Genomic DNA, 57,671 nt, shown 5'->3' with positions numbered 1-57,671 from the left:
CCCACAGGCCGATCGCGACCACCGCCGTCGCGACCCAGGTGATCAGCTGGTCGGAGTCGATGCCGACCCCGTCCATGAGCTGCCAGTTCTCGGCGGGGCTCGGTCCGACGCCCGGCAGGCCGAACTGGTTCTCGGCCGGTTTGACGGGCGCCCCCGCGTCCTCCAGGAGCTCCACCGTCCACAGGCCGAGTGCGGGCAGCGCGACGAGGAGCCCGATCGTCGCCACGATCTGCGCCGTCTCGCCGCCCCTGGCCAGCTTGCGAAACATCAGCCGGTCGAGGCCCCAGCCGAGCGCGGGCGCCACGACACAGACGAGGAGCAGCGCCGTCGGCACCGCCGGCCAGCCGAAGCCGGAGTGGAGTTCGTAGAAGGCGAGCGCGCAGAGGTAGGCGGTCGCGCCGTGCGCGAAGTTGAAGAGGCCGGACGCGGAGTAGGACAGGACGAGGCCCGTGGCGAGCAGCGCGTACAAGGCGCCGGAGACGAGCCCGCTCAGCACGAATCCCAGCAGGTCGGACATGGCTGACACGCCCCTCTACTAGACGGCCTCTACTTGAAGGGGATGGGTTCGTAGCACGTGAAGGGCGCGGAGACCGAATACTTCCCGCCCTTCAGCTGGACGAGCGCGCCGCAGCCGAACGACTCCTTCTGGCCCTTGGGCAGGCTGCGGTCGCCGACCATCGTGTCCTTGTCGGCGAAGCCGTTCGCCGCGTCCTGGAAGGAGTCGACGGTCAGGTCCTTGCCCGCCTTCCCGGCGACGGCGAGGAAGAGGTCCGCGGACATATAGCCGGTCATCATGTGCATGTTGAGCGGGACGTTCTCGCCCGCCGTCTTCCTGATGTCCGCCTTGAACTGCTTCATCGCCGCGGTGTTCTGCTCGAAGGGCTGGAAGGCGAGCAGGATGTGCACGCCGTCGAGCGCCTTCTTCGTCGCGCTCTTGGCGAGCAGGCCGGGGTCGTAGTCGGTCGGGTCGGTGATCACGCCCTTGAACCCGGAGCGCTTGACGGCCGTGAAGAGGCCGATGTTGTACGGGGTCTGCATCACGGAGACGACGACGTCGGGTGCCTTGCCGCCGTCGGAACGCAGGATCTCCTTCGTGTACGCCGACCAGTCGCTCGGCACGGAGGTCGCGGGCACGGTCGACTTGGCGTACGTCACCTTGTAGCCGGCCGCCGCGAAGCTCTGCTTGTAGGTGCGGATGGCGAAGGTGCCCGCGTCGTTGTCGTTGGCGAGGATCGCCACGGACTTGCCCTTCGAGCCGTCCGTCACCTTCTTCAGGCCCTCGGGCCAGCTCTGCGTGATGGTGCCGCCAGGCATCGGGACCATGCAGCCGCCGTAGCCGTACATGTAGCTCGGTCCGCAGAACGGCGGGATGGTGCCCCAGCCGAACGTCGGGACCTTCTGCTTCTGGAGGAAGTCGGCGCCGGAGAAGGTGACCGAGCTCATCGGCGCGACGGCGAACACCTTGTCCTGCTGGACGAGTTTGCGTGCCGCCGCGAGATTCTTGCCGGGGTCCTGGCCGTCGTCCTCCGCGCCGAGGTAGTCGATCTTCCGTCCGTGTACGCCGCCTTCGGCGTTCGCGCGCTCGAAGCGGGCCGCGGCCCCGAGGTTGGTGTCCTTCTTGCTGTAACCGCTCGCGGTGGTCATGGAGACGATGCCGCCGACCTTGATGGAGTCGGCGCTCACTCCGCGCACTGAGCCGCCCGCCTTGTCGCCGCCGCTCGAATCGCCGCTGTTGGAGGCGGAGTTGCAGGCGGTGGCGAGCAGCAGTGCGGCCACGGTGGCGGTGATGGTGCGGATCGTTCGCGACACGGGCGGGCCCCCTCCGACGAAGTGAGGGTGATTCTGTGCGCGACCTGATGAACCGTCAATAAGAGACGCGACGGTAATTGATGAACCGTCAGAAACTCGCCCGTGCGCGCCTCACGCCCGGTAGAGCGCCTCGACCTCCGCCGAGTAGGCGTTCTCGATCGCCTTGCGCTTCAGCTTCAGGGACGGGGTCAGCAACCCGTGCTCCTCGGAGAACTGGTGCGCCAGTATCCGGAACGTACGGATCGACTCGGCCTGCGAGACCAGGGTGTTGGCGGCCACCACGGCCCGCCGCACCTCGGTCTCCAGATCCGGGTCGCGCACCAGGTCGTTCGGGGGCATCGACGGCTTGCGGCGCATGGTCAGCCAGTGCTCGACGGCCTCGCCGTCCAGGGTGACGAGCGCCGCGATGTACGGCCGGTCGTTGCCCACGACGATGCACTGCGCGACCAGCGGATGATCGCGCACCCGCTCCTCCAGCTGTCCCGGCGAGACGCTCTTGCCGCCGGAGGTCACCAGGATCTCCTTCTTGCGCCCGGTGATGGTGAGGTAGCCGTCCTCGTCGAGCGCGCCCAGGTCACCGGTGGCGAGCCAGCCGTCGTGCAGGGCGGCGTCGGTGGCCTTGGGGTCGTTGAGATAGCCCTGGAAGACGTTGCCGCCGTTCAGCCACACCTCGCCGTCGTCCGCGATGTGCACGGTGGTGCCGGGGATGGCCTGGCCCACCGTGCCGTAGCGGGTGCGCTCGGGCGGGTTGGCGGTCGCGGCCGCCGTGGACTCCGTCAGGCCGTAACCCTCGTAGATCTCGACGCCCGCGCCCGCGAAGAACAGGCCGAGGCGCCGGTCCATCCCGGAGCCGCCCGACATCGCGTGGCGCACGCGGCCGCCCATGGCGTCGCGCACCTTGGAGTAGACGAGCTTGTCGAAGAGCGAGTGCTGCATGCGCAGGGCCGCCGAGGGCCCCGGCCCGGTGCCGAAGGCCCTGGCCTCCATCGCGTCCGCGTACCGCACGGCGCACTCGACGGCCTTGTCGAAAGGCCCCGTCTTGCCGTCCTTCTCGGCCTTGCGCCGCGCCGCGTTGAACACCTTCTCGAAAATGTAGGGCACGGCCAGGATGAAGGAGGGGCGGAACGCCGCCAGGTCCGGGATGAGCGCCGCCGCGTTCAGGCTCGGCTGGTGGCCCAGCTTGACCCCACCGCAGACCGCGGCGACCTGCACCATCCGCCCGAAGACGTGCGCGAGGGGCAGGAAGAGCAACGTGGTCGCCTCGTCGCCGCGCCGGGAGTGGAAGACCGGCTCCCAGCGCTGGATGACCGTCTCCGCCTCGAACATGAAGTTCGCGTGCGAGATCAGACAGCCCTTGGGGCGGCCCGTGGTGCCCGAGGTGTAGATGATCGTGGCGATAGAGTCGGGCGTGACGGCGCGCCGGTGGCGGTTGACCACCTCGTCGTCGACGTCCTGGCCCGCGCGGTACAGCTCGTCCACGGCGTCGGCGTCCAGCTGCCACAGCCTGCGCAGCTGCGGCAGCCGGTCGATCACCGAGCCGATCGTCATCGCGTGGTCCTCGTGCTCGACCATGGCGGCCGACACCTGTGCGTCGTGCAGCATCCAGAAGACCTGCTCGGCCGACGAGGTGGGGTAGACGGGCACCACCTGGGCGCCGACCGTCCAGAGCGCGTAGTCGAAGAGCGTCCACTCGTAGCGGGTGCGGCACATGATGGCGACGCGGTCACCGAAGCGCACGCCCTGGGCGAGCAGCCCTTTGGCGAGCGACATCACCTGGTCACGGAACTCGGCCGATGTGACGTCGCGCCACACCCCGTCGATCTTGCGGCCGAAGGCGATGTGGAGCGGATCCGCGAGGGCATGGTCGAACACGACGTCGGCAAGGCCGCCCACCAGCGGCGCCGACGCCATCGGAGGGTTGGTGAACTCGCGCAATGATGCTCCTAGTGGCGCTCCGCACAGCGCCGGTGACGGTACCCCACCGCGGAGCCCGGCGGGAGAGGGGTGACCGACCCGTCGGTACGTACCATTCACGCTGGTCACACAAGTAAATCCGGCCACAAGGGGAGAGGCGGGACAGAATACTTACGGCTCAGTAAGTTTCGGTGGCGTAATCTCCACCGAATCTGTACGCGGCGATTACTGCTGTGGCCGGCCGGCGTAGATCTGCTCGGCAGATGCCGGAACCTTGGCTTCCGGTGCGCCGCCGGGTGCTGTGCGCGCGGACCGCACCATCACCAGGACCGCCGCTCCCGCCGCCAGGCCCACCACGCCCGCGACGACCGCCGCGGCGTTCAGACCGGAGGCGAACGCCGCCCGCACGGCATGATCGGAAAGCGTGCCACGCATCGCCGCCGCTCCGCCGCCCGCGACGGTGTGAGCCGCGTCATGGCCGAGCGTGTCCTGCATGCGCGAGGTCAGCACCGTGCCGAAGACGGCGACGCCGAGCGCGTACCCGAGCTGGCGGAAGGTGTTGACCGCGCCGCCCGCCATCCCGGAGTTCGCGGCCGGCACCGCCGCGAGGGCCGCGCCGCCGAGGGCGGGGGAGACGAGACCGGTGCCGATGCCCGCGAGCGTGAGCCCGGGGACGAGCGCGCCCCAGGACGAGCCGGCGTCGAGCACCGCGAGCGCGACCCCGCCCGCGCCGATCAGGAGCAGACCCACGCCGATGGTCAGCCGCGCGGGCACCCCGTGCAGCAGCCGCCCGCCGATCGCGGCGACGACGAACGAGGTCGCGGCCAGCGGCAGCATGACGAGGCTGCCGGACACCGGGCTCATGCCGAGCACGGTCTGCAGCCAGATCGAGAGGTAGGGCATCAGGCCGAACGCGGCGGCGTTGTATCCGATCGCGCCGACCAGAACCCCCGTGAAGGCGGGCATGCGCAGGAGCTTCAGGTCGAGCAGCGGATGCGCGACACGGCGTTCGACGGCCACGAAGGCGGCAAGGGCGAGCACCGCGACCCCGAGAGTCACCACGGTGGGCGCCGACGTCCAGCCCGCCGAACCGGCCCGCACCACCCCGTACGTCAGAGCGCCCGCGAAGAGCGCGAACGCCACCGTGCCCGCCCAGTCGACCCGCCGGCCCGCAAGCCCCTTGGACTCCGGCACCACGCGCCGCGTCAGCCACATCGCCGCGACGCTCACCGGCAGGTTCACGAAGAAGATCCACCGCCAGCCCGGTCCCTCGGTGAGCAGCCCGCCCACGATCGGCCCCATCGCCGCCGCGGCCCCGCTGACCGCGCCCCAGACGCCGAGCGCGACCGACCGGTCCCGCCCCTGGTAGGCGGTGCCGAGCAGCGGCAGGGTCGTCGCGAACATCGCGGCGGCGCCGAGGCCTTGCAGGGCGCGGGCGGCCACCAGGACCTCCGCGTTCGTGGCGAGCCCGCAGCCGAGCGAGGCGAGCGCGAAGAGCCCGGTGCCCGCCACGTTGAGCCGCCGCCGGCCGAGCACGTCCGCCGCGGCCCCGACCCCGAGCAGCAGCGCGGCAAGCGCGAGCGCGTAGCCGTCGATCACCCACTGCAGATCACTCAGCGAGGCGTCCAGCGCCCTCGCCATGTCGGGCAGTGCCACGACCACGATGGTCACGTCCAGCAGCAGCATGAACGTCCCCAGGCATACCGCTGTGAGCGGCCCCCATGTACGCATTTCCGGTTCTCCTCGTGAGACTTGTACGACGCGTGTGCGTGTCCTCGTACGATGAAGTCCGGCCGGACGATCCAAGTCATCAGGCGTGTGAGACCGAAGGAATCCGACATCGATGGGCAGTGCAGCGATGGAATCCGCCACCCCGGACGCTCCGGACCCGTTCGACGTCAAACTCCTCCAGGCCCTGGAACTCGACGGGCGCGCGCCCTTCAGCAAGATCGCCGCCGTCCTCGGGGTCTCCGACCAGACCGTCGCCCGCCGCTACCGCAGGCTGGTGTCCGAAGGCAGCCTGCGGATCGTCGCCGTCCGGGACCACGAGAAGCTCGGCCAGGACCAGTGGATGCTGCGCCTTCGCTGCGCCCCCGACGGCGCCGACGCCATCGCCGGCGCCCTGGCGCGCCGCCCCGACACCTCATGGATCGGCCTCACCTCCGGCGGCACCGAAGTCGTCTGCTGCACCAGGCCGCGCACCCGCACCGACCAGGACGAGCTGCTGCTCGCCAAGCTCCCGCGCACCCCGCACATCGTGGACATCCGCGCCCAGCAGATGCTGCACCGGTTCTTCGGCGGCCCGGACGGCTGGCTGATGAAGCACGGGCCGCTCGACGACGACCAGATCGCGGCCCTGCGCGCGAAGCCGCCCGCCTCCGCCGCCCGCCCCAAGGCACCCCAGCGGATCGAGCCGGAGGACGAGCCGCTCGTCGCCGCGCTCGAACAGGACGGCCGCGCGACCTATCCGGAACTCCAGCAGGCCACCGGGCGTTCGGAGTCGGCCGTCAAACGACGCCTGGCCGCACTGATCGCGTCCGGCGCCATCTACATCGACATCGAGTACGCCAACGCCCTCATCGGCCTGCACGTCGGAGCGATGCTCTGGATCACCACCGCACCCCGGGCCCTGGACTCGGTCGGCAGGGCCCTCGCCTCCCACCCCGAGATCGCCCACGCCACCGCCGTGGCCGGGCCCTCCAACATCATGGCGACGGCCGTGACCCGGGACATCCCGGCGCTCTACGCCTACCTCAGCGGCAAACTGGGGCAGCTCGACGGCGTCCAGCACGTCGAGACGGCGCCGTACATGCGCCGCGTCAAGCAGCTCACGTACCGGCCCTACCTCCGCTGACGGGGGCTATCCCCGCTGACGCCGCCGGTGCAGCCGGTCGCCGCCCGCCAGGATCGACGCGGCGAGCGCGTCTGCCGCCCCCTGCGCCGAGGTCCGCCGCTCGCCGTGCAGGAGCACGAAGTCCACCGCGCCCAGCTCCGGAAGGCCCGCGCGCTCCGGAACGCGGACCAGGCCGGGCGGGATCAGGCCGTGGGAGTGCGCCATCACGCCGAGCCCCGCGCGGGCGGCGGCGACCAGGCCGTTCAGGCTGCCGCTCGTGCAGGCGATGCGCCAGGCACGGCCGCGCCGCTCCAGGGCTTCGAGGGCCAGCACGCGAGTGATGCCCGGCGGCGGGAAGACGATGAGCGGCACCGGCTTCTCCGGATCGAGCCGCAGTCGCTCGGCGCCGATCCAGACCAGCTCGTCGTGCCAGACCAGCTCGCCGCGCGGATCCTCCGGGCGCCGCTTGGCAAGCACGAGATCGAGTTGGCCCGCGTCCAGCTTCTCGTGCAGCGTGCCGGACAGCTCGACCGTCAGCTCCAGGTCGACGTCCGGATGGTCGTGCCGGAACGACTCCAGGATGTCGGTGAGCCGGGTCAGGACGAAGTCCTCCGAGGCCCCGAACCGCAGCCGCCCGCCGAGCCGCGTCCCGGTGAAGAACGCCGACGCCTGCTCGTGCACCTCCAGGATCCGCCGCGCGAAGCCGAGCATCGCCTCGCCGTCCTCGGTCAGCTCCACGGAGTGCGTGTCACGCGCGAAGAGCTGGCGTCCGGTGGCGTCCTCCAGACGGCGCACGTGCTGGCTCACCGTGGACTGGCGAAGCCCCAGGCGCCGGGCGGCCTGCGTGAAGCTCAGCGTCTGGGCCACGGCCAGGAACGTACGGAGCTGGGCGGGGTCGTACATGGTCACCAGGCTAACGCGGCCATCGCGGAACATGATGACAGTCAGAGCGGTATCCGGGATTCCCGATTGCGGCGATCAGGAGGATTATCGAGAGGGCACGACGTGAACCGAACCGATGGAGCGAAGTGAAACGCCCGAGCTGGCCCACCTGGATGCCGATCGACCCCTACATCCTGGCGTTGCTCGGCACAGTAGGTGTCGCCGCGCTGCTGCCCGCGCGCGGCGTCGGCGCCGACATCGCGAGCGGTGCCTCCACCGCGGCCGTCGCGTTCCTCTTCTTCCTCTACGGGGCGCGGCTCTCCACCCGCGAGGCGCTCGACGGACTCAAGCACTGGCGGCTCCACGTCACCGTCCTGGCCTGCACGTTCGTCGTCTTCCCGCTGCTCGGGCTCGCGGCCAAGGGGCTCGTCCCCCACGTCCTGACGCCCGCCCTCTACAGCGGGTTCCTCTTCCTGACGCTCGTGCCCTCCACGATCCAGTCGTCGATCGCCTTCACCTCCATGGCGCGCGGCAACGTCCCCGCGGCGATCTGCGCGGGCTCCTTCTCCTCGCTCGCCGGCATCGTCATCACACCGCTGCTCGCGGCAGCCCTGCTCGGCAACAGCGGGGGAGGCTTCTCCGCCGACTCGGTCCTGAAGATCGTCCTCCAGCTCCTCGTGCCGTTCCTGGCGGGCCAGTTCCTTCGCCGCTGGATCGGCGGCTTCATCGCACGCCACAAGAAGGTGCTCGGCTACGTCGACCGCGGCTCGATCCTGCTCGTCGTCTACACCGCGTTCAGCGAGGGCATGGTGCACGGCATCTGGCACCAGGTGACACCGCTGCGGCTCGGCGCGCTGCTCGGCGTCGAAGCGGTGCTGCTCGCCGTGATGCTCGCCCTCACCTGGTACGGCGCCAAGAAGATGGGCTTCGGCCGCGGGGACCGGGTGGCCATCCAGTTCGCCGGATCGAAGAAGTCGCTCGCGGCCGGACTCCCGATGGCGAGCGTCCTGTTCGGGGCCGAGGCCTCGCTGGCCGTCCTTCCGCTGATGCTCTTCCACCAGATGCAGCTGATGGTCTGCGCCGTGATCGCCAAGCGGCGCTCGCGCGACCCCGAGGACTTCGTCACCGAGCCGTCGCCGTCGTCAGGCGGAGGGACACGAACCGCGGTCGGTACAGGGACACGTTCCGGCTGACGTTGGCCTGCGCGCTCTGGGGCGCCGCGTCCAGCCAGTTGACGTCATAGCTGAGCAGCAGCCGCCCGTTCCCGCTGAGCGCCGGATGGGCCTGGGGGTTGTACGCGGCCATGTCCTGCTCGGCCGCACCGTCCTTCGGCAGGGGCGCGGAGAAGCCCTTCGCGGGTCCGTGCCAGGGGCCGGTGGGCGCACACGCCCAGTAGGAGGTCACGTTCGTCAGGCCCTCGGTGCCCGCGGCCATGGTGAACAGGACGTACGTCCCCTTCACGCGCACCACCGTGAACGCGCTGCCCACGCCCTTGCGTTCACCGTCGCCGAGGACATGGCGCGGCTTGCCGGTCGCCGTCCAGTCGTGGCCGTCCCAGTACCGCCAGGCACCGGGCTCCGCGAGCCTGCCCTTGGGGACGCGTGCCACATAGGCGTGCGACGCGGGGCGGGCGGCGGCCTTGCCGTCGTTGCCGCCGAAGACGTACGTCCAGTCACCGTCGTCGACGGTCGTCGTGCCGTACAGGACACGCTTGTCGGGCTCCGGCACGGAACTCTGGTCGGAGACCTTCACGATGCCCTCGACGCGCAGATCGGGCAGCGAGAGCGTGGCGACCTCGGTGGCGGTCGGCACGCCGTAGATCCACGGGCCCGTCCCGGTGGCGCGGGTCCACAGCAGGACGCGTACGACGTCCTCGGACGAGCCGGGGGAGCGGGGCTCCACCTTCGCGGCGACCGGCCAGCGCCACTGCTGGGGTGCCGGGTCGGGGAAGAGCGGGGCGGGCAGGGTGCGCTGCGGGATGCCCGAGCGTGACATCACCACGGCCGAGTTGCGGACCATGGGCGCCGTCGCGTCGCGCCAGGTGTGGGGCTGGCCCGCCGGGTTGGGCGGCGCGTGCACCTGGCCGAGGAAGGTGTCGGAGAACAACCAGAGCAGCCGTCCGTCGGGCAGGCGCACCGAGTGGGTGCCGTCGCCGCCGGTCCAGTCGTCGGCCCGCGTCGTGTCGTCGCCGTACCGGGCGAACGCCCCGGTCACCTTGTCGTCGGCGGCCCAGGACGAGACGGTCCGCGCCTCGCATGCGTCACCGCCCTCCCGGTCCTCTTCCGGGAGGGCGATGAGCAGCACGGCCGCGCAGGCCAGGGCGAGCAGCAGGACGATCCAGGTCCTGCGCGCGTTCCGGCCTCCGCGTGGACCTTGGTCGGCGGACACGTGCGGGACGTTAGTTGCTCGGGCGGATGTGGTCCATGGGGAGCCATGCCACGGTGTCCCGGGTCACAGGCGCCGTTGCCCCGCCGTCGCCTCCGAGCCCGTCCAGCTCCGCGTCGCTCAACGCACGGTCGTAGACGCGCACTTCGTCGATTGCGCCGGCGAAGTGGGCGCGGCTGTCGACCCGTTGGCCGACGTGGAAGCCGTACCCGGAGTTGCGGGTCACCGTGCCCGGCACGTCGGCTGTGGTGATCCGTGTGCCGTCGACGGACAGCGTCAACTGCCCTCCGCCGCGGCGCAGCGCGATGTGATGCCACTGGCCGTCGTTGTAGGCGCCCGCGGTGCGTACGGACGCGGACTTCGGGGCGGCGGCGCCCTCGCGTGTGGTGATCAGGCCCGTGACGCGGTTGCTCGCGGGCTCGCCGCGCAGCCACACCTGCGGCTGGTTGGTGCCGATGCCGCCCATCCACAGCAGCGGCTGTTCACCGCTGGTCGCGGAGTAGCGGAACCACAGCGAGGCCGTGAAGTCCTTGTTCCCGAGGGGTAGTTGCTTGCGGAAGGGGAGGCGTACGGCGTCGTTCGTGCCGTCGAAGGAGACGGCGCCGCCGAACCGTCCGTCGCTCGTGGACGCCCCGCCGAGCACGGCCGCGGGCTTCGCGTGCGGCGCGCGGTCGGTGGTCTTCGGGTCGGGGCCGCGCCGGGGTTGCAGCCAGTCCTCGGTGAAGCGCGCGAAGCGGATCTCGTCGCGGGCGTCGACCGCCCCGCCCTCGTACATCAGGCCCACGTGCTCGCCGTCGGCCCGCACCATGTCCGAGTAACCGGACCAGTCCGTGGTCACCGTCGTGCCGCGGTCCACGCTGTCCCAGGTGCGGCCGCCGTCGTACGAGGAGCGGATCTGCATCGTGCGGCGCCGGTCGGGGTCACCGGGGCAGCCGAGCAGCATGCGCTTGCCGAACTGGAGCGTGGAGCACTGCACTTGGGGCGCGTAGAGGTCGGGGATGGCCTCGAAGGGCGAGACGAAGGAATCACCTCCGTCGCGGCTGATCGTGTGGGTGCGATGCCCGAGGTCGGTGCCGTCCTGCTCGCGCCCGCTGACGTAGAGGGCCCCGTCCGGGCGCTCCGTGATGGTCATCTCCGACGGCTTCTGCCGGAAGGTGCCGTCGGCCGGTATCGGATACGAGTCCGTGGCGCCGATCTTCCAGTTGTCCCCGCCGTCGTCGCTGACGATCAGTGCCGCGTGGTTGGCGGTGACCCGGCTGCCGTTCCACGTCTCGGTGTTGGCGGTGAAGACGAGCCGCCCCGCGTGCCGGCCGCGGGTCAGCTGGAGGCCGTGCACGGGCCCGGTGGCGTACCAGGAGTTCCAGTCCTCCGGCAGGATCTGGTCGCTCAGGTCGCGCGGCGCCGACCAGCTGCGGCCGTCGTCGTCGCTGTACTGGAGGTGCGGGGTGCGATCGCACGGGACGGCGCAGTTCTGCCCGTCGGTGCGGCCGGTGTTCCACGTCTCGGCCAGGAGGATGCGGCCGGTCCTGCGGTCCACCACCGGCGCGGGGTTGCCGTGGGTGTCGCCCGCGCCTTCGTTCACGACCTGGAGCGGACTCCAGGTGCGGCCGCCGTCGTGCGACCGTTTGAGCACGAGGTCTATGTCACCCGCGTCGCTGCAGTCGTTCACCCGCCCCTCGGCGAAGGCGAGCAGCGTGCCCTTGACCGTCTTCACCACGGCGGGGATGCGATAGCAGGCGTACCCGGGGTCCTGCGAGGCCTTGAAGAGCACCTGCTGCTCGAATCCCGCCGCGCGGGCGTCCGGCGCCGCCTGCGCCGGAGGCCCGGGGAGCAGCGCCCCGGCACAGGCGACGACGGCCAGCGAGGCCACGGCGGTGGTCAAGGATCTGAGGCGTACACGGAGAGCTGATGGCATGGCGCGGTCCACCCTTCGAGGTGACTGGACATCCTGACATCCCACGTCCAACGTTCGCGCCACAGACGCTACTGCGGTGGCTCGACACCCCACAAGAAGCGTGCGTGGCACGAATGGGTGCGGCCTGGTCAGCGTCGGGGAATCAGTACGACTCGCGCCGTGCCGAGGCATAGTGCGGGGCCGGGACCCCGCCGGCGCAGGGGGCGCTCCCCGCCGGCCGGGGTCCCGCCGCCGTGCAGCGGGGAGCGGCCGGTCAGCCCCGGGAGGCCGCGGCCTCGAGGGCGATCCGGTGCTCGCCCGCGTACACGTTCATGGAGGAGCCGCGCAGGAAGCCGACCAGGGTCAGGCCCGTCTCGGCGGCCAGGTCGACGGCGAGGGACGACGGCGCGGAGACGGCGGCGAGCACCGGAATGCCCGCCATCACGGCCTTCTGCGCCAGCTCGAACGAAGCGCGCCCGGACACCAGAAGCACGGCACGCGACAGCGGCAGCCGGCCGTTCTGAAGGGCCCGCCCGACGAGCTTGTCGACCGCGTTGTGCCGGCCCACGTCCTCCCGTATGTCGAGGAGCTCGCCGTCCTCCGAGAAGAGCGCCGCGGCGTGCAGGCCCCCGGTCCGGTCGAAGACCCGCTGGGCCGCGCGCAGCCGGTCGGGGAGGCACGCGAGCAGGTCGGTGCCGAGCCGGACCGGGGGAGCGGAGCCGCCGTCCGTGTCGTCGACGGCCCAGCGTGCCGTCGTACGGACCGCGTCCAGGCTCGCCTTGCCGCACAGGCCGCAGGACGAGGTGGTGTAGACGTTGCGTTCGAGGTTGATGTCGGGCAGGACGACTCCAGGGGCGGTCTTCACGTCGACCACGTTGTACGTGTTGACGCCGTCCGCCGTGGCCCCGGCGCAGTAGACGATCGACTGGAGTTCGTCCGCCGAGCCGAGCACCCCCTCGCTCACCAGGAAGCCCGCCGCGAGCGCGAAGTCATCACCCGGCGTGCGCATGGTGATGGCAAGCGGCTTCCCGTTGAGCCTGATCTCCAGCGGTTCCTCCGCGACCAGGGTGTCCGGCCGCTCGGTGACGGCCCCGTCCCTGACGCGGATGACGCGGCGGCGCTCCGTGACTCGTCCCATGTCGATCAGTCCCGGTTCTGTACGTGCTGGTAGCCGAAACGGCCCTTGATGCAGAGGTTGCCGTGGGTCACCGGATTGTCGTGCGGTGAGGTGACCTTCACGATGTCATTGTCCTGCACGTGCAGCGTCAGATTGCAGCCGACTCCGCAGTAGGCGCACACCGTCGTCGTCTGGGTCTGCCGCTCCTCGTCCCAGGTCCCGGCGGCCCGCATGTCGAACTCGGACTTGAAACTGAGCGCCCCGGTCGGGCAGACCTCGATGCAGTTGCCGCAGTACACGCACGCGGAGTCGGTCAGCGGCCCGTCGTGCTCGACGGCGATACGGGCGTCGAAGCCACGGCCCACCACGGAGATGGCGAACGTGTTCTGCCACTGGTCACCGCAGGCGTCGACGCACTTGTAGCAGAGGATGCACTTGTCGTAGTCGCGGACGTAGAGGTCGTTGTCAACCCTGGGCTCCTCGTTCAGCCGGGCGGCGTCGGGCCCGAAGCGGTCGGGTTTGGCGTCGTACTCCTTCAACCACCCCGCGACCTTCGGCGTGGTCGACATGTCGACGGACGACGCGAGCAGCTCCAGTACGACCTTCCGGCTGTGCCGGGTGCGCTCGGTGTCGGTCAGGACGGTCATGCCCGGCTCGGCGCGGCGCGAGCAGGCGGGGGCCAGGGTGCGGGCGCCCTCGACCTCCACGACGCACACCCGGCAGGTGTTCTTCGGGGTGAGGGTGTCGCCCTCGCAGAGCGTCGGGACATCCTTGCCCGCGGCCCGGCAGGCGTCCAGGAGGGTGGACCCCTCGGGCACCCTGGTGTCCTGCCCGTCCAGGGTGAATTCGACGAGGCGGCGCGGGATTCCCAGCGGTACGGCGGTCACTTGTACGCCCCCAGTCGGTCGATGGCGGATTCCACGGCGTTCCACGCGGTCTGGCCGAGCCCGCAGATGGAGGCGTCCCGCATGGTTCTGCCCACCTCGCGCAGGAGGCCGATGTCGGCGGCGGCATCCGCCCCCGTCCGCTCGACGATGCGGTGCAGGGCCTCCTCCTGCCGGACGGTGCCGACCCGGCAGGGCACGCACTGGCCGCAGGACTCGTCCCGGAAGAACTCGGCGATGCGCAGGAGCACGCGGGGGAGCGGCACGGTGTCGTCCAGGGCGAGGACGACACCGGAGCCGAGGGTGGCGCCCGCTTCCCTCGTCCCCTCGAAGGTGAGGGGGATGTCCAGCTCGTCGGGCCGTACGAAGCCGCCGGCCGCGCCGCCCAGGAGGACCGCGCGCAGGTTGTCCGGCATTCCGGCGAGGGTGAGGAGCTCGCCGAGGGTGGCGCCGAAGGGGAGCTCGTAGATGCCGGGGCGTTCGACGCTGCCGGAGACGCAGAAGAGCTTGGGTCCGGTGGATTTGGCGGTCCCGATGGCGGCGTAGGCCGGTGCGCCCATGGTGAGGATGGGGAGGATGTTGACGAGGGTCTCGACGTTGTTCTCGGCGGTGGGCTTTCCGAAGAGCCCCTTCTCCACGGGGAAGGGCGGCTTGGAGCGGGGCTCGCCCCTGTACCCCTCGATGGAGTTGAAGAGGGCGGTTTCCTCGCCGCAGATGTAGGCGCCGGCGCCGCGCCGGATCTCGATGTCGAAGGCGTACCCCTGCCCGAGGACGTCGTCCCCGAGGAAGCCGCGGGCGCGGGCCTGCGCGACGGCGTGCTCCAGCCTTTGGAGCGCGCGGGGGTACTCGCCGCGGAGATAGAGGTAGCCGAGGTGGGCGCCGGTCGCGTACCCCGCGATGGTCATCGACTCGATGAGGGAGTACGGGTCGCCCTCCATGATCACCCGGTCCTTGAAGGTGCCGGGCTCGGATTCGTCCGCGTTGCAGACGAGGTAGTGCGGGTGATCGGGCTGTGAGGCGGTGGCCTGCCACTTCCTCCCCGTGGGGAAGGCGGCGCCGCCTCGGCCCAGGAGGCCGGAGTCGGTGACTTCGCGGATGACGGCGGCGGGGCCGATGGCGAAGGCGGTGCGGAGGGCGGTGTAGCCGCCGTGGGCGCGGTAGTCGTCCAGGGACGTGGGGTCGACCTTGCCGATCCTGCTGAGGAGCAGGAGGCCTTCTTCGCCTGCTTGGGGGACTGCCATGGCCGCGGGGGGCTCGGAGGGGGCGGTCTCTGGGGCTAGGGCGGCTTGGGCGAGGGTGTCGGGTGCGGCGGGGGCGAGGGTCGCGGTGACGTATGTCTTGTCCCCAACCCCATCCCTTCCCGGCTGTGACATTTGCGGCTCCGCCGCGCTGGGGCTCCGCCCCAGACCCCGCTCCTCAAATGCCGGAGGGGCTGAAAGATCACGGCCGGACGAGAGGGTCTCAGCCCGTCCGGCGTTTGAGGACGAGCCGTCAAGGAGATCTGCGGTCACACCAGGCCCCCGCGCCAGCGGGTTTTCGGGAAGGGGCGGGGTCGGGGAAAGAAGCGCCGCAGGCACACCGGCCCGCACCACAAGCGCCGCCGGCGCCCGCTCGCACAACCCCAGGCACGGGCTCCGCTCGACCGCCACCCCGGACGCGGGACCGAGCCTCGCCTCCACCTCCCCGCACAGCGCAGCGCCCCCGCACGCAAGATCCGTACACACCCGCACCACCGTCGCGGGACGCGGCCGCACCGAGAACATGGAGTAGAACGTGGCCACCCCGTACCCCTCCGCCGGCGGCACCATCAGCCGCCGGCAGAGGTAGTCCAGACCCCCCTCGCTCACCCACCCCACACGGTCGTTGAGCGCGTGCAACCCCGGCAGCAGCTCATCCCGCCGCTCCCGCGCCGCACGGCCGCCCCGGGCCCACCTCAGATCCGCGTCGCCGCGGTCGGCGATCATTCCCGGGGGGACCTCCCACGCCGACTCCGGCGGCCCGAGGACCGCGTCGACGGCCTCCCGCTCCTCGTCCGTCGGCTTGCTGTCACCGAAGTGCAGATCCATACGTCACGTCACCTCACGTCGCGGGCACGGTCAGCTTGTCGATACGTATCGCCGACGCCTTGAACTCCGCCGTGCCCGCGATGGGGCAATTGGCCTCGATCGTGAGCTGGTTGGTGTCGACCTCGTCGGGAAAATGCATGGTCATGAAGGCCAGCCCGGGGCGCAGCCCGGTGTCCACCCACACCGGCGCCGTCACCGCGCCGCGCCGCGACGACACCCGGACCTGCTCGCCGACCACGACCCCGTAGCGCTCGGCGTCCTCCGGGCACAGCTCGACGTACTCACCGCGCCGCAGCGGCGAGGCGAAACTCCCGCTCTGCACCCCGGTGTTGTAGGAATCGAGCCGTCGCCCCGTCGTGAGCCGGATCGGGTACGCCTCGTCCGTGAGGTCCACCGGCGGGTCGTGCGCGACGAGCCCGAAGGGCGCCAGCGGACCCCGCCGGTTCGGGTCCGCGTCCCACAGCCGCCCGTGCAGATAGCTCGGTTCGATCCGCTCCTGCGAGGGGCAGGGCCACTGGATGCCCTGGAGGGACTCCAGGCGGTCGTACGTCATGCCGAAGTGGTCCGGCGACACCGACCGCAGCTCGTCCCAGACCGCCTGCGCGTCCGCGTACTTCCAGTCGTGGCCGAGCCGTTCGGCCAGGTCGCAGAGGATGTCGATGTCCTCGCGCGCCTCACCGGGCGGTCGCACGGCCTTGCGCACCCGCTGCACGCGCCGCTCGCTGTTGGTCGTGGTCCCGTCGGTCTCCGCCCAGGCGGCCGTCGCGGGCAGCACGACATCGGCCAGTTCGGCGGTCTTGGTGAGGAAGATGTCCTGTACGACGAAGAAGTCCAGGGCCCGCATCCGCCGTACCGCCTGCTCGCTGTCCGCCTCCGACTGCGCCGGGTTCTCGCCGATGCAGTAGACGGCCTTGAGTGAACCCTCCTCCATCGCCTCGAACATCTCCGTCAGAGTGAGCCCGTAGCGCGGCTGGATGACCGTGTCCCAGGCCGTCTCGAATTTCAGGCGCGACTGCGGATCGAGGATGTCCTGGAAGCCGGGCAGCCGGTTGGGGATCGCGCCCATGTCGCCGCCGCCCTGCACGTTGTTCTGACCGCGCAGGGGCTGGAGGCCCGAGCCGTACCGCCCCACGTGCCCTGTCAGGAGCGAGAGGTTGATCAGCGCGCGGACGTTGTCCGTGCCGTTGTGGTGCTCGGTGATGCCGAGGGTCCAGCACAACTGCGCCCGCTCGGCCCGTGCGTAGTCGTGCGCCAACTCCCTGATGGCGGCGGCCGGTACGCCCGTCACCTTCTCCGCGAGCGAGAGCGTCCACGGCTCGACCAGGGCCTTGTACTCCTCGAAGCCGGACGTGGCCCGCTCGACGAACGCCCGGTTGGCCAGGCCCGCGTGGATGATCTCGCGGCCGATCGCGTGCGCCATGGGGATGTCCGTACCGACGTTCAGACCGAGCCAGCTCTCCGCCCACTCGGCGGTCTTGGTGCGGCGCGGGTCGACGGCGTACATACGGGCGCCGTTCCTGATCCCCCTCAGGACGTGCTGGAAGAAGATCGGGTGGGCGAAGCGGGCGTTGGAGCCCCACATCACGATCAGGTCGGTGTGTTCGACCTCTTCGTAGGAAGACGTGCCGCCGCCCGAGCCGAAGGCGGCGGAGAGGCCCGCGACGCTCGGTGCGTGGCAGGTGCGGTTGCAGGAGTCGACGTTGTTCGTGCCCATCACCACGCGGGCGAACTTCTGCGCCACGTAGTTCATCTCGTTGGTCGCCCTGGCGCAGGAGAACATCCCGAACGCGCCCTGTGCGGCCCGCAGGCCCGCCGCCGTCCGGGACAGCGCCTCGTCCCAGGTCGCCCTGCGGAAGGGCTCGTCGCGCGAGTCGCGTACGAGGGGGTGGGTGAGCCGGGTGTACGTCTTGGGCGCGCGGTCGCGTTTCCCGCTCATGCCGCGCGCGCTCCTCGTGGTTGCGTTCATGGCGCTCCTCGTGGGCCCGTTCATGCCGCGATCCTCATGCGGTCGGCCAGCAGATCCGAGATGGCGTGGACGGTGCGGAGCGTCGGCACCGGGACCCCGGTGATCTCCGCGAGTTCCACGACGGCGGCGAGCAGTACGTCGAGTTCCAGCGGTTTGCCGCGCTCCAGGTCCTGGAGTGTGGAGGTGCGGTGGTCGCCCACGCGCTCGGCGCCCGCGAGGCGCCGTTCGACGGAGATGTCGGGGCGGCAGCCGAGGGCCGCCGCGACGGCGAGCGTCTCGTTCATCATGATCTCGATGACGCGGCGCGTGCCGCCGTGCAGACACATCTCGCGCATGGTGGCGCGGGAGAGCGCGCTGATCGGGTTGAAGGAGATGTTGCCGAGCAGCTTGATCCAGATGTCACCGCGCAGTTCGGGCTCGACGGGGCACTTCAGGCCGCCCGCCTGCATCGCCTCGCTGAAGGCGAGACAGCGCCCGGAGCGCGAGCGGTCGGGTTCGCCGACGGAGAACCGGGTGCCTTCCAGGTGCCGGACGATGCCAGGACCCTCCAGTTCGGTCGCCGCGTACACCACGCACCCGATGGCCCGCTCGGGCGCGATCACCGCACTGACCGCGCCGTCCGGGTCCACGCTGCTGACGCGGTGGCCGTCGTGCGGGCCGCCGTGCCGGTGGAAGTACCACCAGGGGATGCCGTTCTGGGCGGCGACGACCGCCGTCGTGTCGTGCAGGAGAGGCTCGATCAGCGGCCCGCACGCCGCGTACGAGTTGGCCTTCAGGCCCAGGAAGACGAAGTCGACCGGGCCGATGTCGGCCGGGTCGTCGGTGGCGTGGGCCCGCGCGGTGAAATCGCCGCGCGGGCTGTGGACACGTACTCCGTGCTGCCTCATGGCCGCCAAATGCGGTCCACGGGCGACGAGATGGACGTCGGCACCGGCGCGGTGCAGCGCGGCTCCGACATAGGCGCCGATCGCACCGGCGCCGAGGACTGCGACTTTCACGGTGGCGCGCTCCGTTCGGTCGAGGGTTCCGAAGAAGGCTCAGGATCGACGTCACATGGCAATCGCATGTCAGAAACTGTCGATGGAATATTGTCTACAGTATGGAAGTTGGCCCAGCAAGGGGTCGCGCGGGACATTGCATACCGTCGACGGAATCGACTCGACCCCCTTCCCAACTCTCCGGTTGGTTCCTACTGTTCGGGATCATGAAGCCTCCCGTCGCACCCCCGGGATGGAGTCGCTGGCTCGTACCGCCCGCCGCCCTGTCCGTACATCTCTCCATCGGCCAGGCCTACGCCTGGAGCGTCTTCAAGCCCCCGCTGGAATCCGCGCTCCACCTCAGCGGCACGCAGAGCGCGCTCCCCTTCCAGCTCGGCATCGTGATGCTCGGTCTCTCCGCGGCCTTCGGCGGCACGCTCGTGGAGCGCAACGGCCCGCGCTGGGCGATGACGGTCGCCCTCGTCTGCTTCTCCTCGGGCTTCCTGATCGCGGCACTCGGCGCGGCGGTCAGTCAGTACTGGCTGATCGTCTTCGGCTACGGCTTCGTCGGCGGCATCGGTCTGGGCATCGGCTACATCTCGCCCGTGTCGACACTGATCAAGTGGTTCCCGGACCGCCCCGGCATGGCGACCGGCATCGCGATCATGGGCTTCGGCGGCGGCGCGCTCATCGCCTCGCCCTGGTCGGCGCAGATGCTGGACTCCTTCGGCACGGACAACGACGGCATCGCCCTCGCCTTCCTCGTGCACGGCCTCACGTACGCCGTCTTCATGTCGCTCGGCGTGTTCCTGGTGCGGGTTCCGCGTACGGAGGGTGCGCGGACGCCCGGCGCCCCCGGTGTCCTCGACGGGCCGCAGGTCTCCGCGCGGGCCGCCGTGCGGACGCCCCAGTTCTGGTGCCTGTGGATCGTGCTCTGCATGAACGTGACCGCGGGCATCGGCATCCTGGAGAAGGCCGCGCCCATGATCACCGACTTCTTCTCCGACACCTCGACACCGGTCTCGGCCGCCGCGGCCGCGGGCTTCGTCGCCCTGCTCTCCGCCGCCAACATGGCCGGCCGCATCGGATGGTCGTCGGCGTCCGACCTGATCGGCCGCAAGAACGTCTACCGCGTCTACCTGGGCGCCGGCGCGCTGATGTATCTGCTGATCGCCGCCTTCGGGGACGGCTCGAAGCCGCTCTTCGTGATCTGCGCCCTGGTGATCCTCTCCTTCTACGGCGGCGGCTTCGCGACGATCCCCGCGTACCTGAAGGACCTGTTCGGGACCTATCAGGTCGGCGCGATCCACGGCCGCCTGCTCACCGCCTGGTCCACGGCGGGCGTCCTCGGGCCGCTGATCGTCAACTGGGTCGCCGACCGCCAGGAGGAGGCGGGCAAGAGCGGGGCCGGGCTCTACGGACTCTCCCTCACGATCATGATCGGGCTCCTTGCCGTCGGCTTCGTGGCGAACGAGTTCGTCCGGCCCGTCCACGCCCGCCACCACATTCCCGCCCCGAAGGACCCGCAGGACCCGAATGACCCGCAGGACCCGAAGGAGGAAGCCCATGACGGCACCGACCAGCACGCCGCCAAGTAGTCCGCCCCGCCGCCGGGCGCTGATCGTCGGCGCCTGGCTCTGGGTGGGCGTTCCGCTCGCATATGGGCTCTATGAACTCGTACACAAGGCCACCCAGCTTTTCACCGGGTGACGCGATGATGAGAAGTGTCCAAACCCCGCGCCCGTTTCCTGTCGCTTTACGCGTCCTGTTACCGGTGAGTCGCTGACCAGACTGGACGGTCCCGCATCTCCGGCACCAAGGGGGACCCGTTCATGCACGGCTCACGCATCGCCGCCGTCGGCCACTACCAGCCCGCCAAGATCCTGACCAACGAGGACCTGGCGGGCATGGTCGACACGAGCGACGAGTGGATCCGCTCCCGCGTGGGCATCCGCACCCGCCACATCGCGGGGCCCGGGGAGCCGGTCGACGAGCTCGCCGCACACGCGGGGGCCAAGGCCGTCGCCGCCGCGGGGCTGACGCCGGACGCCATCGACCTCGTCCTGGTCGCCACCTCCACCGCCATCGACCGCTCGCCGAACATGGCGGCACGGGTGGCCGCCCGGCTCGGCATGCCCTCCCCGGCCACCATGGACATCAACGTCGTGTGCGCGGGTTTCACGCACGCGCTCGCCACGGCCGACCACGCCGTACGGGCAGGGGGCGCCGCCCGCGTCCTGGTGATCGGCGCCGACAAGATGTCCGAGGTCGCCGACTGGACGGACCGCACCACCTGCGTCCTGGTCGGGGACGGCGCGGGCGCCGCGGTCGTCGAGGCCTGCGAGCCGGGCGGAGCGCCCGGCATCGGTCCGGTGCTCTGGGGCTCGGTGCCCGAGATGGGCAACGCCGTCCGTATCGAGGGCACGCCCCCGCGGTTCGCGCAGGAGGGGCAGAGCGTCTACCGCTGGGCGACGACGCAGCTGCCGCCGCTCGCCCGCAAGGCCTGCGAGTCCGCCGGTCTCACGCCCGCGGACCTGGCGGCCGTCGTCCTGCACCAGGCCAACCTGCGCATCATCGAGCCCCTCGCCGAGCGGATCGGCGCGGTCAACGCGGTCATCGCGCGTGACGTCGTGAACTCCGGCAACACCTCGGCGGGCAGCATCCCGCTCGCCCTGTCCAAGCTGGTGGAGCGCGGCGAGATCAACCACGGGGACCCGGTGCTGCTCTTCGGCTTCGGCGGGAACCTGTCGTACGCGGGCCAGGTCATCCGCTGCCCCTAGCGGACGGACCAGCGCTGCCCGGCCGTGTGACGGGGCCAACTCCCCCTGGTGCTGGCCATTGTGCTCAGTAGACTGTAGACAAAAGGCAATCGTCGAGGAGGGGACCGCGATGTTGTCCACAGGACTGCCGCAGGGGGCGGTGCCCAAGCTGGAACGCCCCGGTCCGCTCCGGGAGCGGGTCTACGAAGCGCTGCTCGAACTCATCACCACCCGCGCGCTACAGCCGGGCCAGCACCTCGTGGAGAGCGAACTTGCCGGACACCTCGGGGTGTCACGGCAGCCCGTGCGCGAGGCGCTGCAACGGCTCAACACCGAGGGCTGGGTCGATCTGCGGCCCGCGCAGGGCGCCTTTGTGCACGAGCCCACCGAGGAGGAGGCGGACCAGCTGCTCACGGTCCGCACGCTCCTGGAGGCCGAGGCCGCCCGGCTCGCCGCGGCCAACACGGGCACCGCGGGCATCACCGCCCTGGAAGAGCTGTGCGCCAAGGGAGAACAGGCCGTCGCGGACGGCGAGGTCGACCTGGTGGTGACCCTCAACGCCGCCTTCCACGCCAAGGTGATGGAGCTCGCCGGCAATGTCGTGCTCGCCGAACTCGCCGGACAGGTGGACCGCCGCGTGCGCTGGTACTACACACCGGTCGCCCGCCGGCGCGGCAAGCAGTCCTGGATCGAGCACCGTGCGCTGATCGCGGCGATCGCCGAGCGCGACGAGGGCAAGGCCACGGAGATCATGCGGGCGCACACCGAGCACACCCGGCAGACCTACCACCGGCGCGAGCGCGACGCCTGACGCGGCACCCTGCGTCACCCTGCGGCGCCTCACGCCTTGCGGGGTGCTAGGACAGCCTGCGTCTGCGTCGTCTGCCCGGCCGGGCGGCCCTCCGCGTCGTAGACATCCGTCTGTACGACGACGAAGGAGCCGCCCACGTGCAGCGGGCGGGCCACGGCGCGGGCGCTGCCGGAGCGTACGGCGCGGAAGAAGTTCGTCTTGGACTCCACCGTGGACGTGTTCGCCCCCGCCGGCAGGTTGAGGAAGGCGCAGACCGCGCCCATCGTGTCGGCGAGCGTCATCAGCGCACCGCCGTGCAGGACCCCGCCCACCGTGCACAGCTGCGCCGACCAGGGCAGGGTGCCGGCGGCGCGATCGGCCGCGGCCTCGTCGAGCGTGATGCCCAGGTGCACGGCAAAGGGGAGAGCGGCAAGGAGATCGGCGGTGCTCGCGGTGTCGGAAGGCATGGCACCACCCTGCCCGTGATGCCCCGGCGGGTCGATTACCTCTGAGGTCATGAGGTCATGATGCGGGCCCTCCAGTCCGCCGGCGGCGTGCGACAGCCCGTCCGCGGGACACGTCTGCCCGCCCCTTTGTCCTGTGACTGGAGAAAGTCATGGGTAATTCCTGCGCAACTTCTTCCCACTCCCGGCAGGCGCTGCTACGTTCCCCTCGAAAGCCCGACGCGACGACGAAAATCCGCCGCGGTGGGGCGAGTTGGACGACATGAGTTGCCCGAAGAGGCGGGGAGGGGCGCGTGAGACGTATGACGGCTCGACCCGCCAATGCGCACCAGGCGCGACTGCTGCGGCTGCTGCGTGACGGAGGGCCCAACTCCCGTGCCCAGCTGGGCGATCAGGTCGACCTCTCGCGGTCGAAGCTGGCCGTCGAGGTGGACCGGCTACTGGAGACCGGACTCGTGGTCGCCGACGGACTCGCCGCCTCGCGCGGCGGCCGCCGCTCCCACAACATCCGCCTGGCCCCCGGCCTCCGCTTCCTCGGCGTGGACATCGGCGCGACCTCGGTCGACGTAGCGGTGACCAATGCCGAACTGGAGGTCCTCGGTCACATCAACCAGCCCATGGACGTGCGCGAAGGACCCGTCGCGGTCTTCGAGCAAGTCCTCGCCATGGCGGCCAAGTTGAAGGCCTCCGGACTCGCGGAAGGGTTCGACGGCGCCGGGATCGGCGTCCCCGGCCCCGTCCGCTTCCCCGAAGGCGTCCCGGTCGCCCCGCCGATCATGCCGGGGTGGGACGGCTTCCCCGTACGGGAGGCCATCAGCCAGGACCTGGGCTGCCCCGTCATGGTCGACAACGACGTGAACCTGATGGCGATGGGGGAGCAGCACGCGGGCGTCGCACGCTCCGTGGGCGACTTCCTCTGCGTCAAGATCGGCACGGGCATCGGCTGCGGGATCGTCGTCGGCGGTGAGGTCTACCGAGGGGTGACCGGCAGCGCGGGCGACATCGGACACATCCAGGTCGAACCGGACGGGCGGCCCTGCGCCTGCGGAAACAAGGGCTGCCTGGAGGCGTACTTCAGCGGCGCGGCACTCGCCCGCGACGCGGAGGACGCCGTCGGCCAAGGGCTCCTCCAGGAGCTCGCGGACCGCCTGGACACCGCGGGCAAGCTCAGCGCGGTCGACGTCGCCGCGGCGGCCGCCGCCGGTGACGCCACCGCGATCGACCTCATCCGCGCGGGCGGCAACCGCACCGGCCAGGTCATCGCGGGTCTCGTCAGCTTCTTCAACCCCGGCCTCGTGGTGATCGGCGGCGGTGTGACCGGCCTCGGCCATACGCTGCTCGCCGCCATCCGCACGCAGGTCTACCGCCAGTCGCTGCCCCTGGCGACCGGCAACCTCCCCATCGTCCTCGGCGAACTGGGACCGACCGCCGGAGTCATCGGCGGCGCCCGGCTCATCAGCGATCACCTGTTCTCACCGGCCTGACCGGCACGTTCCTGACCGGCCCGACCGGTGCGCACGACCCGTAGCACCGTCCGTACGTCGCACGACCCGCACCACCGTCCGTACGCCGCACGACCCGCACCACACCTCACCCAGTACAGCGCGCTGCCTCGCCCTGCTCCGAAACAGCTCCGCCCCTCCCGGGGGCCATCGCCCTACCCCGCCCTGCCCTGCAACCGGCCGCACCCGCCGACCCGCCCAAGGGAACAGTCATGGCACCAGAACCACCGCTGCTCACCATGTCCGGCATCACCAAGTCGTTCCCCGGCGTCCGCGCCCTCGACGGCGTCGACCTCCAGGTCCAGGCCGGCGAAGTGCACTGCCTGCTCGGCCAGAACGGCGCCGGCAAGTCCACGCTCATCAAGGTCCTCGCCGGCGCCCACCAGCCCGACGACGGCGAGATCACCTGGCGCGGCGAGCGCACCGTGCTCAAGTCGCCCATCGCCGCCATGCGCCTCGGCATCGCCACCATCTACCAGGAACTCGACCTGGTGGAGGGCCTGTCCGTCGCCGAGAACGTCCACCTCGGGCATGAGCCGACCGCCGCGGGGTTCGTCGTGAAGGGCCGCGAGGCGAAGGCGTCGACCGTCGCACTGCTCAAGCGGCTCGGCCACGCGGAGATCGACCCGGGCACGCTCGTCGGCGACCTCTCGGCCGCCCACCAGCAGATCGTGTCCATGGCCCGCGCGCTCTCCCACGAAGTGCGCCTGATCGTCATGGACGAGCCGTCGGCCGCCCTCGACCCGGACGAGGTCGACAACCTCTTCCGCATCGTCGGCGACCTCACGGCGGACGGCGTCGCCGTCGTCTACATCTCCCACCGCCTCGAAGAGATCCGCCGCATCGGCGACCGCGTCACCGTCCTCAAGGACGGCCGGGCCGTGGCGGGCGGACTCCCCGCGAAAGAGACGCCGACCCGCGACGTCGTCGCCCTGATGACGGGCCGCAACGTCGAGTACGTCTTCCCGGACCGCCCCGTCGAACCCCCGGTCACCGAACCGGTGTTGAAGGTGCGGGGCCTGGCCCGCGAGGGCGAGTTCGAACCCCTCGACCTCGAACTGCGCCCCGGCGAGATCGTCGGCCTCGCGGGACTCGTCGGCTCCGGGCGCTCCGAGATCCTGGAGACCATCTACGGCGCACGCAAGTCGACCGCCGGACAAGTCGTCGTCGACGGACAGACGTTGAAGCCGGGCAGTGTGCGTGCCGCCGTGCGCGCGGGGCTCGGGCTCGCCCCCGAGGAGCGCAAGGCGCAGGCCCTGCTCATGCTGGAGTCCGTCACCAACAACGTGTCGGTCTCCTCCATGTCCCGCTTCTCGCGCGGGGGCTGGCTCGACCGCGGCGCCGAGAGGAAGGCCGCGCAGACCGCGACGCGCGAACTCTCGCTGCGCCCCGACAACCCCACCGCGCCCGTGCGCACGCTCTCCGGCGGCAACCAGCAAAAGGCCGTCCTGGCCCGCTGGCTGCTCCGCGGCTGCCGCGTCCTGCTGCTCGACGAGCCGACCCGCGGCGTGGACATCGGCGCCCGCGCCGAGCTGTACTCCGTGATCCGCCGCCTCGCCGACGAGGGCCTCGCCGTCCTGCTCGTCTCCAGCGAAGTGCCCGAGGTCCTGGGCCTCGCCGACCGTGTCCTGGTCCTCCGCGAGGGCCGCGTCGTCCATACGGCGCCCGCCCGCGACCTCGACGAACACCGCGTACTCGATCTCGTACTCGAAGGGAGCCCGGCGTCATGACGCAGCCCGCATCGCCGCCCCGGCCCGCCGCATCTAAGTCCCGACCGGCGGATGGGCCAAGCCCGTTGCGGTCGGTGGCCGCACGCGTCGACGTGCGGACGCTGTCCCTCCTCGGCGTGCTCGCCGCCCTGATCCTGATCGGCGGCATCACCCAGCCCGACTCGTTCCTGGACACGGACAACGTCCAGCTGATCCTCACCCAGGCATCCGTCATCGGCGTCGTCACGGTCGGCATGACGTTCGTGATCATCTCTGGCGGCATCGACCTGTCGGTCGGCGCGATCGTGGCGCTCGCCTCGGTGTGGGCGACGACGGTGGCGACCCAGGAGTACGGCTTCGCGGGCATCCTCTTCACCGCGGTGATCGTCGGCATGGCCTGCGGCCTCGTCAACGGCGTGCTCATCGCGTACGGCAGGATGGTGCCGTTCATCGCGACGCTCGCGATGCTGGCGTCGGGCCGCGGCCTCGCCCTGCAGATCACCGACGGCAAGACGCAGATGGTCACTGTGGACGGGGTCCTCAAGCTCGGCGAGCGCGACTCCTACATCCTCGGCATCCCGCCGCTCGTCCTCGTCTTCGCGGCCGTCACCGTCATCGGCTGGCTGCTCCTGAACCGCACCACCTTCGGGCGCCGCTCGGTCGCCGTCGGCGGCAACGCGGAAGCGGCGCGCCTCGCCGGTATCGACGTACGCAGGCAGCGCCTCTACCTCTACCTGCTCTCCGGCCTCTGCTGCGGGATCGCGGCCTTCCTCCTGATCGTCCTGTCCGGGTCGGGCCAGAACACCAACGGCAACCTCTACGAACTCGACGCGATCGCCGCCGCGATCATCGGCGGCACCCTGCTCAGCGGCGGCCGGGGCACCATCACCGGCTCCGTGCTCGGCGTACTGATCTTCATGACGATCCAGAACATCTTCGCGCTGAACAACCTGGAGACCGCGACCCAGCAGATCGCCAAGGGGGCGATCATCGTCGCCGCGGTGCTCGTGCAGCGACGTACGGCCTCAACCACCTGACCCGAGAGGTTCACCGACATGCCAGAGATCACGAGCCGCAGAGGGTTGCTCTTCGGAGCGGCCGCCCTGTCCACCGGTGCCCTCATAACGGGATGCACCAGCAATGAGCCAAAGGACGAGGGGTCGGACGACAAGGACCAGCCGGTCGCCGACGACAAGCCCGGCAAGCAGGTCACCATCGGCTTCGCGGGCCCGCAGGCCGACCACGGCTGGCTCAACGCGATCAACGACAACGCCAAGGAACGGGCGAAGAAGTACTCGGACGTCACCCTGGAGTCCACCGAGGGCTCGAACGACACCGCCGCCCAGATAGGCCAGGTCGAGACGCTGATCAACAAGAAGGTCGACGTCCTGGTGATCCTGCCGGCCGACGGCAAGGCGCTCACGCAGGTCGGCCTGAAGGCCATGAAGGCGGGCATCCCCGTCGTCAACCTCGACCGCGTCTTCGCCACGCCGCAGGCCTACCGCTGCTGGATCGGCGGCGACAACTACGGCATGGGCCTCAGCGCCGGCCACTACATCGGCGAGAAGCTCAAGGGCAAGAAGAACGCCAAGGTCATCGAATTGGCGGGGCTCGACAACCTCGAACTCACCAAGCAGCGCACCAAGGGCTTCGACGACGCCCTGAAGAACTACTCGAACATCGAGAAGGTCGCCCGGCAGGCCGCCGACTTCACCGTCGAGTCGGGCCAGTCGAAGATGTCCCAGCTCCTCCAGGCGCAGAAGAACTTCGACGCCCTGTGGAACCACGACGACGACCAGGGTGTGGGCGCGCTGCGCGCCATCAAGCAGGCGGGCCGCGACGACTTCCTGATGGTCGGCGGCGCGGGCGCGCTCTCCGCCTTCCAGGCCATCGAGTCCGACGACAGCGTGCTCAAGGCCACCGTCCTCTACCCGCCGACCATGGCCGCGTCCGCCATCGACCTGGCGCGCGCCCTCGGACAGGGCAAGGGCATCAGCGGGATGGCGGAGTTCGAGATCCCGTCCTTCGTCACCTGCTACTCCGCCGTGGTCGACAAGGAGAACGTCGACAAGTACATGTCCACCGGCTTCAAGTGATGCGCGCAGCCGCACCCCCCACCGAGCGTTTACGAGGAGGAGTACCGCATGCGTGAGACGGAACACGAGGCTGAACCCGGTAAGCGGCCACTGGGGGTGGGCATGGTCGGATACGCCTTCATGGGCGCCGCCCACTCCCAGGGCTGGCGCACCGTCGGACGCGTCTTCGACCTGCCGCTGCAACCGGTCCTCTCGGCGGTCTGCGGACGCGACGGCGCCGCCGTGCGCGCCGCCGCGGACCGGCTCGGGTGGGCGTCGGCGGAGACCGACTGGCGCGCACTCGTGGCCCGTGACGACATCGACCTGATCGACATCTGCACGCCCGGCGACAGCCATGCGGAGATCGCGATCGCCGCACTCGACGCGGGCAAGCACGTGCTGTGCGAGAAGCCCCTCGCCAACACCGTCGAGGAGGCCGAGGCGATGGTCGAGGCCGCCGAGCGGGCCCGGGCGCGCGGGCAGGTGGCGATGGTCGGCTTCAACTACCGCCGTGTTCCCGCTCTCGCGCTCGCCCGGCAGATGGTGGCCGACGGGCGCCTGGGCACGCTGCGGCACGTGCGGCTCAGCTACCTCCAGGACTGGCTGGTCGACCCCGCCTTCCCGCTGACGTGGCGGCTGCGCAAGGACCGCGCGGGCTCGGGCGCGCTCGGCGATCTGGGCGCGCACATCGTGGACCTCGCGCAGTACCTGGCGGGGGAGCCGGTGGCGGGCGTCTCGGCGCTGACCGAGACCTTCGTACGGGAGCGGCCGCTGCCCGGCGGGGCGTCCAGCGGGCTCACGGGGGAGGGCGGCACCGGGACCGGCCAGGTCACGGTGGACGACGCGGCGGTCTTCACCGGCCGCTTCCCGTCGGGCGCCCTCGCCTCCTTCGAAGCGACGCGGTTCGCCGCGGGCCGCAAGAACGCGCTGAGGCTCGAACTCAACGGTTCGGACGGCTCGCTGGCCTTCGATCTGGAGCGCCTGAACGAGCTCTCCTTCCACGACCACACGGAGCCGGCCATGTCATCGGGCTTCCGCCGCATCCTGGTGACCGAGCCGGGCCATCCGTACCTGGAGGCCTGGTGGCCGCCGGGCCACGGCCTCGGCTACGAGCACACGTTCGTGCACCAGGCCCGCGACCTGCTGCACGCCATCGCCACGGGCGCGCAGCCCGAACCGTCCTTCGCCGCGGGCCTCTCGGTCCAGCGGGTGCTCGCCGCGGTGGAGGAGAGCGCGGAGAAGAACTCGGTCTACACCCCTGTAGCTTCCACTCCCGTCACGGTCTGAGGAGGCCTGTTCATGCCCCGCGAATTCACGCTCTTCACCGGCCAGTGGGCCGACCTGCCGCTCGAAGAGGTCTGTCGCCTCGCCCGCGACTTCGGCTACGACGGCCTCGAACTCGCCTGCTGGGGCGACCACTTCGAGGTCGACAAGGCGCTGAGCGACAGCACCTATCTGGACTCGCGCCGCCGGCTCCTGGACAAGTACGGCCTCAAGTGCCGGGCCATCTCCAACCACCTGGTCGGGCAGGCCGTCTGCGACGCGATCATCGACGAACGGCACCAGGCGATCCTGCCCGCCCGCATCTGGGGCGACGGCGACGCGGAGGGCGTGCGGCAGCGGGCCGCCCGCGAGATCGAGGACACGGCGCGCGCGGCGGCGGGCTTCGGCGTCGACACGATCATCGGCTTCACGGGCTCCGCGATCTGGCATCTGGTGGCGATGTTCCCGCCCGTGCCGGACAGCATGATCGAGCGCGGCTACGACGACTTCGCCGAGCGCTGGAACCCGATCCTCGACGTCTTCGACGTACAGGGCGTGCGCTTCGCCCACGAGGTGCACCCCTCGGAGATCGCGTACGACTACTGGACGACGCAGCGCGCCCTGGAGGCCGTCGACCACCGCCCGGCCTTCGGCCTCAACTTCGACCCGTCGCACTTCGTGTGGCAGGACCTGGACCCGGTCGGTTTCCTCTACGACTTCCGGGACCGGATCTACCACGTCGACTGCAAGGAGGCGCGGCGCAGGCTCGACGGCCGCAACGGCCGCCTCGGCTCGCACCTGCCGTGGGGCGACCCGCGCCGCGGCTGGGACTTCGTGTCGGCGGGCCACGGGGACGTCCCCTGGGAGGACGTGTTCCGGATGCTGCGCTCGATCGGCTACGAGGGCCCTGTCTCGGTGGAGTGGGAGGACGCCGGGATGGACCGCCTCCAAGGGGCGCCGGAGGCGCTGAAGCGTCTGAAGGCGTTCGACTTCGAACCGCCGACGGCCTCGTTCGACGCGGCGTTCGGCGGCAACTGAGCTCTGCAGAGCGGTAGCCGGGCGGGGAGCCCTTGCTCTGACTCTGAGTCACTTTGTCCTGCGCAAGGAAAAAGCTGAACTCTATTGCTGTGCAAGGGCTTTCCGTCCAGGACGAACGTGGCTACCGTCCCTGATGTGTACAGGACATGAACCTTCCGGGGTGACGGCGCACCCCGGCGCCCAGCGCCCCCGCACACACCCGCGTACGACCGTCCCCCTTCCGGAGGAACACCGTGCACAGGAAACGCCTCAGATTCCGCAAGACCCTCGCGCTCTTCACCGGCACCCTGCTGGCCGGCGCCAGCCTCACCCTCGTCGCGCCCGCGGCGAACGCCGCCGACCCGGAGGCCGTCCGCGCCGCGCAGACGCAGGCGGACAAGGCGGCCGCAGGTAAGTCCACCGGCAAGGCCGCGGCGGCCGAAGACTTCCAGCAAGTCACCCTCGCCAAGGGCGGGGAGGAGACGGGCGAGCCGATGACGCTCTCCGTCCTGCCCGACCGCTCGGTCCTGCACACCTCCCGCGACGGCACACTCCGCCTCACGGACGCTGCGGGCAACACCAAGATCGCGGGCAAGATACCGGTCTACTCGCACGACGAAGAGGGCCTCCAAGGCGTCGCACTCGACCCCAAGTTCAGCGAGAACCGGGCGGTCTACCTCTACTACGCGCCCCCGCTGGACACCCCGGCGGGCGACGCCCCGGAGACCGGAACGGCCGAGGACTTCAAGAAGTTCGACGGCGTCAACCGCCTCTCCCGCTTCGTCCTGAAGGCCGACGGCACCCTGGACAACGCCAGCGAGAAGAAGGTCCTTGACGTCCCCGCGAGCCGCGGCATCTGCTGCCACGTCGGCGGCGACATCGACTTCGACAAGGACGGCAACCTCTATCTCTCGACGGGCGACGACTCCAACCCCTTCGCCTCCGACGGCTTCTCGCCCCTCGACGACCGCGCGGACCGCAACCCCGCCTTCGACGCCCGTCGCAGCGCCGGCAACAGCAACGACCTGCGCGGCAAGATCCTGCGCATCAAGGTCGCGGACGACGGCACGTACACCGTCCCGGACGGCAACCTCTTCGCGCCGGGCACGGACAATACCCGTCCCGAGATCTACGCGATGGGCTTCCGCAACCCCTTCCGCATGAGCGTCGACAAGCCGACCGGCATCGTGTACGTCGGTGACTACGGGCCCGACGCGGGAGCGGCCGACCCCAAGCGCGGCCCCGCGGGCCAGGTCGAGTTCGCCCGCGTGACCAAGCCGGGCAACTTCGGCTGGCCGTACTGCACCGGCAAGAACGACGCCTACATCGACTATGACTTCGCCACCCAGACCTCCGGCGCCGCCTTCGACTGCGACGCGCCGAAGAACGACTCCGCGCACAACACCGGTCTGACCGATCTGCCGGCCGCGCAGGAAGCCTGGATTCCGTACGACGGCGGTTCCGTACCCGAGTTCGGCTCGGGCTCCGAGTCCCCGATGGCAGGACCCGTCTACCGCTATGACGCGGCGAACACCTCCCCGGTGAAGTTCCCGGAGGCGTACGACGGCGACTTCTTCGCGGGAGAGTTCGGACGGCGCTGGATCAAGCGCATCGAGCAGGGCTCGGACGGCACGGTCCAGTCCATCAACCCGGTCCCGTGGACGGGCACGCAGGTGATGGACATGGAGTTCGGCCCCGACGGCGCGCTGTACGTACTCGACTACGGCACCGCCTGGTTCGGCGGCGACGAGAACGCCGGTCTCTACCGCATCGAGAACGCCACCGACGGCCACTCCCCGGTCGTCGAGGCGAGCGCCTCCGTGACCAGCGGCCAGGCCCCGCTCACGACCAGGTTCACCGCGAAGGCCACCGACGCCGAGGGCGGCACGCTGACCTACGCGTGGGACTTCGGTGACGGCGGCAAGTCGACCCAGCAGAACCCCTCGTACACGTACAAGAAGAACGGCGTCTACACCGCGACCGTGACCGTCAAGGACTCCACCGGGCGCACCGGTTCGGCCAGCGCGCACATCACCGTCGGCAACACCGCGCCCAAGGTGACCCTGGAACTCCCCGGCGACGGGCAGATGTTCACCTTCGGCGACAAGGTGCCCTTCAAGGTGAAGGTGACCGACAAGGAAGACGGTCCGATCGACTGCACCAAGGTCAAGGTCACGCACATCCTCGGCCATGACAGCCACGGCCACCCCGTCACGTCGGCCAACGGCTGCGAAGGCACCATCCAGACGTCGGCGGACGGCGAGCACGACCCGAACGCCAACATCTTCGGAGTCTTCGACGCCGAGTACACCGACAAGGGCGCCAACGGCCAGCCCGCGCTGACCACCCACGACCAGAACGTCGTCCAGCCCAAGCACCGCCAGGGCGAGCACTTCAACGAGTCCAAGGGTGTCTCCGTGGTGAACCACACCCCGGCGCACGGCGGCAAGACGGTCGGCGAGATCAACAACGGCGACTGGATCTCCTTCAAGCCCTACATCCTGGGCAACGCCACCAAGCTGACCGCGCGCGTCGCGTCGGCCGGCGCGGGCGGCACGATCGAGGTCCGCAGCGGATCGGCCACCGGCAAGGTCCTCGGCAGGGCCGCGGTCAAGCCGACCGGCGGCTGGGAGACCTACGCGGACGTGAGCACCGCCATCAGCAAGGCCCCCAAGAAGACGACGACGCTGTTCCTGGTCTTCAAGGGCAAGGGCACCGGCGCCCTCTTCGAGGTCGACGACTTCACCTTCACCACGAGCTGAGGAAGGGGCCACCACACCATGCGGGCATCCGCACGCATCACCATCGCCACCGCAACGGCCGCCCTGCTCATCGGCTGTGTGTCGGGTCCGGCGGCCTCCGAGCCGGACACTTCGGGCTCGGCAGCGGGGGCGAAGTCTGGGTCGAAGGCGGGCGAGAAGGTCCTGGTCTTCTCCAAGACCGCGGGCTTCCGTCACGACTCCATCCCCGAAGGCATCGCCGCCATCAAGGAGCTCGGCGCGGCGAACGGCTTCACCGTCGACGCCACCGAGGACGCCAAGGCCTTCACGGCCAAGAACCTCGCGAAGTACGACGCCGTGCTCTGGCTCTCCACGACCGGCGACGTCCTCGACGGCAAGCAGCAGAGCGCCTTCGAGGGGTACATCAAGAGGGGCGGCGGGTACGTGGGCGTGCACGCCGCCGCCGACACCGAGTACGACTGGCCCTTCTACGGCGGGCTCGCGGGCGCGTACTTCCAGTCGCACCCCGCGATCCAGCCCGCGAAGGTGCGGGTCGAGGACCACGGGCACCCGTCCACGGCACATCTGCCGGGGATCTGGGAACGGACCGACGAGTGGTACAACTACCGCTCCAACCCCCGTGACCGCGCCCACGTCCTCGCCTCGCTCGACGAGTCGTCCTACACGGGCGGCTCCATGTCGGGCGACCATCCCATCGCCTGGTGCCAGGACTATCAGGGCGGCCGCTCCTTCTACACGGGCAGCGGACACACCAAGGAGTCCTTCGCCGATCCCGCGTTCCGCACCCATCTGCTCGGCGGAATCCGCTGGGCGGCGGGTGCGGCACAGGCCGACTGCCGCCCGGAGAAGGGCTACACGCCGGTCTTCGACGGCACGGCCAAGTCCCTCGACGCCTGGAAGCAGGCGGGCCCCGGCTCGTTCGAGCTGAACGAGAAGGACGGGACCCTGACGACCGTCGGCGGCATGGGCATGCTCTGGTACGACGGGGCGAAGGAGCTCGGCTCCTACTCCCTCAAGCTGGACTGGCGCATGGACGGCGACGACAACTCGGGGATCTTCGTGGGCTTCCCGCCCTCCGACGATCCCTGGTCGGCCGTGAACAACGGCTATGAGATCCAGATCGACGCCACCGACGTCCCGGAGAAGACCACGGGCTCCGTCTACGGCTTCAAGTCCGCCGACCTGAAGAAGCGCGACAAGGCGCTGAATCCGGCGGGGGAGTGGAACACGTACGAACTCCGGGTCGAGGGCGAACGCCTTCGGATCTATCTCAACGGAGTGAAGATCAACGACTTCACCAACACGGATCCGGCGAGGAGCCTGAAGGACGGTCATATCGGCATCCAGAACCACGGTGCCGAAGACCAGGTCTCCTTCCGCGACATCCGGGTGAAGGACCTGCCGGCCCGCAACGCCTCTGGCGTGGGCCGCTAGACGGCGGCGGGCGGAGGACGCCGGACCTCCGCCCGCCGTCTTGCCCCTCCCGCTTCGTCCTCTCCGTCCGCCGTCTCATCACCCCGCGCGTTCTCCGCGTGCACGACAGGAGGCAGCCGTGCCCATCTCTCCTTCTACTGGTTCTTCCGACGCTCCGGGTGGCGGTCTTACGGGGGTGTGGCTGATCGGGGCGCGCGGATCGGTCGCCACGACGGCCGTCGCGGGGTGCGCGGCCGTGACGGCGGGGCTGCATCCGCCGACCGGCATGGTCACGGAGACGCCGCCGTTCGCGGAGTCCGGTCTGCCAACGTTGTCGTCGCTCGTCTTCGGCGGCCACGACACGGTGGAGTGCCCGCTGCCCAAACGGGCCGAGGAACTGGCCGCCGGGGGCGTGCTCCCGCACGGAGTCCCCTCCGCGGTGGGCGCGGAACTGGCCGCGGCGGACGCGGAGATCCGCCCGGGCGGGCCGCGCCGCGGGGACTCCGACACGCGGACCGACGAGGAACTGATCACCTCCTTCGCCGCCGACCTGCGCGATTTCATACGCCGCCGGGGGCTCGCCCGTGCGGTGGTGGTCAACGTGGCCTCGACGGAACCGGTGCCGGCGGAGGGCGAGACGCGGCTGCCGGCCAGCTCCCTCTACGCGGCGGCGGCGCTGCGGGCGGGCTGCCCGTACGTGAACTTCACCCCGTCCGCGGGCCTGCACCATCCGGCACTCGCGTCCGCTGCCGCCTCGTCCGGGCTTCCCTACGCGGGCCGGGACGGCAAGACGGGCCAGACGCTCCTGCGCTCGGTCCTGGGCCCGATGTTCGCCCAGCGCGCGCTTGCCGTACGGGCCTGGTCCGGCACGAATCTCCTGGGCGGCGGCGACGGGGCGGCCCTCGCCGACCCGGCGGCAGCCGCGGCGAAGAACGCGGGCAAGGAGCGGGTCCTCGCCGACACGCTGGGCTCCGCCCCGCAGGGCGAGGTCCACATCGACGATGTCCCCTCGCTCGGCGACTGGAAGACCGCCTGGGACCACATCGCCTTCGACGGTTTCCTCGGCGCGCGGATGGTCCTGCAGACGACCTGGCAGGGCTGCGACTCGGCCCTTGCGGCGCCCCTGATCCTGGACCTCGCCCGCTTGGCGGCCCGCGCCCACGAGGTGGGCCTCTCGGGCCCGCTGGGCGAACTGGGCTTCTACTTCAAGGACCCGGACGACGGCTCCTCGTCGGCTCTCGCCGAACAGTACGAAGCGCTGGTGCGCTTTGCTTCGCGGCTGCGGGGGGTGTCGGCTTGAGGGGCTTGGGTGGGGGCGTAGGTGCGGGTGCGGGTGCGGGTGTCGGTTCGGATTCCGGGGAGGGTGCGGGCGTAGGGGAGCGTGAGGCTTCTCGTGGTGCCGGGGCCAGTGCCGGTGCCGGTGCCGGGGCCGGGGCCGGGGGTGGTGGTCTAGGTGGTCTGGGTGGCCTGCGCGGTTTGCGTATGGGGACCGGCCGGGACTGGGCCGAACTGCTGCGAGTGTCCGCCCTGTTCACCGTCCCCGGCGATGCGCTTGCCGGTGCGGCGGCCACGGGACTGCAGCCCAACCGCCGCACCCTGCTCGCCGTCGCCGCCTCCCTCTCCCTCTACGAGGCGGGCATGGCCCTCAACGACTGGGCCGACCGGGCGGAGGACGCGATCGAACGCCCTCACCGCCCGCTGCCGTCCGGCCGCATCGCCCCGCAGGTCGCGCTGGGCGCGGCAGCGGCGCTCACGGCAGGAGGCCTGACCCTGGCTGCCGCCGCGGGCCGCCCCGCGCTGACGGTGGCCGGCAGCCTGGCGGCCACGGTGTGGGCGTACGACCTCGGCCTGAAGCACACTCCGGCGGGCCCAGCGGCCATGGCGGCGGCCCGCGCTCTGGACCTGCTGCTCGGAGCGGCGGCCACGTCGGCGTCGACGGGGCGGTATGGGACCGGGGTGAGGGCGACGCCCGCCCCCGGTGCTGGTTCCGGCCCCCGAGGCGCGGTGCCCGCCGCCCTCGTCCTGGGCGCTCACACCCTCGCGGTGACCGCGGTCTCGCGCCGCGAGGCACAGGGCGGCTCGACAGCGGCCCCTCTGTGCGCACTCGCCGCGACAGCGGCACTGGCACAACTGCTGACCCGGGGCAGCGCTGTTGCCCGAACCGGCAGTTCGCTGATCGGCAGTTCGGTGACAGGCAGCTCGCCGACCGGCAATTCCCTGCCCGGCAGCACTCGCCGCATCGGCGTTCGCGGTGTCGTTCAGGCCGCCCTTGCCGCTACCTACGCCGCCACCGCCGCCCGCCCCCTCTTCCACGCCGCGCTCAACCCGTCTCCCCAGCTGACCCAACGGGCCGTCGGCGGCGGCATAAGGGCGATGATCCCGCTCCAAGCCGCCCTCTCCGCCCGGACGGGAGCGCTGGGCCCCGCACTACTGACCGCCGCTCTGGCCCCGGCGGCCCGCAAGTTCGGCCGGAAGGTGAGCGTCACATGACGGGTACGGACAACCGGGCAAGCGGCCCCTTCCGCTTCGGCTACGGCACCAACGGGCTGACCGACCTGCGGCTCGACGACGCCCTCGGCCTCCTCGCCGACCTCGGCTACGCGGGCGTCGGCCTGACCCTCGACCACATGCACCTCGACCCGCTCGCCCCCGACCTCGCCGCCCGCACCCGCCACGTGGCCCGCAGCCTGGAACGGCTCGGTCTGACGGCGACGATCGAGACCGGCGCCCGCTACGTCCTCGACCCCCGCCGCAAACACGGCCCCTCCCTCCTGGACCCCGACCCGGACGCACGCGCCGCCCGTGTCCGCCTGCTGCTCCGCGCCGTCCAGGTCGCCGCCGACCTGGGCGCCCACGCCGTGCACTGCTTCAGCGGCATCACCCCGGAAGGCACCCCCGAGGACACCGCCTGGCACCGGCTCGCCGAGGCCATCGGCCCCGTGGTGGACGCCGCGCACGACAGCGGCGTACCGCTTGCCATCGAGCCCGAACCCGGCCACCTCCTCTCCACGCTCGCCGACTTCCACCGGCTCCGTCACGACCTCGGCGACCCCCCGGCCCTGGGCCTCACCCTCGACATCGGCCACTGCCAGTGCCTCGAACCGCGGTCTCCCGCCGACTGCGTACGCGATGCCGCCCCCTGGCTGCGTCACGTCCAGATCGAGGACATGCGCCGCGGCGTCCACGAACACCTCCCTTTCGGGGACGGAGAGATCGACTTCCCGCCCGTACTCGCAGCCCTGGCCGCCACCGGCTACCAAGGCCTGACCGTCGTAGAACTGCCCCGCCACTCCCACGCGGGCCCCCAACTCACCGCCGAATCGATCGCGTTCCTCCACAAAGCGGCAACCGCAGCGGCAACCGAAGCGGCAACCGCAGCGGCGAGCGAGGCAGCGACCGACGCGGCGACCGGAACCGACCGCACCCCGTCCCGCACCGCCCCGCTCCCCACCCCCGCCGGAGGAGGAACCCCATGACCGACGCCCCCGTCATCGACGGCCTCCGCACCCGTCTGGAGGCCGCTCTCCCCGGCGCAGCCCGCGCCTGGCTCGACCAGGCCACCGCCGAGGCCGCCGCCCACCGCGGCCGGCCGGCCCAGAGCACCACCCCCACCTGGGAGCTGCGCTTCGCCGAAGCAGGACGACGCTGCGGCCAGGACCACGCCGACGCCGCCCGCGTGCTGCTCCTGCACGCGGCCGACGCTGACCCGGCCACTCTCGCCCGCGTCTACGGCCAGGGCACCGCGGCCGAGCGCCGCGCCGTCCTGCACGCCCTGCCCCATCTGGTCCCGGGCCCGGAGGCGCTGCCCCTGGTCGAGGACGCCCTGCGTACGAACGACACCCGGCTCGTCGCCGCCGCCGTCGGTCCCTACGCCGCCCGGCACCTCGCCCCGCACGACTGGCGCCACGCGGTCCTCAAGTGCCTGTTCACCGGCGTCCCCCTGGACGCCGTCAGCGAACTGGACCGCCGGGCCCGCGCCGACGCCGAACTCGCCCGCATGCTCGGCGACTACGCCGGCGAACGCACCGCCGCCGGTCGCACCGTCCCCGGCGATCTGCACCGCGTCCTGGCCCTGGCCGCCGCTACGGCCCCCTCGGCCAGAGCGGTGTCCTCGACCCCCGTGACCCCTTCCACCGGCGAGGAGCAGGAGTCCTGATGCGCATTTTCGACCCCCACATCCACATGACGTCCCGGACCACGGACGACTACCAGGCCATGTACGCCGCGGGCGTCCGCGCCGTCGTCGAGCCCGCGTTCTGGCTGGGCCAGCCCCGCACCTCACCCGCCTCCTTCTTCGACTATTTCGACTCCCTCCTCGGCTGGGAGCCCTTCCGCGCGGCGCAGTACGGCATCGCCCACCACTGCACCATCGCCCTCAACCCCAAAGAGGCGAACGACCCCCGCTGCACCCCGGTCCTGGACGAGCTGCCCCGGTATCTGGTCAAGGACAACGTCGTCGCCGTCGGCGAGATCGGCTACGACTCCATGACCCCCGCCGAGGACGCCGCCCTCACCGCCCAGCTCCAGCTCGCCGCCGACCACGAGCTGCCGGCGCTCGTCCACACCCCGCACCGCGACAAGCTCGCCGGCCTGCGCCGCACCATCGACGTCGTCCGGGAATCCGCGCTGCCCCTGGACCGGGTCCTCATCGACCACCTCAACGAGACCACCGTCAAGGAGGCCAAGGACAGCGGCTGCTGGCTCGGTTTCTCCGTCTATCCCGACACCAAGATGGACGAGGACCGGATGGTCGCCATCCTGCGCGACCACGGCCCCGAGCGGGTCCTGGTGAACTCGGCCGCCGACTGGGGCAAGAGCGACCCGCTCAAGACCCGCAAGGTCGCCGACGCGATGCTCGAAGGCGGGTTCAGCGAGGACGACGTCGACCTGGTCCTGTGGCGCAACCCGGTCGCCTTCTACGGACTCAGCGGCCGCCTCGCGCTCGACGTCACGGACACCGATGCCACGCACGACGGCAATTCCATCCTCCGCGGCGGGGCGTGAGCCATGCGCTTCAGGCACCCCGACGGCAGCGTCGTCCACCTCGCCTACTGCACCAACGTCCACCCGGCCGAGACTCTCGACGGCGTCCTCGCGCAACTCCGAGACCACTGCGAACCCGTACGCAAACGGCTCGGCAGGGACCGGCTCGGCATCGGCCTGTGGCTCGCCAAGGACGCCGCCCACGCCCTGGTCACCGACCCGGCCGCACTGCGCGGGCTGCGCACCGAACTCGACCGGCGCGGCCTCGAGGTCGTCACCCTCAACGGCTTCCCGTACGAGGGTTTCGGCGCCGAAGAGGTCAAGTACCGCGTCTACAAGCCGGACTGGACCGACCCCGAGCGTCTCTCCCACACCACCGACCTGGCCCGTCTCCTCGCCGCGCTCCTCCCGGACGATGTCGTGGAAGGCACCATCTCCACCCTTCCCCTCGCCTGGCGCACCCCCTTCGACACCACCCGCGCCGAAGCCGCCCGGTCCGCCCTCACCGCACTCGCCCAGCGCCTCGACGCCCTCGCCGAGCTGACCGGCAAATCGATCCGCGTCGGCCTCGAACCGGAACCGGGCTGCACCGTGGAGACCACGGGCGACGCGATCGCCCCGCTCAACGCGGTCGGCCACGACCGCATCGGTGTCTGCGTCGACACCTGCCACCTCGCCACCTCCTTCGAGGACCCGCGAACCGCGCTCGACGCGCTCGCCGTCGCGGGCATCCCCGTCGTCAAATCCCAGCTCTCCGCCGCCCTGCATGCCGAGCACCCCCATCTCCCCGAAGTCCGCGAGGCCCTCGCCGCCTTCGACGAACCCCGCTTCCTGCACCAGACCCGCACCAAGACCGACACCGGCCTGCACGGCACCGACGACCTCGGCGAATCCCTCGCCGGCGGCGCCCTGCCCGAGAGCACACCCTGGCGCGCCCACTTCCACGTCCCCCTGCACGCGGCTCCCGCACCGCCCCTGACCTCCACGCTCCCCGTGCTCAAGGACACCCTCGCCCAGCTGGTCGGCGGCCCCGACCCCCGTACCCGGCACCTCGAGGTCGAGACCTACACCTGGCAGGCGCTGCCGCCCGAACTGCGCCCCCGCTCCCGCCCCCAGCTCGCCGACGGCATCGCCGCCGAGCTGACCCTCGCCCGCGATCTCCTGACGGACCTCGGCCTGAAGGAACTGCCATGAGCCCCACACCCCTCCTCGTCCTGGACGTCGTCGGCCTCACCCCCCGTCTCCTCGACCACATGCCGCACCTCAAGTCCCTGGGCCAGTCCGGCTCCCGGGCCGCGCTCGGCACGGTCCTGCCCGCCGTCACCTGCGCCGCCCAGTCCACCTTCCTCACCGGTACCACCCCCGCCGAGCACGGCATCGTCGGCAACGGCTGGTACTTCCGCGAGCTCGGCGACGTACTCCTGTGGCGCCAGCACAACGGCCTCGTCGCCGGCGACAAGCTGTGGGACGCCGCCCGCCGCGCGCACCCCGGCTACACCGTCGCCAATATCTGCTGGTGGTACGCCATGGGCGCCGACACCGACATCACCATCACCCCCCGTCCCGTCTACTACGCCGACGGCCGCAAGGAACCCGACTGCTACACGCGGCCCCCGGACCTGCACGACGAACTCACCGAAAAACTGGGCACGTTCCCCCTCTTCCACTTCTGGGGCCCCGGCGCCGACATCGTCTCCAGCCGCTGGATCGCGGACGCCACCCGCCACATCATCAGCACCCGCCACCCCGACCTGGCCCTCTGCTACCTCCCCCACCTCGACTACGACCTACAGCGCTTCGGCCCCGACGCCCCGCGCTCCCACCGGGCCGCCGCCGAACTCGACGCGACCATCGCCCCCCTCCTCGACGACGCGAAGGCGGAGGGCCGCACCGTCGTCGCCCTGTCCGAGTACGGCATCACCCGCGTGGACCGGCCCGTCGACATCAACCGCGCCCTGCGCCGCGCCGGACTGCTCGAAGTGCACACCCAGGACGGCATGGAGTACCTCGACCCGATGGCCTCCCGAGCCTTCGCCGTCGCGGACCACCAGATCGCCCACATCTACGTGCGCAGACCCGAGGACCTGGAGGTCACACGCCAGGCCCTGGCCGACCTGCCCGGCATCGAGCAGCTCCTGGACGACGAGGGCAAGAAGGCCAACCACCTGGACCACCCGCGCTCCGGCGAACTCGTCGCCGTCGCCGAGCCCGATGCCTGGTTCACGTACTACTACTGGCTCGACGACGCCCGCGCGCCCGACTTCGCGCAGCTCGTCGAGATCCACCGCAAACCCGGCTACGACCCCGTCGAGCTGTTCATGGACCCGCTCGACCCCTACGTGAAGGTCAAGGCCGCGAAGGCGCTGGCCCGCAAGAAGCTCGGCATGCGCTACCGCATGGCGGTCGTGCCCCTCGACGCGTCACCTATTCGAGGCAGCCACGGCCGCCTCCCCCTGAGCGACGACGACGGTCCGCTCATCATCAGCTCCACCCCCCATGCGTTTCCCGACCGGATCGCGGCCACCGCCGTGAAATCCCTGCTCCTCGACCTGGCAGGCCTGGGCTGAGGAGCCATTACCGAGAGTGAAGCACGCGTCACTGACAACGCGCCAGTGGCGTCCGCCAGCCCGTCGAAAGATCCGGGAAAACCCCGAGAGTCCAAGAGCCCGAGAGCCCGAGAGAGGCACCCGTGACCGACTTCCACGAGACTTCCGCCGCCGACGAGGCGCTCAGACAGCGACTCGGCATCAACCGCCGCCGCTTCCTCAGCACATGCACCGCCGTGGGCGCCGGCGCTGTCGCCGCGCCCGTGTTCGGCGCGGCACCCGCCTTCGCCCAGCCGCAGACCAAGGGCGGCCATGGCCACGGTCACGGCCGCGAGCTGGTGCCCGCCAAGAAGCGCGGAATCATCCTCTACACGGTGCGTGACGCGACCGGCCGCGACCCGCTCACCAGCACTCTGCCCTCCGGTTTCCGCGAGGTGTTCAAGGAGCTGGCGCGCTACGGGTACAAGCAGGTCGAGTTCGCGGGCTACAACCAGCACGCCAACGCCCCCGGCGGCGCCGCCCTCGAATCCGTCGCGGGTGCCAAACTGCTGCGCTCATGGCTCGACGAGTACGGCCTGCGTGCCCGGGGCAACCACGGCTTCATACCGGGGTCGTGGCCGCTCACGCAGCCCGACCTCGACACGTTCAAGAAGCACCTGGAGATCGCCAACATCCTGGGCATGGACCACATGGGCACCGGTGGCGACCCCACCAACAGCTCGTACAAGGCCGACTGGGACGTCGCCGCCGACAAGTGGAACGCCATGGGCGCCATCGCGCGCAAGGCCGGCATCAAGCTCTACACCCACAACCACGACGCGGCATACGGCTTCCTGCTCGACGGCGGGCCGCTCGACGCGCAGGGCCGTCCGACCCGCAGCTCCGGCATCCGCAAACTGGAGTACTTCCTCAAGGCCACGGACCCGAGGTCGGTCTGGCTGGAGATGGACATCTACTGGGCGCACGTCGCGCAGTACAAGTTCCACACGTACACCGCGCACGACGGCTCGCAGCGCAAGAAGGTCTTCGACCCGGCCGGGCTCGTCAGCCGCGACAACAAGCGCTTCCCGCTGTTCCACGCCAAGGACGGCACGCGCAACGACACGAGCGGCCAGGGCTACGACATGGTGGCCTTCGGTGAGGGTGTTATCGACTACCGCACCTTCTTCAGCCGTGTGGGCGAGAAGAATTACCACAACCCCATGGTCGAGCAGGACAACGCGCCCAGTGCCACCGACGCCGGGCAGTCCCTGAAGCTCGCGAAGATCGGCTACGACAACCTGGCGGCACTCCGCAAGAAGCGCTGACCGCACGCACAAACAGCTCTCGCCGCGCGGAAGATGCGCGGCGAGAGCTGTTTGACGTCACTCGGAGTGCTGATCGCGTCGTCAGGCCATCTCCTCGCCGAGGGGTTGCGGATTGGGTTTGATGCCTTTGTCCTTCGGCCTCCCGGGCTGTGAGAGGAAGAGCGCGATGAATCCGGCGAACAGGGAGATGGAGCCGGCCAGGGTGAAGGCTCCGGTGTGGCCCCAGTTGCTCACCACGACGGCACCCATACCGGAGCCGAGAAGCCCCGAAACAAGTTTGGAGCTGTAGACCAGGCCGTAATTGGAGGCGTTGTTGTTCTCGCCGAAGTAGTCCGCCGTCATCGCGGCGAACATCGGGAAGATGGCTCCGCCACCGAAGCCGGAGATGCTGGAGAAGACCAGGAACAGCGGAAGGTTCTCGATGTTCGCGGACCACAGGATGCCGTACTGGGAAAGGCCGAGGACGATACAGACGAAGATGAGGCAGCGTTTGCGTCCGTAGAGGTCCGAGAGCCAGCCGATGACGCCTCGGCCCGTGCCGTTCACGATGGCCTTCAGGGACATGGCCGTGGCGACGATTCCGCCGGCGAATCCGGCTTCCTTTCCGATGTCCACCTGGAACGCGATGCCGAAGATGTTCACGCCCGACGTGCACAACAGGCAGAACCACATCAGTGCCACTCGGCCGGTCTGCCACGCCTCCTTCGGTGTGTACTGCCGTACTGCGGGAGGGTTCATCGCCATCGCGCGCCTGGCCCGCGGGTCCGTCGGCGGCCGCAGCGGGTCCACGTCGGCCGGCCACCAGTTCTTCGGCGGGTCCTGGAAGAAGTAGCCCGCCACGGCCACCATCGCCGCGAGGAAGAGGCCGACGGACACGAGCACCCAGCGGAAGTTGGTCAGGTCCATGAAGCCGGTGAAGATGAACACGAACGGCACCGAGCCGTAGGCGAATCCGCCGTTGACGAATCCGGTCTTTCCTCCCTTTCGTTCGGGATACCACTTGCCGACCATGTTCACGCAGGTCGCGTAGACCATTCCGGCGCCCATACCGCTGAACATGCCGAAGCCGATATAGGCGACGACGACATGCGGCGCGAACGCCAGTGACAGATAGCCCAGCAGAGTGCCGAGAGCGCCGCACATCATCGCCCAGCGTGCCGGAAGTTTGCCGCTCTCGCGCAGCTTGCCCGCGGGGAAGGCCACCGCGGCCTGGAAGAAGACCCACACGCCCAGCATCCAGAAGATATGGGTGTCGCCCCAGGAATGCGCGGTGTGCAGGGTGTCCTCGGCCGACGCGAACGCGTACTCGGCCGAGCTGATGCCCATCATGCCGATCCACGGCAGGATGACCATCCACTTGCGCTTGCGGCCCATGATGTCGATGTCGGTCTCGCCGACCCGGTACATCCGGCCGTTGGCGTCCGTCACCTCCCTGAATGGGACGGCTGTGGATATGTCAGTTGTCGTCATGTTGGTTCAGCACCCCTTGCGTCGAAAAGATCCTGGCCAGCGCCCCCTGTCCAATACCTTTCGTGTGCGCACGGGTCCCGGGCCCTGCCGGCGCGCACCGCCGGCAGGACCCCGCACCGGTCACCTCATCGACCGCCCCCCAACAGACCGGCCGCCCGGGCCCACCGGTACTTCGCGCCGAGCGCGGCCACCGGCTTCTCCGTCGTGTACGGATACGCCACGACCCCGCGCTCGAAGAGGTACTGGCAGGCCTCCTCCACCTCGACGTCGCCCGCCAGGGATGCCACGACGGGCTTCTCGATGCCGCGCTCGCGGAACTCCGCGACCACGCGGGCCGTCAGTTCGGCGAAGACCATGGGAGGGGTGACGATGGTGTGCCAGTAGCCCAGGACGAGCGCGTGGATGCGCGGGTCCTCCAGGCCCAGCCGGATCGTCGCCTCGTACGTAGACGGCGGCTCGCCCCCCGTGATGTCGACGGGGTTCCCCGCTGCCCCGAAGGGCGGGATGAACGCCCGGAAGGACGCGTCCAGGTCGTCGGGGATCTCCATGAGCCGCAGCCCGTTGTCGGTCACCGCGTCGGAGAGCAGCACCCCGGAGCCGCCCGCGCCCGTGATGATGACGATGTTGTCGCCCCGCGGAGTGGGAAGGACCGGCAACGCGCGCGCGTACTCCAGCATTTCGTTGAGGCCGGGGGCCCTGATGACGCCCGCCTGCCGGAGGATGTCGTCGTACACGGCGTCGTCGCCCGCCAGGGCGCCCGTGTGCGATCCGGCGGCCCTCGCCCCGGCGGCCGTACGCCCGGCTTTCAGGACCACGACGGGCTTCTTCGGAACGGTCGCCTTCGCCGCCTCCACAAAGGCACGGCCGTCCTTGAGGTCCTCCAGGTGCATCGCGATGCACTTCGTGTTGGGGTCCTCGCCGAACCAGGTGAGGAGGTCGTCCTCGTCCAGGTCGGACTTGTTGCCGAGGCCGACGATCGCCGAGACGCCCGTCTTCGTGGTGCGCGCGAAGCCGAGGATGGCCATCCCGATGCCGCCGGACTGGCTCGTCAGGGCGACCCCGCCCTTGACGTCGTATGGCGTGCAGAACGTGGCGCACAGGTCCTGCCACGTCGAGTAGTAGCCGTAGATGTTCGGGCCGAGAAGGCGCACTCCGAGCCGCTCGCCGATCTCCACGATCTCGTCCTGGAGGGCGTGTTCACCGGTCTCGGCGAACCCGGAAGGGATCAGGACCGCGTTGGGGATGCCCTTGCGACCCACCTCCTCCAAGGCCGACGCCACGAACTTTGCGGGGATCGCGAAGACCGCCACATCCACCTCACCGGGAACGTCCGTGACACTCTTGTACGCCTTGCGGCCCAAGATGTCATCGGCCTTGGGGTTCACCGGATGGATCTCGCCGGAGAAGCCGCCGTCGATGAGGTTGCGCATCACCGAGTTGCCGATCTTGCCCGGTTCGTTGGACGCGCCGATCACGGCGACGGAGCGGGGCTCCATCAGCCGCCGCATCGACGTGAGCATCTCCTCGCGCGTGTACGTACGGCGCTGTTTCGTGACCCCTTCGGAGAGGATGACGCGGATGTCCGCGGCGATCGCGCCCTCCGGGGTGGCGATCACCGGGTTGAGGTCCACCTCGGCGATCTCCGGGAAGTCGGTCACCAGCTGCGACACCCGGCGTATCTGCTCGGCGAGGGCCCACCGGTCCACCGCCGGCGCGCCCCGCACGCCGCGCAGGATCTCGGCGGCGCGGATCGAGTCGAGCATCGAGGCGGCCTCGTCCGCGTCGACCGGCGCGAGGCGGAACGTGACGTCCTTGAGGACCTCGACGAGCACGCCGCCGAGTCCGAAGGCGACGACCTTCCCGAACGTCGGATCGGTCACCGCCCCGACGATGACTTCCTGGCCGGAGGGCAGCAGCTCCTGCACCTGCACACCCTCGATACGTGCCTCCGGCGCGTACGCGCGCGCGTTGGCGACGATCTCTCGGAAGGCGGCCCGTACGTCGGTGGCTCCCTCCACCCCGACGACGACGCCGCCCGCGTCGGTCTTGTGCAGGATGTCGGGGGAGACGATCTTCATGACGACGGGTCCCTCGAAGCGGTCCGCGTGCGCCACCGCCTCGTCGACGTCCGTCGCCAGCTCCTCGCCCGGTACGGCGATCCCGTACGCGTCCGCGAGGATCTTGCCCTCCGGAGCCGTCAGGGAGGACCGCCCCTCCGCGCGCACCGAGTCGAGGAGCGCCCGCACCGTCAGTGCGCGGTCTTCGGCCATCAATCAGATCACTCCGTTCGACTTGAGCAGACGCAGTTCCTCGTCGCCGAGGCCGAGCTCACCGACGAAGACCTCCGCGTTGTGCTCGCCGAGAAGCGGCGAACTGACCACGTTCACGGGGGAGTCCGACAGCTTCAGCGGGGAGCCGACCGTGGTGAAGGAGCCGCGCTGCGGATGCGGGACCTCGACGACCATCTCGTTCGCGGCCAGCGAGGCGTCCTCGATGATCTCCTTGGTGGAGAGGATCGGGCCGCAGGGGATGTTGTGGGCGTTGAGCCGCTCCAGGACCTGCCACTTGGGGAGCGTGGAGGACCACTCCTCGATCAGCTGGAACATCTTGCCGAGCTTGGGAAGCCGTGACTCCGGAGAAGCCCACTCAGGGTCCTCCGCGAGCTCGGGACGCCCGATGAGCTCGGTGAGCGGCTGCCAGCCCACGGGCTGCACGATGACGTACACGTAGTCGTTCGGTCCGCCGGGCGCGCATTTGACCGCCCAGCCGGGCTGCCCGCCCCCGCTCGCGTTGCCCGAGCGCGGCACCTCGTCCCCGAAGTCGTCGTTCGGATACTCGGCGAGCGGTCCGTGCGCCAGGCGCTGCTGGTCGCGCAGCTTGACCCGGCACAGGTTGAGCACGGCGTGCTGCATGGCCACGTTCACGCGCTGCCCGCGACCGGTGTTCTCCCGCTGGAAGAGGGCGGCGAGAATGCCGGCCACGGCATGGATGCCGGTCCCGGAGTCGCCGATCTGGGCGCCAGTGGCGAGCGGTGGTCCGTCCTCGAAGCCGGTGGTCGACATGGAGCCGCCCATGGCCTGCGCGACCACTTCGTAGGCCTTGAAGTTGGTGTAGGGGCCGTCTCCGAAGCCCTTGATCGAGGCGTAGACGATGCGCGGGTTGATCTCCTGGATGCGCTCCCAGGTGAAGCCCATCCGGTCCACGGCACCGGGACCGAAGTTCTCGACCATCACGTCGGAGCGCCGGATCAGTTCCGTCAGGAGTTCCTTGCCCCGCTCGGTCTTGGTGTTGAGGGTGATGCTCCGCTTGTTGCAGTTGAGCATCGTGAAGTAGAGCGAGTCGACGTCCGGGAGATCACGCAGCTGCTTGCGCGTGATGTCCCCGGAGGGCGCCTCCAGCTTCACCACGTCCGCACCGAGCCAGGCGAGCAGCTGGGTGGCGGAGGGCCCGGACTGGACGTGTGTCATGTCGAGGACGCGTACGCCCTCAAGAGCCTTGGTCGTCATCGCACGGGCTCCTCACTTGTACATGGTCTGGTTCATGGTTCCGGGGGCGTACGCGTCCGGGTCGACCCATACGTTGATCAGCGAGGGCTTGCCCGATTCGCGGGCCCGGCGCAGCGCCGGGCCGATGTCGGCGGGGTCGCGTACCTCTTCGCCGTAGCCGCCGAGCATCTGGGCGAACTTGTCGTAGTGGACGTCTCCGAGGGTGTTGCCGACGCGCTCGCGCTCCTCGCCGTACTTGGCCTTCTGGCCGTAACGGATCTGGTTCATCGAGGAGTTGTTGCCGACGATTCCGACGAAGGGCAGGTTGTAGCGGACGAGCGTCTCGAAGTCCCATCCGGTCAGCGAGAAGGCGCCGTCTCCGAAGAGGGCCACCACCTCCTTGTCGGGCCGGGCCTGCTTGGCGGCGAGCACGAAGGGGATGCCGACGCCGAGCGTGCCGAGGGGCCCCGGGTCCATCCAGTGGCCGGGCGACTTGGGCTGCACTACCTGTCCGGAGAAGGTGACGATGTCGCCGCCGTCGCCGATGTAGATGGAGTCTTCGGTAAGGAAGTCGTTGATTTCGCTGACGAGGCGGTAGGGGTGGATCGGCGAGGCGTCGGACTTCAGGTTCGGCAGCCGCTTCTCGATCGCCGTCTGCTCGGCGGCGCGCAGCTCGTCGAGCCACTCCTTGCGCTTGGCGGCGCCTCCGTTGAGCCGCCCCGACGCGGCCTCGGTGACGGACTTCAGGATCAGCCCCGCGTCTCCGACGATGCCCAGGTCGATGTCCCTGTTCTTGCCGACGGTGCGGTAGTCCAGGTCGATCTGTACGACGGTGGCGTCGGGGGAGAGCCGCTTGCCGTAGCCCATACGGAAGTCGAAGGGCGTCCCCACGATGACGATGAGATCGGCGTTGGAGAAGGCGTACCGGCGCGAGAGTTGGAAGTGGTGCGGGTCGCCGGGCGGCAGGGTGCCGCGGCCCGCGCCGTTCATGTAGGCGGGCACATTGAGGGTCCGCACGAGTTCGATGGCGGAGGCGGTGCCCCGAGTCGTCCACACCTGGCTGCCGAGCAGGATCGCGGGCTTCTCGGCGTGCACGAGCAGGTCGGCGAGCTTCTCTATCGCCTCGGGGTCGCCGGTCGAGCGGGTGGAGGCGCGGTACTGCCCGGCCCGCGGCACCCGCGCCTTTTCCACCGGCACCTTGGCGTCGAGCACATCGCGCGGGATCTCCAGGAAGGACGGTCCCGGAGCACCGTGGAAGCACTCGCGGAAGGCCATCGACACCATGTCCGCGGCGCGCGCCGTGTCCGGTACGGTCGCGGCGAACTTGGTGATGGGCGTCATCATGTCGACGTGCGGAAGGTCCTGAAGGGACCCCATCTTGTGCTGGGTGTGCGCTCCCTGGCCGCCGATGAGCAGCATGGGGGATTCCGCGCGGAAGGCGTTGGCGACGCCCGTGACGGCGTCCGTGGTTCCCGGTCCTGCCGTCACCACGGCGCATCCCGGTTTGCCGGTGAGGCGCGCGTAGCCGTCGGCCGCGTGGGCGGCGACCTGCTCGTGGCGTACGTCGACGACATCGATCCCCTCGTCGACGCAGCCGTCGTAGATGTCGATGATGTGGCCGCCGCACAGGGTGTAGATGACCTCCACACCCTCTGCCTTGAGTGCCTTGGCGACCAGATGCCCACCGGAGATGTGGGTTTGGTTCGTGTCGCTGCTGCCGTCGGGCATGGCGAAGTCCTGTCCCTTCGTAGGGGAGTTGGAGCGCTCACACGCTGCTCGTAGGTGCTCTCGCGGTAGATTGCATACAGTCGACGAATACTGTATGAAGCTTGTTATCCCGCATCCGGTCAGTGGTGTCCAGGGGGCGTGCGGCACTTTTCGGAGGCGGGGGGTTCGCTCCCCGTAAGGACACGGCGTCAGGAGCCGGCATGGACCTGTTCGAGCACCAGGCAAGGGAACTCTTCGAGGAACACGGCATCTCCGTACCGCGGGCGGAAGTCGCCGACACGGCCAAGGAGGCACGCGCGGGCGCCGAACGTCTGGGAGGCCGCGTCGTCGTCAAGGCCCAGGTGAAGACCGGCGGACGCGGCAAGGCGGGCGGCGTGAAGATCGCCGCGGATCCCGCCGCGGCCGAGATCACCGCACGCCAGATCCTCGGCATGGACATCAAGGGCTACACCGTCCGCAAGGTGATGGTGGCCCAACCCGTGAAGATCGACAGCGAGTTCTACGTCTCATACGTACTGGACCGCGCCGCGGGACGCTTCCTCGCCATCGCGTCCGCCGAGGGCGGCATGGACATCGAAGAGGTGGCGGCGAGCCGGCCCGAGGCCGTCGCGCGCGTGGAGATCGACCCGGCGGCCGGAGTGGACGAGGCCAAGGCGGCCGAGATCGCCGCCGCGGCGGGACTACCCGAAGCCACGGCCGACGTCCTGGTCAAGCTGTGGCAGGTACTGATCCGCGAAGACGCCCTCCTAGTAGAGGTGAATCCCCTCGTCCGCACCGCCCAGGGAGAGATCCTCGCCCTCGACGGCAAGGTCACCCTGGACGACAACGCCCGCTTCCGCCAAGCCCGGTGGGGCGCCGACGACTCCGCCCACGACGACCCGCTGGAGTCGGCCGCCGCTTCCAAGGGCCTCAACTACGTCAAGCTCGACGGCGAGGTCGGCATCATCGGCAACGGCGCGGGCCTCGTCATGTCCACCCTCGACGTGGTCGCCGGCTGCGGAGCACGACCCGCGAACTTCCTCGACATCGGAGGCGGCGCCTCCGCCCAGATCATGGCCGACGGCCTCTCCGTCATCCTCTCCGACCCCGCCGTCAAGTCCGTCTTCGTCAACGTCTTCGGCGGCATCACGGCATGCGACGCCGTCGCCGACGGCATCGTCCAGGCCCTGGAATCCGTCCGGTTGACCAAGCCGCTGGTGGTCCGACTCGACGGCAACAACGCCGTACGCGGCCGCGCCATCCTCGACGCCCGCTCCCACCCCCTGGTCCAGCAGGCCACCACGATGGACGGCGCCGCACGCCGCGCCGCCGAACTCGCCGGACACACCAACGCAGCCTAAGGAGCCCGGACATGGCGATCTACCTCACCAAGGAGAGCAAGGTCCTCGTCCAGGGCATGACCGGAGCCGAGGGCATGAAACACACCCGCCGCATGCTCGCGGCCGGGACGGACGTCGTCGGCGGCGTCAACCCCCGCAAGGCAGGACGTACCGTCGACTTCGACGACCGCGCCGTCCCCGTCTTCGGCTCCGTCCGCGACGGCATCGAGGCCACGGGCGCCGACGTCACCGTGGTCTTCGTGCCGCCCGCCTTCGCCAAAACGGCGGTCACCGAAGCCGCGGACGCCCGCATCGGCCTCGCCGTGGTCATCACGGAGGGCATCCCCGTACACGACGCCGTCGCCTTCCACGCGTACGCGAAGGAGCGCGGCACCCGCGTCATCGGACCCAACTGCCCGGGGCTCATCACGCCGGGGCAGGCCAACGCGGGCATCATCCCCGCCGACATCACCAAGTCCGGGCGCATCGGCCTGGTCTCCAAGTCCGGCACACTCACCTACCAACTCATGTACGAGCTGCGCGACATCGGCTTCTCCACCTGCGTCGGCATCGGCGGCGACCCCGTCATCGGCACCACGCACATCGACTGCCTGTCCGCCTTCGAGGACGACCCCGACACCGAACTGATCGTCCTCATCGGCGAGATCGGCGGCGACGCGGAGGAACGCGCCGCCGCCTACATCCAACGGGCCATCACCAAAACCGTCGTCGCCTACGTCGCCGGCTTCACCGCGCCCGAGGGCAAGACCATGGGGCACGCGGGAGCCATCGTCTCCGGCTCGTCCGGCACCGCGCGCGCCAAACAGGAAGCGCTGGAAGCCGCCGGAGTACGGGTCGGTGCGACGCCCACGGAAACGGCACAACTCGTTCTCAACCAACTCGGGGCGTGATGTCACTCATAGGTGGCAGGGCCTGACTGCACTAGCGTCCCCCAGCACAACCGCGCGGACCGCGAACCGAGCGGCACTCGCGCGAGCCATGCACCTCCCGCCCCGAACTGTGCACCGTGAGCGGAGAACCCGAATGGCACCCACCCTCACCGACCCCACCCTCACCAACCCCCTGGTCCTCAAAGCCGGTACGGCCTGGGCGGACGCCTGGCGGCGCTGCCTCGCCGTGGCGCCCGAGGCCTTCCGTGACGACCACGTCCTCAACCTCTGGAACGGAACCTGGCGGGCGGACGGCCGGGCCCTGCCCGCCACGTCTCCCGTCGACGGCAGCCCCATCGCGGGCCCGCCGCGCCTCGACGCCACCACCGCCCACCAGGCCGTACGCGCATCGCTCGACCAGCACCGCGCCTGGCGCCACGTCCCGCTCGACGAACGGCGCGCCCGCGTCGCCGCCACCCTCGACGCCCTCACCGAACACCGCGAACTGCTCTCCCTCCTCCTCGTCTGGGAGATCGGCAAACCCTGGCGGCTCGCGCAAGCCGACGTAGACCGGGCCATCGACGGCGTGCGCTGGTACGTCGACGGCATCGAGCCGATGGTCGAGGGCCGGACCCCGCTGGACGGACCGGTATCCAACATCGCGAGCTGGAACTACCCGATGAGCGTGCTCGTTCACGCAGTGTTGGTACAGGCACTCGCGGGAAACGCGGTCATCGCCAAGACCCCGACCGATGGCGGCGTCGCCTGTCTGACCCTCGCGTGCGCCCTGGCCGCCCGCGAAGGAATCCCCGTCACCCTCGTGAGCGGCAGCGGGGGAGAACTCTCCGAAGCGCTGGTCCGCGCCCCCGAGATCGGCTGCGTCTCCTTCGTCGGCGGACGTGACACCGGCGCCGCCGTCGCCACGGCCGTCGCCGACCTCGGCAAGCGGCACATCCTCGAACAGGAAGGACTCAACACCTGGGGCATCTGGAACTACAGCGACTGGGACGCGCTCAGCGCCGTCATCCCCAAGCTCTTCGACTACGGCAAGCAACGCTGCACGGCGTACCCGCGCTTCGTCGTACAGCGCGGACTCTTCGACGAGTTCCTCGCCGCCTACCTCCCGGCCGTACGCACCCTCCGCGTCGGCCACCCCCTGGCGGTCGAGCACGCCGAGGACCCGTACCCGCAACTGGACTTCGGCCCGCTGATCAACGCGGCCAAGGCCAAAGAGCTCGGCGACCAGGTGACGGAGGCGATCGACCGCGGTGCCGTACCGCTGTACCGCGGCGCCCCGGCCGCAGGCCGCTTCCTGCCGGGCCAGGACACGGACGCGTACGTCCACCCCGTCACGCTCCTCAACCCGCCCCCGTCCTCGCCGCTGCACCACGCGGAGCCGTTCGGCCCGGTCGACACGATCGTCCTGGTCGACACGGAGGCGGAGCTGCTCGCCGCGATGAACGCGTCGAACGGAGCGCTGGTCGCCACGCTCTCGACCGACGACACCGCGACGTACGAACGCCTCGCGCCGCAGATCCGTGCCTTCAAGACGGGTCACGGGAAGCCGCGATCACGCGGGGACAGGGAGGAGCTGTTCGGCGGGTTCGGCGCGTCCTGGCGCGGCGCGTTCGTCGGGGGCGAGCTGCTGGTGCGGGCCGTCACGAACGGCCCGGCGACGGAGCGACCGCCGGGGAACTTCCCGAGCTACCACCTGATGGCGTGAGGGTGCCGTGCGGTGCGGCGCGCTGCTGCCCCTGTGCGGCGACCGCACCGCACTGCACGCGCGTGCGGGCGGCAACAGCCGCCTGAACCATGGCTCCCGGTAGTCGGCTCAACACTCCCGGTAGGCGTCTGGGCGCTTGTGTGCGGGTCGCCGGGCGTCGGCCCGGTGGCGTGCGGATACGCAGGTGAAAGGCACTCCGAAAGCTTGGTATTGTTGTCCATGTCGCCGCGGGGAACACCCCGCGAACGGCAGACACCTAGTCCGGGTGGCGGAATGGCAGACGCGCTAGCTTGAGGTGCTAGTGCCCTTTATCGGGCGTGGGGGTTCAAGTCCCCCCTCGGACACCAGTTGGGGACGTTCACGAGATCGTCCCGAAGCGTTCACGAATTACCGGTCGAGTCATGTGACTCACCGGTATTTCGTCGTTTCTGGGGCCTCGAGCCTCGTGATCGGCTCGATGAGGGGGTGAGGCGGTGGCGGTCCAGGTACTGCGCCTCTCACCTGCGGAAACAGGACATGCCTGCGCGACGGCTGGTAGCCGTGGCGCAGGCATGTGGGGTTTTCAGGGGGCGGAGCGCGGCGGAGGTGTGTCACTCGCGTGGCGGAGACTCGACCCGCTCGGTCGGAAGCGGTCGCGCCTGGGGCGGGTCGGAGGGCTCACCGGGTTGCGTTGCGGCGCTCGGCGTGCCGGCTTTGCGGGGCTGGATGCCCTGGTCGCGGAGGAACCGTCGGATGGCTCTGAGGTTCGCCACAAAGATGATGACGGCATTGAGCAGGGTCTGTGCGACGCGTCCGTGCGGCAGGCGGAGCTGGGGATTGTCGATGCTGTCGAGGGCGGACTTCTTGAGGTTGCCGTTGCCACCCTCGTTCTGACTGCGCAGTCCGGACCAGGCTTCCTGCCACAGAGGGGTGAACAGGGGGTATTTCTGCCGCCACTTGGCCAACACGGTGCCCGGGACGGTGATGCTCTTCCCCCTGCAGATGTCGGGGTAGACGGGGGTGTCCCGCTTGGGCTTGGAGATAGGGGGCAGGGCTGCCGGGGTACGGACAGTGGGGGCGTCGAGGTCAACGACGGTGGACGGGCGTGGCTGGGGCCGGCGGTAGCAGGTGACCGTGGCGTGGGACCCGAGGGCAGGGCACTGTCGACGCTGGTCCCCTGCGGGCCCGTACTCCTTGATCTTGGTCTGGTAGTCCTTCCGGGACTGGATCAGGTTGAGCGCGTGGGCGCGGTCCTCATCCGTGCGGCTGTCGATGTATGTGGCGCCCGCAGTGATGAGCGGGGTGGGCATCAGCGGGCAGTAGAACTCGCCGCCAACCAGCTGCATGCCGCGGAACTCTCCCTGCCGATCGACCTTGTCGTCGTTGTAGTGCTTCACCGCGTTGAGGCCGAGTTTGAGCAGCTGCAGATGCAGGTTGTGAGGCTTGGCCTGGGTGATGCCCCGGTCGGCGCAGAACAGGTCTTTGACCAGGCCTCGTTCGAAGGCTGGCTGGATGGCGCGCAGGGCGGCCGGGCCGGGTTCGGTGCCCGGGGTGTGAAGGATCATGCCGAGGCAGACCGCCGGGTAGGCGCCAGCGAGGTCGCCATGGCCATGGCCCGGGAACGCGGCCATCATGGCGTAGCGGAACTCTCTTTTCTCCGGCGCCTTGGCCTTCTTCTCCTGTCCCGACTTGCTCTTGCGAGACGGTGGATCGTTTGTCGTACCGCGCCGGGTACCAGTGTTCGTGGAGGCCGCAGCTTTGCCGCTGGGCCCCGACTTCTTCTGCGTACCTCCCTTCACGTACATCCCGGCGGTGATCTCAAGCGAGGCCCGGTCCTGGTGGTAGTCCGGCTCTTTGCCCCAGACCGGAACCGGAGTGTCGTCGACCGCGATGTGGCCAGGCCACCGAGCGAAGTCGCCGCGCCGGTAGGATGCCGTCACCGGAGCAAGAATCAGATCCTGGGCGATGGCCTCCAGATTGCGCACGGTGTCCTGGTTGGGGCGGGCATTCCACTTCCGTCGGATCTTCTTGGCCTCGCTGAGCGACAGCCGCTTCCGGCGGTCGTGTGGTGCCGGGTCGAGGCGCCGGGTCATCGAGGCCCAGGACCGGTAGACGCGCTTCGACGTCGCGTACTGGTGGTGCGCGACGCGGTCGATTTCTTCTCGGGTTGCGCCCTCGCGAATGTGCAGGTCGACGTGGGGGACGTCAAGGAGGGCTTTGGACCCTGGAGACAGGGCGAAGAACAGCGTCTCCCATGCGTCGTTGATGTTCGCGCTCTTGCCCATGTACTGCGACAGGATCAGGCCGATCAGCACTGTGCGGAACGGCAAGCCCTTCGGACCTGGCCGGTGCTCGTTGGAGGGAAGGCGTTCCAGTACTCCGCTGTGGCGCACGAGGTCGAAGACCTGCCTCACAACGCGGTCGCTGAGGGTACGGCCGGGGGCCTGCGGTGCAGGGCGTAGGGCGAGGCCGGTACGCCGGCAGGGTTTGTCCTCCGGGTTCTTCCTGCTCATGCCGCCGCCCCCCGCAACAGATCGGATGCCTCCGCTTCGGGCAGGTCGTGGAGGAAGACGAGGTAGCGCGAGAGGCTGTGCAGGGTCCCGAGTCCCGACGCTTTGAGGATCACCTTCAGCGGAATACCTGCATTCAGCAGTTCGACGAGCCAGGTCGTACGCAGCCGCTGGGTCTGCAGCACTGCACCGTCACAACGGCCGATGATCCGCGGGTACCTGGCCAGCCAGTCCGATGCGATGTGCTTGCTGGTGCGGTCCTGCTAGTCCGGCCGGAAGGCGTACGAGTCTGCCGAGATGTGGGCGGCTTCCGCCAGCAGCAGTTCCTCGTAGGCGTACCGGCATACGACAGTGCGCGGACGGCGCCCGTGCACCTTGACCAGCGCCCGGCCGGTGGGGCCCGCGAGGATATCCCGCCCCTGAACGTACACAAGATCCTCAACGGCGAGCCCGCAACCGACGCCGAGACAGAACAGCAGGCAGGCGTTTCGCCGTTGGGCCGGGGTGGGCAGGCTCTGCGCCCAGATCAGCCAGTAGGCGATTTCCGCCGGCGGGTAGGGGGCCACTGGGGCGGCGGTGGCCTTCAGCCGGATCGGCGGATGCTGTCCGAGCTGGTCCAACAGGAGCGCTTCGGAGGCCCGGCGCAGCTGGCTGCTGCAGGTTCGGCGGCTGTTGGCGCCCATGTCGCGGCAGCCGACGAGGATGAACCGTTCGACTGTGCTCTGGTCAAGGATCACCGAGGGTTCGAGCGGGAGGCCCTGGGCCTCGACCCAGGCGACCAGCCGTGTGAGCGGCGTCATGATCACGTCTGGGCCGTAGGGTCCCGCTGCGACGGCCAGGAATCCCAGCGAGCGGACGACCGGCGCGATACGGCGCCACTGGGCGGGCGGAACTGTCTCCGCCTTCGGTGCGTAGGCCAGCAGGCGATTCGACACAGCGACCTCCAGGCGCAAGGCCCATGACAGGTGGCCGGTTAACCGGCCACTGGTGTCAGTGTCGATCACGATCTGAAGGAACGCATCTTTATGACCGGAGGCCGAGCGCGTACGGCGCCGCCATGGAGCTACGCCGTCGATCCGGAGGAGTGGCCGGATGCCCGAATCGCCGGGGAGCCCGCCGCGGCGGTCGTCCAGACGATTGCCCGCCGCCTCGCCGCCGCCCTGCGCGAGAGGCCGGAGCTCTCGCTGCGCGCACTGGCCATCCAGAGCAACGTCGGCAGACAGACCATCGGTGATCTGCTGGCGGGAGCCACCTGGCCGGATGTCCTGACG

Annotated in this window: 46 protein-coding genes and 1 tRNA gene (2 of these 47 cut by a window edge); 27 read left to right on the top strand and 20 right to left on the bottom strand. The window is 70.1% G+C overall.

Translation table 11 applies throughout. From position 1 onward, the window contains the following. The 4 genes from IE226_RS44045 to IE226_RS10555 form a co-directional block, all read right to left on the bottom strand. A protein-coding gene (locus IE226_RS44045; RefSeq protein ID WP_229870739.1) for an ABC transporter permease subunit crosses the window boundary here: on the bottom strand, nucleotides 1–517 show its start. 2,633 nt of this gene lie to the left of the window's left edge; the window shows 517 of its 3,150 coding nt (coding positions 1–517); its start codon is at nucleotides 515–517; the stop codon falls past the left edge of the window. A gap of 29 nt (nucleotides 518–546) precedes the next feature. After that, on the bottom strand, nucleotides 547–1,809 hold the full coding sequence (locus IE226_RS10565; RefSeq protein ID WP_190080817.1) for an ABC transporter substrate-binding protein: 1,263 nt from the start codon (nucleotides 1,807–1,809) through the stop codon (nucleotides 547–549). 111 nt (nucleotides 1,810–1,920) lie between these two features. Then, a complete protein-coding gene (locus IE226_RS10560) occupies nucleotides 1,921–3,744 on the bottom strand; it encodes an AMP-dependent synthetase/ligase (RefSeq protein WP_190080816.1) in 1,824 nt (607 codons plus the stop codon). Between the two features lie 204 nt (nucleotides 3,745–3,948). Beyond that, nucleotides 3,949–5,454 (bottom strand): MFS transporter, encoded by a 1,506-nt coding sequence (locus IE226_RS10555; RefSeq protein ID WP_190080815.1) that lies wholly within the window; start codon nucleotides 5,452–5,454, stop codon nucleotides 3,949–3,951. A gap of 112 nt (nucleotides 5,455–5,566) precedes the next feature. Here IE226_RS10555 and IE226_RS10550 point away from each other — a divergent pair, with 112 nt between their 5' ends. Then, on the top strand, nucleotides 5,567–6,577 hold the full coding sequence (locus tag IE226_RS10550) for an Lrp/AsnC family transcriptional regulator (protein ID WP_229870736.1): 1,011 nt from the start codon (nucleotides 5,567–5,569) through the stop codon (nucleotides 6,575–6,577). Between the two features lie 6 nt (nucleotides 6,578–6,583). On the opposite strand, the gene IE226_RS10545 is transcribed toward IE226_RS10550, so the two are convergent. Further along, nucleotides 6,584–7,459 (bottom strand): LysR substrate-binding domain-containing protein, encoded by an 876-nt coding sequence (locus IE226_RS10545; RefSeq protein ID WP_190080814.1) that lies wholly within the window; start codon nucleotides 7,457–7,459, stop codon nucleotides 6,584–6,586. A gap of 125 nt (nucleotides 7,460–7,584) precedes the next feature. On the opposite strand from IE226_RS10545, the gene IE226_RS10540 reads away from it, so the two are divergent. After that, the gene (locus tag IE226_RS10540; RefSeq protein WP_229870734.1) at nucleotides 7,585–8,631 is read left to right on the top strand and encodes a bile acid:sodium symporter family protein; all 1,047 of its coding nucleotides are present in this window, start codon (nucleotides 7,585–7,587) and stop codon (nucleotides 8,629–8,631) included. On the opposite strand, the gene IE226_RS10535 is transcribed toward IE226_RS10540, so the two are convergent. The 7 genes from IE226_RS10535 to IE226_RS10505 form a co-directional block, all read right to left on the bottom strand. Then, nucleotides 8,561–9,826: a DUF5005 domain-containing protein gene (locus tag IE226_RS10535; protein ID WP_229870729.1), complete on the bottom strand. Its 1,266-nt coding sequence runs from the start codon at nucleotides 9,824–9,826 to the stop codon at nucleotides 8,561–8,563. The genes IE226_RS10540 and IE226_RS10535 overlap by 71 nt on opposite strands. A gap of 10 nt (nucleotides 9,827–9,836) precedes the next feature. After that, entirely contained in the window at nucleotides 9,837–11,738 is a 1,902-nt protein-coding gene (locus IE226_RS10530) for a sialidase family protein (RefSeq protein ID WP_190080813.1), read from the bottom strand. Nucleotides 11,739–11,991: 253 nt separating this feature from the next. Continuing rightward, on the bottom strand, nucleotides 11,992–12,855 hold the full coding sequence (gene fdhD, locus IE226_RS10525) for a formate dehydrogenase accessory sulfurtransferase FdhD (protein WP_190080812.1): 864 nt from the start codon (nucleotides 12,853–12,855) through the stop codon (nucleotides 11,992–11,994). Between the two features lie 5 nt (nucleotides 12,856–12,860). Continuing rightward, the gene (locus tag IE226_RS10520; RefSeq protein ID WP_190080811.1) at nucleotides 12,861–13,721 is read right to left on the bottom strand and encodes a 2Fe-2S iron-sulfur cluster-binding protein; all 861 of its coding nucleotides are present in this window, start codon (nucleotides 13,719–13,721) and stop codon (nucleotides 12,861–12,863) included. Continuing rightward, on the bottom strand, nucleotides 13,718–15,784 hold the full coding sequence (locus tag IE226_RS10515) for an NADH-ubiquinone oxidoreductase-F iron-sulfur binding region domain-containing protein (RefSeq protein ID WP_190080810.1): 2,067 nt from the start codon (nucleotides 15,782–15,784) through the stop codon (nucleotides 13,718–13,720). The genes IE226_RS10520 and IE226_RS10515 overlap by 4 nt, the downstream gene beginning before the upstream one ends. A gap of 13 nt (nucleotides 15,785–15,797) precedes the next feature. Continuing rightward, nucleotides 15,798–17,720, bottom strand: coding sequence for a molybdopterin oxidoreductase family protein (locus IE226_RS10510; protein WP_190080809.1), 1,923 nt, complete (start codon nucleotides 17,718–17,720; stop codon nucleotides 15,798–15,800). 50 nt (nucleotides 17,721–17,770) lie between these two features. Beyond that, a complete protein-coding gene (locus tag IE226_RS10505; RefSeq protein WP_190080808.1) occupies nucleotides 17,771–18,748 on the bottom strand; it encodes a 2-dehydropantoate 2-reductase in 978 nt (325 codons plus the stop codon). A gap of 206 nt (nucleotides 18,749–18,954) precedes the next feature. Between IE226_RS10505 and IE226_RS10500 the strand changes: the two genes are divergently transcribed. From IE226_RS10500 to IE226_RS10490, 4 genes are all read left to right on the top strand, one after another. After that, nucleotides 18,955–20,325 carry an OFA family MFS transporter gene (locus IE226_RS10500; protein ID WP_229870728.1) on the top strand — a complete coding sequence of 457 codons (1,371 nt, stop codon included), beginning with the start codon at nucleotides 18,955–18,957 and terminating at the stop codon, nucleotides 20,323–20,325. After that, nucleotides 20,294–20,437, top strand: a complete 144-nt coding sequence (locus tag IE226_RS45455; RefSeq protein ID WP_444546075.1) for an MFS transporter small subunit — start codon at nucleotides 20,294–20,296, stop codon at nucleotides 20,435–20,437. The genes IE226_RS10500 and IE226_RS45455 overlap by 32 nt, the downstream gene beginning before the upstream one ends. Nucleotides 20,438–20,559: 122 nt before the next feature. Beyond that, nucleotides 20,560–21,507 carry a beta-ketoacyl-ACP synthase III gene (locus tag IE226_RS10495; protein ID WP_190080807.1) on the top strand — a complete coding sequence of 316 codons (948 nt, stop codon included), beginning with the start codon at nucleotides 20,560–20,562 and terminating at the stop codon, nucleotides 21,505–21,507. 109 nt (nucleotides 21,508–21,616) lie between these two features. Beyond that, a complete protein-coding gene (locus IE226_RS10490) occupies nucleotides 21,617–22,297 on the top strand; it encodes a GntR family transcriptional regulator (protein WP_190080806.1) in 681 nt (226 codons plus the stop codon). 29 nt (nucleotides 22,298–22,326) lie between these two features. On the opposite strand, the gene IE226_RS10485 is transcribed toward IE226_RS10490, so the two are convergent. Continuing rightward, the gene (locus IE226_RS10485; protein ID WP_190080994.1) at nucleotides 22,327–22,743 is read right to left on the bottom strand and encodes a PaaI family thioesterase; all 417 of its coding nucleotides are present in this window, start codon (nucleotides 22,741–22,743) and stop codon (nucleotides 22,327–22,329) included. Nucleotides 22,744–23,042: 299 nt separating this feature from the next. Here IE226_RS10485 and IE226_RS10480 point away from each other — a divergent pair, with 299 nt between their 5' ends. From IE226_RS10480 to IE226_RS10405, 16 genes are all read left to right on the top strand, one after another. Beyond that, nucleotides 23,043–24,224, top strand: coding sequence for an ROK family transcriptional regulator (locus IE226_RS10480; protein WP_190080805.1), 1,182 nt, complete (start codon nucleotides 23,043–23,045; stop codon nucleotides 24,222–24,224). Between the two features lie 230 nt (nucleotides 24,225–24,454). Beyond that, entirely contained in the window at nucleotides 24,455–25,972 is a 1,518-nt protein-coding gene (locus IE226_RS10475) for a sugar ABC transporter ATP-binding protein (protein ID WP_190080804.1), read from the top strand. Then, nucleotides 25,969–26,988: an ABC transporter permease gene (locus IE226_RS10470; RefSeq protein WP_190080803.1), complete on the top strand. Its 1,020-nt coding sequence runs from the start codon at nucleotides 25,969–25,971 to the stop codon at nucleotides 26,986–26,988. Before IE226_RS10475 ends, IE226_RS10470 begins: the two co-directional genes overlap by 4 nt. A gap of 18 nt (nucleotides 26,989–27,006) precedes the next feature. After that, nucleotides 27,007–28,047: a substrate-binding domain-containing protein gene (locus IE226_RS10465; protein WP_190080802.1), complete on the top strand. Its 1,041-nt coding sequence runs from the start codon at nucleotides 27,007–27,009 to the stop codon at nucleotides 28,045–28,047. Nucleotides 28,048–28,095: 48 nt separating this feature from the next. Then, complete coding sequence (locus IE226_RS10460) at nucleotides 28,096–29,313, top strand: Gfo/Idh/MocA family protein (RefSeq protein WP_190080801.1); 1,218 nt, start codon at nucleotides 28,096–28,098, stop codon at nucleotides 29,311–29,313. Nucleotides 29,314–29,325: 12 nt separating this feature from the next. Further along, entirely contained in the window at nucleotides 29,326–30,327 is a 1,002-nt protein-coding gene (locus IE226_RS10455; protein ID WP_190080800.1) for a sugar phosphate isomerase/epimerase family protein, read from the top strand. Nucleotides 30,328–30,560: 233 nt separating this feature from the next. After that, a complete protein-coding gene (locus IE226_RS10450) occupies nucleotides 30,561–33,068 on the top strand; it encodes a PQQ-dependent sugar dehydrogenase (protein WP_190080799.1) in 2,508 nt (835 codons plus the stop codon). Between the two features lie 18 nt (nucleotides 33,069–33,086). After that, nucleotides 33,087–34,481, top strand: coding sequence for a ThuA domain-containing protein (locus IE226_RS10445; protein ID WP_190080798.1), 1,395 nt, complete (start codon nucleotides 33,087–33,089; stop codon nucleotides 34,479–34,481). A gap of 118 nt (nucleotides 34,482–34,599) precedes the next feature. Next, the gene (locus IE226_RS10440; protein ID WP_190080797.1) at nucleotides 34,600–35,760 is read left to right on the top strand and encodes an inositol-3-phosphate synthase; all 1,161 of its coding nucleotides are present in this window, start codon (nucleotides 34,600–34,602) and stop codon (nucleotides 35,758–35,760) included. Beyond that, nucleotides 35,757–36,950: an SCO3242 family prenyltransferase gene (locus tag IE226_RS10435; RefSeq protein ID WP_229870727.1), complete on the top strand. Its 1,194-nt coding sequence runs from the start codon at nucleotides 35,757–35,759 to the stop codon at nucleotides 36,948–36,950. Before IE226_RS10440 ends, IE226_RS10435 begins: the two co-directional genes overlap by 4 nt. Continuing rightward, nucleotides 36,947–37,936, top strand: a complete 990-nt coding sequence (locus tag IE226_RS10430; protein ID WP_190080795.1) for a sugar phosphate isomerase/epimerase family protein — start codon at nucleotides 36,947–36,949, stop codon at nucleotides 37,934–37,936. The genes IE226_RS10435 and IE226_RS10430 overlap by 4 nt, the downstream gene beginning before the upstream one ends. Beyond that, nucleotides 37,933–38,616 carry an EboA domain-containing protein gene (locus IE226_RS10425; protein WP_190080794.1) on the top strand — a complete coding sequence of 228 codons (684 nt, stop codon included), beginning with the start codon at nucleotides 37,933–37,935 and terminating at the stop codon, nucleotides 38,614–38,616. The genes IE226_RS10430 and IE226_RS10425 overlap by 4 nt, the downstream gene beginning before the upstream one ends. After that, entirely contained in the window at nucleotides 38,616–39,464 is an 849-nt protein-coding gene (locus tag IE226_RS10420; protein ID WP_190080793.1) for a TatD family hydrolase, read from the top strand. Before IE226_RS10425 ends, IE226_RS10420 begins: the two co-directional genes overlap by 1 nt. A gap of 3 nt (nucleotides 39,465–39,467) precedes the next feature. Further along, the gene (eboE, locus tag IE226_RS10415) at nucleotides 39,468–40,637 is read left to right on the top strand and encodes a metabolite traffic protein EboE (RefSeq protein ID WP_190080792.1); all 1,170 of its coding nucleotides are present in this window, start codon (nucleotides 39,468–39,470) and stop codon (nucleotides 40,635–40,637) included. After that, complete coding sequence (locus tag IE226_RS10410; protein ID WP_190080791.1) at nucleotides 40,634–42,010, top strand: alkaline phosphatase family protein; 1,377 nt, start codon at nucleotides 40,634–40,636, stop codon at nucleotides 42,008–42,010. Before eboE ends, IE226_RS10410 begins: the two co-directional genes overlap by 4 nt. Before the next feature lie 122 nt (nucleotides 42,011–42,132). Beyond that, on the top strand, nucleotides 42,133–43,296 hold the full coding sequence (locus IE226_RS10405) for a sugar phosphate isomerase/epimerase family protein (RefSeq protein WP_190080790.1): 1,164 nt from the start codon (nucleotides 42,133–42,135) through the stop codon (nucleotides 43,294–43,296). A gap of 81 nt (nucleotides 43,297–43,377) precedes the next feature. Here IE226_RS10405 and IE226_RS10400 read toward each other — a convergent pair whose 3' ends face one another. From IE226_RS10400 to IE226_RS10385, 4 genes are all read right to left on the bottom strand, one after another. After that, nucleotides 43,378–44,766, bottom strand: coding sequence for an OFA family MFS transporter (locus tag IE226_RS10400; protein WP_190080789.1), 1,389 nt, complete (start codon nucleotides 44,764–44,766; stop codon nucleotides 43,378–43,380). A gap of 125 nt (nucleotides 44,767–44,891) precedes the next feature. Then, nucleotides 44,892–47,036, bottom strand: coding sequence for an acetate--CoA ligase family protein (locus IE226_RS10395; RefSeq protein ID WP_190080788.1), 2,145 nt, complete (start codon nucleotides 47,034–47,036; stop codon nucleotides 44,892–44,894). Between the two features lie 3 nt (nucleotides 47,037–47,039). Next, nucleotides 47,040–48,272 (bottom strand): formyl-CoA transferase, encoded by a 1,233-nt coding sequence (frc, locus tag IE226_RS10390; protein WP_190080787.1) that lies wholly within the window; start codon nucleotides 48,270–48,272, stop codon nucleotides 47,040–47,042. Between the two features lie 12 nt (nucleotides 48,273–48,284). Then, the gene (locus IE226_RS10385; protein ID WP_190080786.1) at nucleotides 48,285–49,979 is read right to left on the bottom strand and encodes a thiamine pyrophosphate-binding protein; all 1,695 of its coding nucleotides are present in this window, start codon (nucleotides 49,977–49,979) and stop codon (nucleotides 48,285–48,287) included. A 200-nt stretch (nucleotides 49,980–50,179) separates the two neighbouring features. On the opposite strand from IE226_RS10385, the gene sucC reads away from it, so the two are divergent. From sucC to IE226_RS10365, 4 genes are all read left to right on the top strand, one after another. Continuing rightward, on the top strand, nucleotides 50,180–51,319 hold the full coding sequence (sucC, locus tag IE226_RS10380) for an ADP-forming succinate--CoA ligase subunit beta (RefSeq protein WP_190080785.1): 1,140 nt from the start codon (nucleotides 50,180–50,182) through the stop codon (nucleotides 51,317–51,319). Nucleotides 51,320–51,330: 11 nt separating this feature from the next. Beyond that, a complete protein-coding gene (gene sucD, locus IE226_RS10375) occupies nucleotides 51,331–52,209 on the top strand; it encodes a succinate--CoA ligase subunit alpha (protein WP_190080784.1) in 879 nt (292 codons plus the stop codon). 133 nt (nucleotides 52,210–52,342) lie between these two features. Next, a complete protein-coding gene (locus IE226_RS10370) occupies nucleotides 52,343–53,911 on the top strand; it encodes an aldehyde dehydrogenase family protein (protein ID WP_190080783.1) in 1,569 nt (522 codons plus the stop codon). A gap of 259 nt (nucleotides 53,912–54,170) precedes the next feature. Further along, nucleotides 54,171–54,258, top strand: a tRNA-Leu gene (locus tag IE226_RS10365). A 243-nt stretch (nucleotides 54,259–54,501) separates the two neighbouring features. Here the strand turns inward: IE226_RS10365 and IE226_RS10360 are convergent. The 3 genes from IE226_RS10360 to IE226_RS10350 all read right to left on the bottom strand — a co-directional run bounded on the left by IE226_RS10360 (nucleotide 54,502) and on the right by IE226_RS10350 (nucleotide 57,404). Further along, a complete protein-coding gene (locus tag IE226_RS10360) occupies nucleotides 54,502–56,403 on the bottom strand; it encodes a hypothetical protein (RefSeq protein ID WP_190080782.1) in 1,902 nt (633 codons plus the stop codon). Next, complete coding sequence (locus IE226_RS10355; RefSeq protein ID WP_168497626.1) at nucleotides 56,400–56,585, bottom strand: hypothetical protein; 186 nt, start codon at nucleotides 56,583–56,585, stop codon at nucleotides 56,400–56,402. The genes IE226_RS10360 and IE226_RS10355 overlap by 4 nt, the downstream gene beginning before the upstream one ends. A 78-nt stretch (nucleotides 56,586–56,663) precedes the next feature. Further along, nucleotides 56,664–57,404: a hypothetical protein gene (locus IE226_RS10350; protein WP_190080781.1), complete on the bottom strand. Its 741-nt coding sequence runs from the start codon at nucleotides 57,402–57,404 to the stop codon at nucleotides 56,664–56,666. Between the two features lie 21 nt (nucleotides 57,405–57,425). Here IE226_RS10350 and IE226_RS10345 point away from each other — a divergent pair, with 21 nt between their 5' ends. After that, nucleotides 57,426–57,671, top strand: partial view of a helix-turn-helix domain-containing protein gene (locus IE226_RS10345; RefSeq protein WP_190080780.1) — the 5' portion only. It continues 75 nt past the right edge of the window; only the first 246 of its 321 coding nucleotides appear in the window; it begins with the start codon at nucleotides 57,426–57,428; its stop codon lies beyond the right edge, outside the window.

The organism is Streptomyces longisporoflavus (assembly GCF_014649775.1).
Lineage (GTDB): Bacteria > Actinomycetota > Actinomycetes > Streptomycetales > Streptomycetaceae > Streptomyces > Streptomyces longisporoflavus.
The sequence above is the reverse complement of the archived record's forward strand: the minus strand, read 5'-3'. Positions and strand labels throughout refer to the sequence as shown.

What these genes read in the sequence shown, in the direction of transcription:
- IE226_RS10465 (WP_190080802.1), top strand. Translation starts at nt 27,007, where the DNA reads ATGCCAGAGATCACGAGCCGCAGAGGGTTGCTCTTCGGAGCGGCCGCC.
- eboE (WP_190080792.1), top strand. Translation starts at nt 39,468, where the DNA reads ATGCGCTTCAGGCACCCCGACGGCAGCGTCGTCCACCTCGCCTACTGC.
- IE226_RS10545 (WP_190080814.1), bottom strand. Translation starts at nt 7,459, where the DNA reads ATGTACGACCCCGCCCAGCTCCGTACGTTCCTGGCCGTGGCCCAGACG.
- IE226_RS10395 (WP_190080788.1), bottom strand. Translation starts at nt 47,036, where the DNA reads ATGGCCGAAGACCGCGCACTGACGGTGCGGGCGCTCCTCGACTCGGTG.
- IE226_RS10495 (WP_190080807.1), top strand. Translation starts at nt 20,560, where the DNA reads ATGCACGGCTCACGCATCGCCGCCGTCGGCCACTACCAGCCCGCCAAG.
- sucD (WP_190080784.1), top strand. Translation starts at nt 51,331, where the DNA reads ATGGCGATCTACCTCACCAAGGAGAGCAAGGTCCTCGTCCAGGGCATG.
- IE226_RS10475 (WP_190080804.1), top strand. Translation starts at nt 24,455, where the DNA reads ATGGCACCAGAACCACCGCTGCTCACCATGTCCGGCATCACCAAGTCG.
- IE226_RS10530 (WP_190080813.1), bottom strand. Translation starts at nt 11,738, where the DNA reads ATGCCATCAGCTCTCCGTGTACGCCTCAGATCCTTGACCACCGCCGTG.
- frc (WP_190080787.1), bottom strand. Translation starts at nt 48,272, where the DNA reads ATGACGACCAAGGCTCTTGAGGGCGTACGCGTCCTCGACATGACACAC.
- IE226_RS10430 (WP_190080795.1), top strand. Translation starts at nt 36,947, where the DNA reads ATGACGGGTACGGACAACCGGGCAAGCGGCCCCTTCCGCTTCGGCTAC.
- IE226_RS10410 (WP_190080791.1), top strand. Translation starts at nt 40,634, where the DNA reads ATGAGCCCCACACCCCTCCTCGTCCTGGACGTCGTCGGCCTCACCCCC.
- IE226_RS10470 (WP_190080803.1), top strand. Translation starts at nt 25,969, where the DNA reads ATGACGCAGCCCGCATCGCCGCCCCGGCCCGCCGCATCTAAGTCCCGA.
- IE226_RS10515 (WP_190080810.1), bottom strand. Translation starts at nt 15,784, where the DNA reads ATGGATCTGCACTTCGGTGACAGCAAGCCGACGGACGAGGAGCGGGAG.
- IE226_RS10400 (WP_190080789.1), bottom strand. Translation starts at nt 44,766, where the DNA reads ATGACGACAACTGACATATCCACAGCCGTCCCATTCAGGGAGGTGACG.
- IE226_RS10490 (WP_190080806.1), top strand. Translation starts at nt 21,617, where the DNA reads ATGTTGTCCACAGGACTGCCGCAGGGGGCGGTGCCCAAGCTGGAACGC.
- IE226_RS10425 (WP_190080794.1), top strand. Translation starts at nt 37,933, where the DNA reads ATGACCGACGCCCCCGTCATCGACGGCCTCCGCACCCGTCTGGAGGCC.
- IE226_RS10510 (WP_190080809.1), bottom strand. Translation starts at nt 17,720, where the DNA reads ATGAGCGGGAAACGCGACCGCGCGCCCAAGACGTACACCCGGCTCACC.
- IE226_RS10420 (WP_190080793.1), top strand. Translation starts at nt 38,616, where the DNA reads ATGCGCATTTTCGACCCCCACATCCACATGACGTCCCGGACCACGGAC.
- IE226_RS10385 (WP_190080786.1), bottom strand. Translation starts at nt 49,979, where the DNA reads ATGCCCGACGGCAGCAGCGACACGAACCAAACCCACATCTCCGGTGGG.
- IE226_RS10445 (WP_190080798.1), top strand. Translation starts at nt 33,087, where the DNA reads ATGCGGGCATCCGCACGCATCACCATCGCCACCGCAACGGCCGCCCTG.
- IE226_RS10370 (WP_190080783.1), top strand. Translation starts at nt 52,343, where the DNA reads ATGGCACCCACCCTCACCGACCCCACCCTCACCAACCCCCTGGTCCTC.
- IE226_RS10480 (WP_190080805.1), top strand. Translation starts at nt 23,043, where the DNA reads ATGACGGCTCGACCCGCCAATGCGCACCAGGCGCGACTGCTGCGGCTG.
- IE226_RS45455 (WP_444546075.1), top strand. Translation starts at nt 20,294, where the DNA reads ATGACGGCACCGACCAGCACGCCGCCAAGTAGTCCGCCCCGCCGCCGG.
- IE226_RS10500 (WP_229870728.1), top strand. Translation starts at nt 18,955, where the DNA reads ATGAAGCCTCCCGTCGCACCCCCGGGATGGAGTCGCTGGCTCGTACCG.
- IE226_RS10460 (WP_190080801.1), top strand. Translation starts at nt 28,096, where the DNA reads ATGCGTGAGACGGAACACGAGGCTGAACCCGGTAAGCGGCCACTGGGG.
- fdhD (WP_190080812.1), bottom strand. Translation starts at nt 12,855, where the DNA reads ATGGGACGAGTCACGGAGCGCCGCCGCGTCATCCGCGTCAGGGACGGG.
- IE226_RS10555 (WP_190080815.1), bottom strand. Translation starts at nt 5,454, where the DNA reads ATGCGTACATGGGGGCCGCTCACAGCGGTATGCCTGGGGACGTTCATG.
- IE226_RS10550 (WP_229870736.1), top strand. Translation starts at nt 5,567, where the DNA reads ATGGGCAGTGCAGCGATGGAATCCGCCACCCCGGACGCTCCGGACCCG.
- IE226_RS10485 (WP_190080994.1), bottom strand. Translation starts at nt 22,743, where the DNA reads ATGCCTTCCGACACCGCGAGCACCGCCGATCTCCTTGCCGCTCTCCCC.
- sucC (WP_190080785.1), top strand. Translation starts at nt 50,180, where the DNA reads ATGGACCTGTTCGAGCACCAGGCAAGGGAACTCTTCGAGGAACACGGC.
- IE226_RS10455 (WP_190080800.1), top strand. Translation starts at nt 29,326, where the DNA reads ATGCCCCGCGAATTCACGCTCTTCACCGGCCAGTGGGCCGACCTGCCG.
- IE226_RS10360 (WP_190080782.1), bottom strand. Translation starts at nt 56,403, where the DNA reads ATGAGCAGGAAGAACCCGGAGGACAAACCCTGCCGGCGTACCGGCCTC.